General features: G+C 39.7%; 49 protein-coding genes and 1 pseudogene (1 of these 50 running past the window's edge). 48 read left to right on the top strand and 2 right to left on the bottom strand.

Annotation, left to right across the window (positions count from 1 at the left end; translation table 11 throughout):
• The 45 genes from CALPO_RS13595 to gndA form a co-directional block, all read left to right on the top strand.
• Positions 1 to 368: helicase-related protein (locus tag CALPO_RS13595; protein WP_035172476.1), on the top strand; the 368-nt coding region annotated here is incomplete at its 5' end.
• 94 nt (positions 369 to 462) lie between these two features.
• Positions 463 to 789, top strand: coding sequence for a gp33 family protein (locus CALPO_RS13590; RefSeq protein ID WP_245589928.1), 327 nt, complete (start codon positions 463 to 465; stop codon positions 787 to 789).
• Positions 790 to 813: 24 nt separating this feature from the next.
• Positions 814 to 1,557, top strand: a complete 744-nt coding sequence (locus CALPO_RS0107895) for a hypothetical protein (protein ID WP_026486825.1) — start codon at positions 814 to 816, stop codon at positions 1,555 to 1,557.
• Between the two features lie 59 nt (positions 1,558 to 1,616).
• Positions 1,617 to 4,127, top strand: a complete 2,511-nt coding sequence (locus CALPO_RS0107890) for a DUF927 domain-containing protein (RefSeq protein WP_026486824.1) — start codon at positions 1,617 to 1,619, stop codon at positions 4,125 to 4,127.
• A 325-nt stretch (positions 4,128 to 4,452) separates the two neighbouring features.
• The gene (locus CALPO_RS0107885; protein ID WP_026486823.1) at positions 4,453 to 4,950 is read left to right on the top strand and encodes a hypothetical protein; all 498 of its coding nucleotides are present in this window, start codon (positions 4,453 to 4,455) and stop codon (positions 4,948 to 4,950) included.
• On the top strand, positions 4,932 to 5,279 hold the full coding sequence (locus CALPO_RS0107880) for a VRR-NUC domain-containing protein (RefSeq protein WP_245589927.1): 348 nt from the start codon (positions 4,932 to 4,934) through the stop codon (positions 5,277 to 5,279). Before CALPO_RS0107885 ends, CALPO_RS0107880 begins: the two co-directional genes overlap by 19 nt.
• Complete coding sequence (locus CALPO_RS0107875) at positions 5,276 to 5,611, top strand: nucleoside triphosphate pyrophosphohydrolase family protein (RefSeq protein ID WP_026486821.1); 336 nt, start codon at positions 5,276 to 5,278, stop codon at positions 5,609 to 5,611. The genes CALPO_RS0107880 and CALPO_RS0107875 overlap by 4 nt, the downstream gene beginning before the upstream one ends.
• Entirely contained in the window at positions 5,608 to 6,075 is a 468-nt protein-coding gene (locus CALPO_RS0107870; RefSeq protein ID WP_026486820.1) for a DUF1492 domain-containing protein, read from the top strand. Before CALPO_RS0107875 ends, CALPO_RS0107870 begins: the two co-directional genes overlap by 4 nt.
• A 143-nt stretch (positions 6,076 to 6,218) precedes the next feature.
• Entirely contained in the window at positions 6,219 to 6,521 is a 303-nt protein-coding gene (locus CALPO_RS0107865) for a hypothetical protein (protein ID WP_026486819.1), read from the top strand.
• A gap of 95 nt (positions 6,522 to 6,616) precedes the next feature.
• Positions 6,617 to 6,796 carry a hypothetical protein gene (locus CALPO_RS0107860; protein ID WP_026486818.1) on the top strand — a complete coding sequence of 60 codons (180 nt, stop codon included), beginning with the start codon at positions 6,617 to 6,619 and terminating at the stop codon, positions 6,794 to 6,796.
• A gap of 112 nt (positions 6,797 to 6,908) precedes the next feature.
• Positions 6,909 to 7,205, top strand: a complete 297-nt coding sequence (locus CALPO_RS13585; RefSeq protein WP_051585920.1) for a hypothetical protein — start codon at positions 6,909 to 6,911, stop codon at positions 7,203 to 7,205.
• A 31-nt stretch (positions 7,206 to 7,236) separates the two neighbouring features.
• Positions 7,237 to 7,647 carry an HNH endonuclease gene (locus CALPO_RS0107845; RefSeq protein WP_245589961.1) on the top strand — a complete coding sequence of 137 codons (411 nt, stop codon included), beginning with the start codon at positions 7,237 to 7,239 and terminating at the stop codon, positions 7,645 to 7,647.
• Between the two features lie 97 nt (positions 7,648 to 7,744).
• Positions 7,745 to 8,239: a phage terminase small subunit P27 family gene (locus CALPO_RS0107840; protein ID WP_026486816.1), complete on the top strand. Its 495-nt coding sequence runs from the start codon at positions 7,745 to 7,747 to the stop codon at positions 8,237 to 8,239.
• A 17-nt stretch (positions 8,240 to 8,256) separates the two neighbouring features.
• The gene (locus CALPO_RS0107835) at positions 8,257 to 9,972 is read left to right on the top strand and encodes a terminase large subunit (protein ID WP_026486815.1); all 1,716 of its coding nucleotides are present in this window, start codon (positions 8,257 to 8,259) and stop codon (positions 9,970 to 9,972) included.
• A gap of 17 nt (positions 9,973 to 9,989) precedes the next feature.
• On the top strand, positions 9,990 to 11,237 hold the full coding sequence (locus tag CALPO_RS0107830) for a phage portal protein (protein WP_218915174.1): 1,248 nt from the start codon (positions 9,990 to 9,992) through the stop codon (positions 11,235 to 11,237).
• A 23-nt stretch (positions 11,238 to 11,260) separates the two neighbouring features.
• Entirely contained in the window at positions 11,261 to 12,307 is a 1,047-nt protein-coding gene (locus tag CALPO_RS14770; RefSeq protein ID WP_084295233.1) for a head maturation protease, ClpP-related, read from the top strand.
• 17 nt (positions 12,308 to 12,324) lie between these two features.
• Positions 12,325 to 13,443, top strand: a complete 1,119-nt coding sequence (locus CALPO_RS13575) for a phage major capsid protein (protein WP_051585919.1) — start codon at positions 12,325 to 12,327, stop codon at positions 13,441 to 13,443.
• A gap of 49 nt (positions 13,444 to 13,492) precedes the next feature.
• A complete protein-coding gene (locus CALPO_RS0107815; RefSeq protein ID WP_026486813.1) occupies positions 13,493 to 13,780 on the top strand; it encodes a head-tail connector protein in 288 nt (95 codons plus the stop codon).
• Positions 13,777 to 14,100 (top strand): phage head closure protein, encoded by a 324-nt coding sequence (locus CALPO_RS0107810; RefSeq protein WP_026486812.1) that lies wholly within the window; start codon positions 13,777 to 13,779, stop codon positions 14,098 to 14,100. The genes CALPO_RS0107815 and CALPO_RS0107810 overlap by 4 nt, the downstream gene beginning before the upstream one ends.
• The gene (locus tag CALPO_RS0107805; protein ID WP_026486811.1) at positions 14,090 to 14,467 is read left to right on the top strand and encodes an HK97-gp10 family putative phage morphogenesis protein; all 378 of its coding nucleotides are present in this window, start codon (positions 14,090 to 14,092) and stop codon (positions 14,465 to 14,467) included. Before CALPO_RS0107810 ends, CALPO_RS0107805 begins: the two co-directional genes overlap by 11 nt.
• The gene (gp17, locus tag CALPO_RS0107800; protein WP_026486810.1) at positions 14,467 to 14,799 is read left to right on the top strand and encodes a tail completion protein gp17; all 333 of its coding nucleotides are present in this window, start codon (positions 14,467 to 14,469) and stop codon (positions 14,797 to 14,799) included. The genes CALPO_RS0107805 and gp17 overlap by 1 nt, the downstream gene beginning before the upstream one ends.
• Before the next feature lies 1 nt (position 14,800).
• Complete coding sequence (locus CALPO_RS0107795; protein ID WP_026486809.1) at positions 14,801 to 15,364, top strand: major tail protein; 564 nt, start codon at positions 14,801 to 14,803, stop codon at positions 15,362 to 15,364.
• Positions 15,365 to 15,403: 39 nt separating this feature from the next.
• Positions 15,404 to 15,730 carry a hypothetical protein gene (locus tag CALPO_RS0107790; protein WP_026486808.1) on the top strand — a complete coding sequence of 109 codons (327 nt, stop codon included), beginning with the start codon at positions 15,404 to 15,406 and terminating at the stop codon, positions 15,728 to 15,730.
• Between the two features lie 221 nt (positions 15,731 to 15,951).
• A complete protein-coding gene (locus CALPO_RS14230; RefSeq protein ID WP_026486807.1) occupies positions 15,952 to 18,654 on the top strand; it encodes a phage tail tape measure protein in 2,703 nt (900 codons plus the stop codon).
• Positions 18,655 to 19,173, top strand: coding sequence for a distal tail protein Dit (locus CALPO_RS0107775; protein ID WP_026486806.1), 519 nt, complete (start codon positions 18,655 to 18,657; stop codon positions 19,171 to 19,173).
• Positions 19,174 to 19,178: 5 nt separating this feature from the next.
• Complete coding sequence (locus CALPO_RS0107770) at positions 19,179 to 19,568, top strand: hypothetical protein (RefSeq protein ID WP_026486805.1); 390 nt, start codon at positions 19,179 to 19,181, stop codon at positions 19,566 to 19,568.
• A 153-nt stretch (positions 19,569 to 19,721) separates the two neighbouring features.
• Positions 19,722 to 20,168 (top strand): phage distal tail protein, encoded by a 447-nt coding sequence (locus CALPO_RS0107765; RefSeq protein WP_169736188.1) that lies wholly within the window; start codon positions 19,722 to 19,724, stop codon positions 20,166 to 20,168.
• Positions 20,168 to 22,402, top strand: coding sequence for a phage tail protein (locus CALPO_RS0107760; RefSeq protein WP_026486803.1), 2,235 nt, complete (start codon positions 20,168 to 20,170; stop codon positions 22,400 to 22,402). Before CALPO_RS0107765 ends, CALPO_RS0107760 begins: the two co-directional genes overlap by 1 nt.
• Positions 22,403 to 22,426: 24 nt before the next feature.
• Complete coding sequence (locus tag CALPO_RS0107755; protein WP_026486802.1) at positions 22,427 to 22,627, top strand: hypothetical protein; 201 nt, start codon at positions 22,427 to 22,429, stop codon at positions 22,625 to 22,627.
• Positions 22,627 to 23,274, top strand: coding sequence for a hypothetical protein (locus CALPO_RS14225; RefSeq protein WP_026486801.1), 648 nt, complete (start codon positions 22,627 to 22,629; stop codon positions 23,272 to 23,274). The genes CALPO_RS0107755 and CALPO_RS14225 overlap by 1 nt, the downstream gene beginning before the upstream one ends.
• On the top strand, positions 23,253 to 23,882 hold the full coding sequence (locus CALPO_RS14220) for a hypothetical protein (protein ID WP_026486800.1): 630 nt from the start codon (positions 23,253 to 23,255) through the stop codon (positions 23,880 to 23,882). Before CALPO_RS14225 ends, CALPO_RS14220 begins: the two co-directional genes overlap by 22 nt.
• Positions 23,883 to 24,163: 281 nt before the next feature.
• Entirely contained in the window at positions 24,164 to 25,192 is a 1,029-nt protein-coding gene (locus CALPO_RS0107740; protein ID WP_026486799.1) for an RNA-directed DNA polymerase, read from the top strand.
• Positions 25,189 to 25,488 carry a hypothetical protein gene (locus CALPO_RS0107735; RefSeq protein ID WP_026486798.1) on the top strand — a complete coding sequence of 100 codons (300 nt, stop codon included), beginning with the start codon at positions 25,189 to 25,191 and terminating at the stop codon, positions 25,486 to 25,488. The genes CALPO_RS0107740 and CALPO_RS0107735 overlap by 4 nt, the downstream gene beginning before the upstream one ends.
• 13 nt (positions 25,489 to 25,501) lie before the next feature.
• A complete protein-coding gene (locus CALPO_RS14675) occupies positions 25,502 to 25,651 on the top strand; it encodes a hypothetical protein (RefSeq protein WP_156940165.1) in 150 nt (49 codons plus the stop codon).
• A gap of 32 nt (positions 25,652 to 25,683) precedes the next feature.
• On the top strand, positions 25,684 to 26,088 hold the full coding sequence (locus tag CALPO_RS0107725) for a phage holin family protein (protein WP_026486797.1): 405 nt from the start codon (positions 25,684 to 25,686) through the stop codon (positions 26,086 to 26,088).
• The gene (locus CALPO_RS0107720; RefSeq protein WP_026486796.1) at positions 26,085 to 26,777 is read left to right on the top strand and encodes an N-acetylmuramoyl-L-alanine amidase; all 693 of its coding nucleotides are present in this window, start codon (positions 26,085 to 26,087) and stop codon (positions 26,775 to 26,777) included. Before CALPO_RS0107725 ends, CALPO_RS0107720 begins: the two co-directional genes overlap by 4 nt.
• Positions 26,778 to 26,875: 98 nt before the next feature.
• A complete protein-coding gene (locus tag CALPO_RS0107715) occupies positions 26,876 to 27,070 on the top strand; it encodes a type II toxin-antitoxin system HicA family toxin (RefSeq protein WP_026486676.1) in 195 nt (64 codons plus the stop codon).
• A gap of 49 nt (positions 27,071 to 27,119) precedes the next feature.
• Positions 27,120 to 27,530 carry a type II toxin-antitoxin system HicB family antitoxin gene (locus CALPO_RS0107710; RefSeq protein ID WP_026486675.1) on the top strand — a complete coding sequence of 137 codons (411 nt, stop codon included), beginning with the start codon at positions 27,120 to 27,122 and terminating at the stop codon, positions 27,528 to 27,530.
• A gap of 382 nt (positions 27,531 to 27,912) precedes the next feature.
• Positions 27,913 to 30,531, top strand: coding sequence for a calcium-translocating P-type ATPase, SERCA-type (locus CALPO_RS0107705; protein ID WP_035172473.1), 2,619 nt, complete (start codon positions 27,913 to 27,915; stop codon positions 30,529 to 30,531).
• A gap of 250 nt (positions 30,532 to 30,781) precedes the next feature.
• Entirely contained in the window at positions 30,782 to 33,349 is a 2,568-nt protein-coding gene (adhE, locus tag CALPO_RS0107700) for a bifunctional acetaldehyde-CoA/alcohol dehydrogenase (RefSeq protein WP_035172471.1), read from the top strand.
• Positions 33,350 to 33,515: 166 nt separating this feature from the next.
• Positions 33,516 to 34,181: a hypothetical protein gene (locus tag CALPO_RS0107695; protein WP_026486793.1), complete on the top strand. Its 666-nt coding sequence runs from the start codon at positions 33,516 to 33,518 to the stop codon at positions 34,179 to 34,181.
• Positions 34,182 to 34,208: 27 nt separating this feature from the next.
• Positions 34,209 to 35,066 (top strand): MurR/RpiR family transcriptional regulator, encoded by an 858-nt coding sequence (locus tag CALPO_RS0107690; protein WP_026486792.1) that lies wholly within the window; start codon positions 34,209 to 34,211, stop codon positions 35,064 to 35,066.
• An 89-nt stretch (positions 35,067 to 35,155) separates the two neighbouring features.
• Positions 35,156 to 36,676, top strand: coding sequence for a gluconokinase (locus CALPO_RS0107685; protein WP_026486791.1), 1,521 nt, complete (start codon positions 35,156 to 35,158; stop codon positions 36,674 to 36,676).
• A 17-nt stretch (positions 36,677 to 36,693) separates the two neighbouring features.
• On the top strand, positions 36,694 to 38,010 hold the full coding sequence (locus CALPO_RS0107680) for a gluconate:H+ symporter (RefSeq protein WP_026486790.1): 1,317 nt from the start codon (positions 36,694 to 36,696) through the stop codon (positions 38,008 to 38,010).
• 24 nt (positions 38,011 to 38,034) lie between these two features.
• Positions 38,035 to 39,435 carry an NADP-dependent phosphogluconate dehydrogenase gene (gndA, locus tag CALPO_RS0107675; protein ID WP_026486789.1) on the top strand — a complete coding sequence of 467 codons (1,401 nt, stop codon included), beginning with the start codon at positions 38,035 to 38,037 and terminating at the stop codon, positions 39,433 to 39,435.
• Positions 39,436 to 39,736: 301 nt separating this feature from the next.
• Here gndA and CALPO_RS13560 read toward each other — a convergent pair.
• Positions 39,737 to 41,113 (bottom strand): annotated as a pseudogene (locus tag CALPO_RS13560) (amino acid permease); the annotation flags it as partial.
• 227 nt (positions 41,114 to 41,340) lie between these two features.
• On the opposite strand from CALPO_RS13560, the gene CALPO_RS0107665 reads away from it, so the two are divergent.
• Positions 41,341 to 41,565, top strand: coding sequence for a hypothetical protein (locus tag CALPO_RS0107665; RefSeq protein ID WP_026486788.1), 225 nt, complete (start codon positions 41,341 to 41,343; stop codon positions 41,563 to 41,565).
• A gap of 63 nt (positions 41,566 to 41,628) precedes the next feature.
• Here the strand turns inward: CALPO_RS0107665 and CALPO_RS14215 are convergent, their stop codons facing one another.
• Positions 41,629 to 42,027: a helix-turn-helix domain-containing protein gene (locus tag CALPO_RS14215; protein ID WP_051585918.1), complete on the bottom strand. Its 399-nt coding sequence runs from the start codon at positions 42,025 to 42,027 to the stop codon at positions 41,629 to 41,631.
• Between the two features lie 568 nt (positions 42,028 to 42,595).
• Here CALPO_RS14215 and CALPO_RS0107655 point away from each other — a divergent pair.
• Positions 42,596 to 43,408, top strand: a complete 813-nt coding sequence (locus CALPO_RS0107655; RefSeq protein WP_026486787.1) for a sugar phosphate isomerase/epimerase family protein — start codon at positions 42,596 to 42,598, stop codon at positions 43,406 to 43,408.
• 66 nt (positions 43,409 to 43,474) lie between these two features.
• Positions 43,475 to 44,378 carry the 5' portion of a substrate-binding domain-containing protein gene (locus CALPO_RS0107650; RefSeq protein ID WP_026486786.1) on the top strand. The gene runs 311 nt beyond the window's last position, so the window shows 904 of its 1,215 coding nt (coding positions 1-904); its start codon is at positions 43,475 to 43,477; its stop codon lies beyond the right edge, outside the window.

Raw genomic sequence — 44,378 nt, 5'->3', positions numbered from 1 at the left:
TGCTACAAGAGATGCAGATCGGATACAGTTTCATAACTGGAGAAGTACCAATAAATGAAAGAGGTAAGAAGGTAAAACAATTTCAGGAGGATCCAGACTGTAAGGTGTTTATAGCACAGATCCAGACAGCAGGGCTCGGCATTACGCTTCATGCTGCCGATACGGCAATCTTCTACAGCGTTGATTTTAGCTATGCGAACTACGAACAGGCAAGAGCCAGGATACATCGTATCGGCCAGAAAAACAACTGCACATATATTCACCTCCTGGCCAGAGGAACGGTTGATGAGCACGTGATGAAAGCCCTACAGAAAAAAGAGGATATGGCCAAGATGGTGGTGGACAATTGGAGGATGTATTTTGAATAAAGGGGAGGATAGATTATGGAAATATTTGAACTGGCAGATAAATTGAAAACTCTTCGGGAGCGCAAGAAGGCTCTTGAAGAGGAAGCGAAAAATTTTGAGTCATGAAATTGAAGAGACGGAAGCGGAATTGACAAGTCAGATGATTGAAAGTGAAATGCAAAGCTTCCAGAAAGCAGGCACATTATTCTATCTAAATACAAAAGTATTTGCTTCACCGATACCAGAGCAAAAACAACAATTATTTCAGGCACTTAAAGACAATGGTTATGGTGACTTGGTTTATGAGACAGTCAATAGCAATAGCCTTTCAGCTTTTGTAAAGGAACAAATTGAGCAAAATGAGGACAAGCTGCCTGAATGGCTTGACGGACTTGTAAATGTATACGACAAGGTAACTATTGGTATGAGGAAAGCAAAATAAAAATTTAAGAGAGGAGAATTTGAGATGGAAGAAACAAAAAATTTAGCGGTTGTTAATGAGTTTACTTTGCCCGCACTAAATAATGACATGGGCGAGGCAATGGCAGAAGAAATGGACGGTTTACCAACCTCATTTGATAGAGTAAAAATACCAACAGGCGGAGGATTGACTTTTGAAATTCCTGGGGATGATCCCAACAACCCTGATATTGCAAAAGAAATAGTCGGAGTCATAGTAGATCATCACCCAATTAACGCATACTGGAAAGAAAAATTTGAAGGTCAAAACAATCCTCCGGATTGTAGCTCCCTTGATGGCAAAAGAGGTATAGGTGTACCCGGAGGCAATTGCAAAAACTGCCCATACAATCAGTTCGGCAGCGCAGCAGATGGAAAAGGTAAAGCTTGCAAAAACATGCACAGGGTATACATTTTGAGAAGCGGCGAAGCATTTCCACTTTTACTTACACTACCACCGACAAGTATAAAACCTTTTGCCGATTATTTGGCCAAAAGAATTATTACAAAGGGGCTTAGATCCTATGGCGTAATAACAAAGATAACTCTTAAAAAAGCAACAAACAATTCAGGAATTGTGTACAGTCAAGCCCAATTCCAATTAGAAAGTATACTGGATCAAAACCTGGTAGAACAATTAAAGGCATACTCGCAAGGTATTAAAGCGACAACGAGACAAATTGACATAGAAGACAGCGATGTAATTGAAGTTGAAAATCCACAAATTAATGAGGAAAATATGCCGTTTTAACCTCCCTGCCCGGGCTTTATGCCCGGGGCCTTCAAATATAACGGTGGGAGGTGAGATTGATGGAAGATTTGGACTCAAAAATCGATTGGATACAATTCTACGGCAAATATTTTCCCAAAATGAAACCGACCGGCGCCAACAAGATGCTTGTCAACTGCCCCTTCCACGATGACCAGCACGCTTCCATGTGGTTCAACACCACAAACGGATTGTGGAAATGTGAAGCTTGCGGAGCGTCGGGCAACGGGCAGACCTTCCTTGAAAAAATCGATGGCATCAATGGCAAGGAAGCCTACAAAAGGCTTTTGATAGAGGCCGGAGAGTACAAAGAACCGCAAAAAAAGAAAACAATCAAATATACCGTTGAAGATTACTGCGCGGAAAAGCATTTTCCTATCGAGTATATCGCCAGCCTTGGAATTAAAAACGGAAAAGTCGGCATTTCAATACCATACATGGACGAATCAGGCCAAGTAATTGCGAACCGCCAGAGATATCATCCACAAAGCTCTATGCGATTTAGTTGGAACAGAGGAAGCAGGGTTCATTTGTATGGCCTGTGGAAAATGGCAGAATTCAGAGAAAAGGGATATATCGTACTTGTAGAAGGCGAAAGCGACGCGCAAACGCTATGGTTTTATAATATACCTGCTCTCGGTGTTCCAGGTGCCACTACATTCAATCCTGATTGGGTACCGATATTAGACGGACTTACGATTTATATTCATCAGGAACCAGACCTTGGCGGAGAGACATTCTTAAAGAAAGTATGCGAAGCTTTAGCATATAAGCAGTTTCAAAGCAAGGTTTATAAAGTACAGATTCCAGGTGTCAAGGATCCTTCTAAATTACACATTGATGATGCAGAACATTTTGAACAACGTTGGAACGCTGTTATGAAAGCAGCTCAAGAAATAGACATAACGGAATTTAAGACAAAAGTCGAAGAGGTTATTCCTGGCGCACCAATACAGCTCAGGATGCCGGCAGGATGGAGAATGTCGCAAGATGGCATATATTCAATCAATGACAAAACAGGCCTCCCAGAGCGTGTTTGCAGAACACCTGTGCTTTTAAATAGTCGAATAAAATCTCTGGATACTGGTGAGGAGAAAATGGAGATTGCATTCTATCGCGATGGCAACTGGCAAAAAGAGATAGTTCAACGCAGTACGATATTCCAAAGCAGGACAATCACGCAGCTTGCAGACATAGGGATCACCGTCACATCTGAGAACGCAAAGCTTCTCGTAAAGTTTCTCGGAGCTCTCGAAGCTGAGAATATTGATATATTGCCGCTTAAAAAGTCAGTCAGTCAGCTTGGATGGTATGGAAAATACTTTTTACCATGTCATAGTGGAGACCTGGTATTGGACATAGATAGAAACTCGAGAAGGTGGGTAGATGCATACAGTCCTGAAGGCACATTAGAACAGTGGGTCGAAAGCATGAGGCCGTACAGAGAAAACGCGATTTTCAGATTCATATTAGCCAGCTCATTTGCCGCTCCATTATTGGAACCATTGAATCACAGAATATTTTTCGTACACAACTGGGGCGACTCAAGAAGCGGCAAAACTGCGGCGCTCAAAGCAGCTCTCTCTGTGTGGGGCGATCCAGAAGAATTAATAACGAGCTTCAACGCCACTAAAGTTGGGCTTGAGAGGATGGCTGGGTTCTTCAACGACCTTCCTCTCGGCATCGACGAACGGCAGGTGGCAGGTAGTAAGCAGGACTTTATAGATCAGCTTGTGTATATGCTATCTACCGGATCCTCTAAATTAAGAGGTGCTAAAACAGGTGGATTGCAGAGCATGAAGTCCTGGCGAACCATAATTTTGAGCACAGGTGAAGAACCGCTAACTACTATGAGCTCTCAAACCGGCGTAGCGACAAGGGCAATCGAAATATTTGGGTCACCCTTTGCTAATGAAAATGAAGCAAGAAAAATGCATGAAATTACTTCGCAGTATTATGGCACGGCGGGGCCTACCTTCATAGAAAAACTTCTTCAAGAAATAGGGCCTAACCATGAAAAGTTAAGAACGAGACATAAAGAAATTCAGGACAAGCTTACAGAAGAATATCCGGATAAGCTCGGATCCCACATTTCGGCGGTAGCAGCAGTGGTTTTAGCTGATGAGTTAGTATCACAATGGTTATTTGAAGAAGATATAGACAAGTCCTATGATATGGGGTCAGAGATATTAAACTCACTGGAAAGTTCTCAGGAGGCTGATGTCGTAGATAAAGCGTATGAATTTATTAAAAGCTGGCTTTTGGCCAATTTGGAACAGTTTACCGATGATGCAAGGCCTCCAAGGTACGGATTTATTGAAAATGATGTTTATTATGTGTTTCCGCATATTTTAGAGGATGAGCTTAAAAAGCATGACTTTTCTTACAGAAAAATTATGCGTGGACTTGGTGAGAGGGGGAAAATAGGCATTTCATGGACTGGTAGTAAAAAGCAATATTCCGTTGTGAAATACTTCAAAGATAAGCCAACTAGATTTGTTTCAGTAGATTTATCAGAGCTTAAGGAACTAGAAGAAACACCACCGTTTTAAAAATTTTCTTACTCCTGATAATTTTAGGAGTAAGAAGGAGTAAGTTAGGAGTAAGCCCTAGAATCTGCACAAATAAAGTCTTTTATATAAAATATTACTCCTTACTTCTCTAAAATATTACTTTCTTTATAGTAAAGTGTGATGCAAAGAACTATAAGTGAACTTCAATTCTTATGGTTACATTTTTTATATAAATGATTGTTTTTTAGGAGTAATAGGAGTATAGGAGTAAGAAACCGCTTAAATAGTAGATTTAAAGTTTATAAATCTTACTCCTAGGTTACTCCTAAACAAAAAAGTTACACCTAGTGCGGAGGTGAGAAGTATGAATGACAAAATTAAGCAGTTAGAACACCTAAAATCTCGTCTCAAAAAAGCATATTCATTACCTTTCGCAGAACAACAAAAGTGGCAAAAACAGATAAAAGAGCTAGAAGATCAGGTATCTACACTAGAACGTGAGCTAGGACTTTTCTCGGAAGACAAAGCCATAAATCTTATGACAGCTGCAATGTATAAAGTAGCAGAGCTCGCCTGGGATGATTTCAATCTCTTAGGATTCTTCAAAAAACATCCTGATATAGAACAAAGATATACTAACGCAGAGGATAAAGTTAACCAGGCATTTAAAACTGGTGGGATCTCATACTTTGAGAAAGCACTTCAGGAATATATTGATATTTTCGCTGAGATATATGCAATTCATAAAGGGCAGAAAAAAGAAGATTCATATAAGCAAATAGGCTTTTTTGAGCTTCTTTCTGGAGATCCGGAATATCAGGAAGCTATGGAGGTGTTCCGAAATTGGAACGCAGCAAGTTAGAATCAAAAATTTTAGAATCAAAAATTACGGCTGAAATAATGCGATATCTTAAAAAAGTACCTTATCTATTCTTTTGGAAAGAGCATGGCGGTATGTATGGTACTGCTGGAATACCGGACATAATCTGTTGCTATCAAGGAAGATTTCTGGCCTTTGAAGTAAAGAGGCCAGGAGAGCGACCTACAAAGCTTCAGGAAAAAACGATAAAAGACATACAGGAGGCCGGAGGAATAGTTTACGTGGTGAATAGCGTCGATGATGTGAAGAAGTATTTTGAAAGTCTTAATAAGTCTTTGTGTAGGAAAAAGTTAAAGGAGGTAGTGTCATGACATTAAATGACTATCAAGTCATGGCGATGAGGACAAAGCCAGAATATAAAGATTTTGAAGAACAAATAGACAATGCCTGCTTAGGACTGGTAGGGGAAGTCGGAGAAGTGGTAGACGTCGTGAAAAAGTGGCTGTATCAAGGACATCAGTTGGACAGGCGAAAGGTTGGCGAAGAGCTCGGCGACATTTTATGGTACATTGCGCTTATGGCCGATGCGTTGGGAATTACAATGAACGATATAGGGCAGCAAAATATAAAGAAGTTACTCGAAAGGTATCCTAACGGATTTGAAACTAACAGATCTGTTCATCGAAAGGAGGATAGCAATTGAGGTTGGAACCAGGCTGGGCGGTTAAGACTTTAGAGCATTTTTTATACAATTACTACAACGAACTAAGAATAGTACATGATATGAAGAGAGATATAATAGAATCATCACCTGCACAATTTACAGAGATAGGAGGCAATGGAGTCAGCCATAGCAATAACCCCACCGAATTAAAAGGAATCAAGTTAGCAACAAATCAGGAAATAATCCGTAAAGAGAAATGGCTTAGGGTAGTAAAAGATTTAGTAGAGGATATGAAAGTAATTGATAAAAGAGAAGGGAAAAAATATGTTGGACTCATTCAAAAGAAATATTTCGATGAGCTTGGTGAAAACCAAGTATGTGAAGAATTAAATATTGAACGCACAACATACTTTAAATGGAAAAAGGATATCCTAAGACATGGTTTAATGCTTGCAACAGCATTAGGATTGATAAAATATGAGGAATTGAGGAAAGCTTCTTAAAAGTTCGCTACTGTTTTTAATATGTATATTTGGTATAATCTATAATAGATGAATAGAAAGTTCAGCCCGGTTTCCCCCTTGCCGGGCTAAAGTTATTGCGCAATTATCCGATAATATTTACAAAAAGTTAAGGGGGATTATAAATGAATAAGATAAAAACAAATTTAAAAAGTGGAACAATATACGAAATCAAAAAATATCATTATACAGTTGGTGGGCAGTTGTTTGCGGAAATTGAAATATTGAATTTTGGCGATTCTTATGGCATACAAGGAAATATTATATATGACAATAAAACAATTCCCATTGGTAAATATTTACGTAAAACAACGTATGATAGTATCGAAGAAGCTTTAAATGATGCTATTAAAGAAGTTGAAGAAAAAATAAAAAATCATCCATGGGTAATTCAATGCGAGGAAAAAGCAAAAGAAATAGGTTTATAAAAATTTATAATTTATTTGGAGTTCAAAGATCCCTTTATCTAAAAATTAGGCAATTTCCCATTAATATAGCGAATTACCATTTGGAGGTGAAACAAATGTCGAAATGCATAAATTGCAACAAAAATGAGGGTTCATATGAATATTCTGAAGGCGGATATGTATGTGATGAGTGTGTAAAGGAATATTTTGTATGTCCTAGGTGTGGTAAAGCTTTTCCAAAGGAATCAGGAGATGCGGGGAATGGTTTCTGTGAAGAATGTTCTAAAGAACTTTAGAAAATTTTAATTAGTGGAGCCCGAAAGGCTCTTTTTTTATGCATATTATGGAAGCAGGAATATTCCTCACAGTGCAGAATTAAATATTTAAAACTGTGAGGAGGGATGTTAAATGAGTTTGTTTGGTAAAAAAGAAACCCCTGAAGAAAAGCAACAAAAAGAATTACAAATGTTTATGGACAGATATCAATTAGAAGATTTAGATGAAAAAGATTTAATAGTGTTGCGAAGAATATCGCAAGATTTAGCGGGGAATAAATGGTTCAAAGCAGGTATGGCACTAAGTTTTGCAAAAGCAGAAGAACAAGCAAAAGTAACATATCTTAGTGCACTTGTAGAGCAAAATTGGATGATAATAAGGCAGTTAAGTAGATTAAACAGAAATATAGAAAAGCTGTTGGAGAAATAGGACACCGTATCAGGTGTCTTTTTTATTGGAGATGATAGTAATGCCGCCAAGACCACTAAGACCATGTAAGAAGCCAAACTGTACAGCTTTAACCCGAGATGAAACTGGGTACTGTGAGAAACATAAAGTAGAGTACTTAGAAATACTGAAGAAGCAGAAAGCAGAAAGGGATAGACGATATGATGAGAACATTAGAAAAACGCGGGATAAACAGTACTACGAGTTTTACAAAAGCGATGAGTGGGAGAGAGTTAAAAAACAGATTTTAATAAGAGATAAAGGATTATGCCAGTGGTGTTTACAAAAAAGAATAATTAAAACTGCTGATGTAATTCATCATATAGTGCCGATTAAAGATGACTGGAGTAAGAGATTTGATTTAAGTAATCTTGTTAGCTTATGCTATGAGTGTCACAACAAGCACCATGCCAGCAAGGGGTAGGGGGATGTCAAAAATTTCAAGCTTGTGCTGGGGAGCCGGCGGCGCGGGGCTTTCTTCGCACAAAATTCCCTTTATTTTGTAAAAGGGGGTGAGATAATTGGGAAGAAAAGCCAAACCTATCACATTACATTTGTTAGAAGGGAAAAAACATTTAACTAAAGCAGAAATTGAACAGAGATTAGCTGGCGAACAAAGATTTGCAATTGCCAGTGACAAAATCAAACCTCCAAAGTGGTTGAATAAAACTGCAAAGAAAGAATTCAACCGGATTGTAAAAGAAATGGCTGAAACTGGCTTGTTAACGAATATCGATGTGGACGCACTTGCAATTTACTGCGATGCTCTTTCGCAGTATATCGAATGTTGCAAAATCATTGAGAGGGAAGGGCTGATGGTAGAATACACCAACAAGGCGGCAGAGACAAATAAGGTGCCTCATCCTCTGCTGAGTAAAAAAAAGCAGTTGTTTGAACAGATGAAAGCTATTGCTTCTGAGTTTGGCTTCACACCGAGTGCAAGGGCGAAAATCGCAATCCCTAAGCAGGAGGAAAAGGAAGAAACGAAATTCGACAGGCTTTTTGGTGATGTTTAGAAAATTGGTGATGAACAATGCTAAAGAAGGAGCTGATACAATATAGTGAAGATGTCTTGAGCGGTAAAATTATCGCATGTCAAAAACACAAATGGGCCTGTGAAAGGTTTTTGAAAGATATGGAACGAGAGGGAACTGAAGGGTTCCCTTTTATTTTTTATGAGGCCAAAGCCGAAAGATTTCTCGAGTGGATGCGGCTTTTTAAACACACCAAGGGGGTACTAAAAGGTCAGCATATTGAGCCACACATAATACAAAAGTTCGTCTTTGGCAACATTTATGGCTGGGTGCATAAAGACAGCGGTTTGCGACGATTTAAAAAAGCTTACTGGCAAGTGGCCAGGAAAAACGCAAAGTCCCAGAGTTTAGCCTGTGTTGCCAGCTATGAAGCGATGGCCATGAGCGAAAGTATGGCAGAAGTATATATCGGGGCTACTAAAACCGAACAGAGCAAGATTGTATGGAATGAAGTAAAAGCCCAGCTAAAAGGCTGCAAATATCTTCAAGACAAATACCGGGTGGCTTACGGAAGAATAGAACACCTGAAAAGCGGTTCGGTTATAGTTCCGCTCTCTAAAGAAGCCGGGAAGACTGGGGATGGATTAAACGTTCAGTGCGGGATTATCGATGAATACCATGCACACCCGACCAGTGAAATTTATGATGTGCTGGTATCTGGTATGGTGGCACGGCCGCAGCCGCTTTTAATGGTAATAACTACTGCCGGATTTGACTTAAATTACCCGTGTTATTCGGTTGAGTATAAATACGTTTCGCAGATCCTTGATCCAGACAACCCAATCACAAATGAAGAGTACTTTGTAATGATAAACGAGCTTGATAAAAACGACGATATCAAAGATGAAACTGTGTGGATCAAAGCCAACCCCATACTTTGCAGTTACCCAGAAGGCTTAAATTCACTGCGTGGTGAGTTACAGGCGGCGCTTGATGTTCCTGAGAAAATGCGGAACTTTCTCACCAAGAACATGAATATGTGGTTAGACATGAAAGAAAACGGGTACATGGACATGAGTAAATGGGCAAAATGTGGATGTGATTTGCCCGATTTTGAAGGCTATGAAGGCAAAGAATGTTATATTGGCGTTGACTTATCATCAAAGATTGACTTGACAAGCGTAGGTTTTGTGTTTCCTAATACTGACGGCACTTACGCAGTGTTTTCTCACAGCTTTATGCCGGAAGAAATGTTTGAGCAGAAAATAAAGACTGATAAAGTGCCTTACGACCTTTGGGTCAAGCAAGGCTGGATTACGGCAACAGAGGGTGCAGTTGTAGACTATGAATTTGTCAAGGCATACATCAAAGAAGTTATTGAAAAGTATAGCCTCAAACCTGTCATGATATGCTATGATCCTTGGAATGCTTCGCAATTTGCACAGGATATGGAGCGAGAAGGTTTTGTTATGGTTGAGATAAGGCAGGGGATAAAAACTCTTGGCGAAGCAACAAAGGATTTTCGAGAAAAAGTCTACCAAGGCAAGATAATTCACAACAATAATCCTGTTTTAACTTGGGCAGTAGGGAATGCTGCTATTAAGTCTGATGCGAATGAAAATATCATGCTTGATAAAAGCAAAAGTACAGAGAGGATAGACCCTATAGCTGCAATAATAAATGCTTACAGCCAAGCTATGAAAAGGCAGGCTTACAAAGTTGATATAAACAGATATGCAGACATAGAGTTTCTAACAAAGCTATGGGGATTATAAAAGGCAGGTGAAAACATGTGACAATTTGGGAAAAACTGAAACTTTTATTCAAACGCAAACCTAAAAATACAGTTTTGACGCTTAATGAAGATGATGAACTGCTCTTGCAAGTGCTTGGTATTTCAACAAACGATTACAGCGGTAAAAATTCTCTTAAAATAGCCGTAGTATTTGCGGCTATTAAAATTTTAAGCGAAGCAATTGCAAAGTTACCATTAAAAATTTATCAAGACCAAGGGGGAAAGCGGAAAGCAATTGAACACTATCTCTATCCACTGCTAAAGTTGCGTCCCAATCCCTACATGACGGCATTTGATTTTTGGAAATGTGTAGAATCACAGCGAAATGTTTATGGGAATGCTTTTGTGTGGTTGGAGATGCCGGCGAGAGGGCGAAATGCGGGTAAGATAACCGCTTTATGGCCATTACCTGCGGATAAAGTGCAAATTTGGGTAGATGACAAGGGTATTTTTAACACGCAAAGCCGAATTTTCTATGTATTTACGGATAATTTAGGCAATCAATATAAGCTTTTACCCGATGAAATACTACATTTTAAAGGATTTTCTTTGGACGGTATAGCAGGCATAAGCCCCTTAGAGTATCTCAGAAGAACTGTTGAAACTGCAGGAAATGCTGAAGAGTTTTTGAACAAGTCGCTTGAAGGTGGCATGACTGTAAGAGGAATTGTCCACTACATTGGAGATTTAAACCCAGAGGCAGAACAAAAGTTCAGAGAAAAGTTTGAGCAAATGGCTAATGGACTACAAAATGTCAATAGAATTGCTTTATTGCCTATAGGCTACCAATTTCAGCCGATAGCCCTAACAATGTCAGATGCACAATTCCTTGAAAATACGCAATTGACAATACGGCAAATAGCTACGGCATTTGGGATAAAGAATCATCAACTAAACGACCTTGACCGAGCAACACATACAAACATTTTTGAACAGGAAAATGAATTCTACATTGACACTTTACTTCCAATTTTAACGATGTACGAGCAAGAAATGACATATAAGCTTTTCACAGACAGCGAAATAGCGCAAGGCTACTATGTGAAATTTAACGTTGATGCAGTTTTAAGAGCTGACATAAAAACGAGATATGAAGCTTATAAAACAGCGATACAAAGCGGGTTTCTCACACCAAACGAAGTTCGAGAGATGGAAGAAAGAGAACCGCTTCAGGGAGGAGATAAATTGCTGGTGAATGGCAACATGATGCCAATTGAAATGGCAGGACAACAATATTTGAGATAGCGAAAGGAGGTGACAAATGTTCAATGGGAAGGAAAAAATTTTGGGTTTTAAATAAAGCAGAAGGGGGAAATGAGGCAGAGCTTTTACTTTATGGCCCGATTGGAGATGAAACATTTTTGGGCGATGAAATTACACCCAGAAAATTTAAAGAAGATTTGGAGGCTTTAGGAGATATCGATACATTGAATATTTATATCAACAGTGAAGGCGGAGATGTATTTGCAGGACAGGCAGTATATTCGATACTATCGAGGCATAAAGCACAAAAGATTGTTTATATAGATGGTTTAGCTGCGAGTATTGCTTCTGTAATTGCGATGGCTGGGGATTTGGTTGTTATGCCTAAAAATGCGATGATGATGATACACAATCCTTGGACCATTGCAATGGGCAATGCAAATGATTTTAGAAAGCTTGCAGATGACCTTGACAAAATCAGAGAAAGCTTAATTGCTGCTTATCAGAGCAAATCGAATTTAAGCAAAGAAGAAATTATAGAATTGATGGATGCTGAAACATGGATGACAGCAGAAGAAGCATTGCAATATGGTTTTGCAGATGAAATTGAGAAAGAAAAACAAGTTGCAGCAAGTATAGACGAAAAATTCTTGAAAGTTTACAGAAACATACCTAAGAAATTGATAAAAGTTAAAGATGGTGTTGTACCAGAAGATATTTCAAAAGAAACAGCGCCAGAGGATACAACATGGGAAGCACCAAATTTATCCGATTTTACGGATAAGAGTTGGGATGAGTTGAGCGATAGCGAGAAAAAAGATATTGCAAGGCATTTTGCTTGGACACCTGAAATGCCTCCAGAAAGATTTAGCGATTTAAAGTTGCCACATCACGACCCTAAAACACATAAGGTTGTATGGAGAGGTGTAACAAATGCAGCAGCGAGACTTGAACAAACAGATATACCCGAAGAGGACAAGGAAAAAGTAAGACAGCACTTGGCAAGACATTATAAACAATTTGGAAAGACACCTCCATGGGAGCAAGACAATAATAAAGCAAAGTTATTAAAAGCCAAATTAGGCTTATTACTTGAAACTATAAACATTTAGAAAGGAAGATGATTGATATGACAAGAGAAAGAAGAGAACTTTTAAACAAACTTCAGACGTTAGAAGCAGAAGCAAGAGAATTGTTAAGGGCTGATAATCCGGATACTGACAAGATTGAATCTATCACGAAAGAAATCAGAAATGTAAAGGCAAAACTTGAAGCACTTGATGAACTTGAAAAAGGTTTAGACCCGAAAGGAATGAAGCAATTTGGAGATAATGAAGTAGATGGTTTCAAGGCATTTTGTAAGGCCCTCAGAGGTGAACCTTTGACAGATGTTGAAGCTGCATTGCTCACAACTGGAACAGACGGCGAAAATTATTTGATACCACAAGATGTCAAGACAAAAATAAACGAGCTCAGAAGACAGTATAAATCAGCGAAATCATTAATTGGCTCTTACCCAACAAGTACTTTGACAGGAACTTTAACATTTGAAGATATAAGCACAGTGACAGAATTAATTGACTTTACGGATAATGGACAAGACTTACCAACATCAAACAATCCTAAATTTACACCTGTTACTTATACTGTTAAGGCGTATGGTGCAATATTGCCGGTGTCGAGAACACTTCTACAAAATGAGACCGCTGGGTTACTTGATTATCTTGCAAGATGGTTTAATAAGAAAGCAGTTAGAACAGAGAACAAAAAAATATTTGAAACTTTAAAACTTAACAAGACGCCTAAAGATTTAACTGGTTTTAAAGCATTAAAGAAGTCTTTGAATGTTGATATTGACCCAGCGCTTGAAACGGAAATTGTTATAGTTACAAACCAAAGTGGCTTTGCTTACTTGGATGACGAAGTAGATTCAACAGGAAGACCAATTTTACAGCCCGATCCAATCAATCCAACACAAAAGAGATTTATGGGCTATCCTGTTATTGTGTTCAGTGACAGAGAATTGCCGAACATTGTTGATACTACAACTTCAACAACTAAAGCACCATTCTTCTATGGAGCAACAAGCGAAGGTGCTTTATTTGTAGATAGAGACTTATACGAGTTTAATTCATCCGAACACGCAGGGTTTACAAAGAATCAAATATACCTCAGGATTATAGAATACTTCGACGTTATACAAGCTGACACAGATGCTTATATGTATGGTGAATTGAAATTGTCATAACAGGCAGGGGTGGCTTTAAGCCATCCTTGCTTATTTAGGTGGTGATATAGTGATTTTAACTTTAGGAGAAGCAAAAGAATTTTTAAAGGTAGACAACGATACAGAAGACACTCTAATTCAAGGACTTATAACGTCAGCAGAGGAATACATCAAGAATGCAACAGGCAAGACGTTTGATAGTACAAATGAACTTGCAAAGCTTGCTTGCAAGTTGTTGGTGGCACATTGGTATGAAAACAGAGCTGTTGTCGGGGATGCTAAAAAGATTGAATTCAGTTTAGATGTAATTCTGACACAGCTTAAATACTGTTATGAAAGCGATGTGACGACCACATGAATCCGGGGCTTTTACGTCATAGAATAACTTTACAAAAGAAAATTGACGTAACAGACGGTGAAGGTTTTACTAAACAAGATTGGCAAGATGTATCGACGGTGTGGGCAGCGGTGGAAAATCTGCATGGCAGAGAATACTGGGAAGCAGCTGCCATTCAAGCAGAAAACACTGTGAAGTTTACGATTAGGTATTGCCTAGATGTGGACCAAAGTATGCGGATAATCTTCCGCGGCGAAGCTTATGAAATTATTGCAATCGACAATATAAAATACTGCAATGAATATCTCGAAATAAAGGCAGTGAAGAAGAATGCCGGTTGATATTAAATTTGAGGGTATGGATGAACTACTGCGAAAAGTAGAAGAACTCGGAAAGAAAGGCAGCCGTATCGAAAACACCGCCTTAAAAACAGCGGGAGAATATCTTGCAGAAGAAATGAAGAAAGAAGCGCCTGTTAGGACTGGAGAACTGCGGGACAGCATAAAGGCATCGAATGCAAAAACAAAGCAAGGCCAAAAGTATGTGGAAGTAGGGCCTGACGAGACGACTAATTGGAGAGCAAAGTTTATAGAATTTGGCACGGTTAAAATGAAAGCAAATCCTTTTATGAGTAGGGCTTATGAAAAGAATAAAGACAAAATTCAAGAGATAATAGCACAGAAGCTCAAAGAAGGGCTGGGATTGTGATGAGTATAAACCAGCTTATAATGAATGCATTAAGTGGTTTAAATGTTCCAGTTAGCTTTCAGACTTATTCAGGAACTGTGGATCCATATATCACATTCTTTTGCTATTTAGAAACAGGGGAGTTGTATTATGACGATATACAAAAAGGCACAGCTTATTATGTACAGGTGGATGTTTGGAGTAAGGGTAACTACTCTAGCATAGTCGAACAGGTAAAGTCAGCAATGCAAAATGCTGGCTTTTCATTTTTATCGGCTTATGACTTATATGAGGATGATACAAAGATTTATCACAAAGTTTTGAGATTTTATTACTTTAAGGAGGTAGAGTAAAGTGGCTAAGATTGGGATGAAAGATGTACATTATGCGATATTAATGGAAGACAACGAGAAAGGAGTACAATATCAAACACCAGTAGCATTGCCTGGTGCTATAAGTGCGAAAATTTCAGCAAAAACAAATACTGATACGTTATATGCAGACGATGGAGCTTTTGAAACTGCAACGGCGCTTGGAGAAATTACCCTTGAACTAGAACTTGCTGATTTGCCACTTTCGGCACAAGCAGCTTTATTGGGACATACTTTGAACAATGGAATATTAGAGGCTAAAGCAACTGATGAAGCACCATATGTTGCTCTAGGTTTCAGAGCGTTGAAAAGTAATGGCAAGTATAGATATTATTGGCTATTAAAAGGAAAATTTGAAATACCCTCAGATGAGAGCCAGACGAAAGAAGACAAAGTTAGCTTTAAAACAGGTACCTTGTCAGGTACTTTTGTGTGTAGACAATACGACGGCATGTGGAAAAAAGTTGGTGACGAAGACGAAACTGAATTTACCGGTGGTTCTACTTGGTTCGATGTCACGACCATCAATGCAGGCACAGTTGTTTAATGCTGTGCCTTTTTACATATTTGAGGGGGCGATTAATGAATGGGTAACGTTAGGGATATAAGAACAAAACTAATCCCAATTCAGCTTGATAAGGAAAGACATCTCAAGTTTGACCTAAACGCTTTTGCGGAACTTGAAGATCTTTATGGTGATATAAATATCGCATTTGAAGCCATGCAAAAGGGTAGCATTAAAGCTATAAGGGCAATGCTTTGGGCTGGGTTAGTGCACGAAGATAAAACACTTACCCTTGAACAAGTGGGTGAAATGGTGCATTTGGGTAATATAAATGAAGTAATGAGTGCTATAACTCGAGCTATTAACGAAGCTATGCCAAAGGTGGATGAAGTCAAAAAAAACGCATAGAACCCAGTCAACCCGAAGGCTGGGATTGGGCTTGGATATATTATCTTGGCAGGTGTATTTTACATTTGAACGAAGAAGAATTTTGGACCAGCACTCCTAGAAAGATAATTGCATTATTCCGAGTGTATAAGCAGGTGAATAACATAGAAGACAACGAAACAGAAGAAAAAGAGGTTTACATTGACCAAATACCTTTTCTATAGAAAGGTAGGTGAAAAAGGATGCCAAACGAAGAAATAGGCAAACTTAACGTCGTAGTTAATTTAGATAGCACGGGCTTTCAGAACGGAATATCACAATTAAATAGACAAATGAAGCTTGTTCAAAGCGAATTTCAAGCGGCGACAGCGAAACTTGGAGATTTTGGCAAAGGGACAGACGGATTAAAGCTCAAAGCAGATGCACTTTCAAAACAAATAGATATTCAAAAGCAAAAAGTTGCAGCATTAGAAGCAGCATATCAGAAAAGTGTAGAAGTCAAAGGTGCAGACGCAAAAGCAACGCAGGACCTAGTAATTAAGCTCAATAAGGCACAAGCTGAACTTGCAAATATGGAAAATGAGCTAAAGAAGACAACAACAGAGCTCGAGAAACAAAGTTCTGTTTGGTATAAATTATCGCAGTCAGCTAAAGAAGCGGGCGAAAAACTCAAAAACGTTGGGGAAAAGATGACAGATACAGGAAAATCCCTTACAAAATATATCACAACACCTATAATAGGTGCTGGGGCAATGGCAGTTAAAGCGGCCGCTGACTTTGAAAGCATGGGTAACACTTTCCAAGCCGTATCTGGTGCAACATCGTCACAAATGGCAAAAATGAGCGAGCTTGCTAAGCAGCTTGGTAACGATATTACCCTCCCTGGCACGAGCGCAACAGACGCAGCAGCAGCTATGACGGAACTCGTTAAAGCTGGCTTGAGTATAGATGATACATTCAAAGCTGCAAAAGCAACGTTGCAATTGTCAGCAGCGGCACAAATTGATAACGCTGAAGCTGCGACGATTGTCGGTCAGGCATTGAACGCTTTTAAAATGTCAGGAGACAAAGCAATCATGGTTGCTGATCTTTTAGCAAATAGTGCTAATGCCAGTGCTGGTGAAATAACCGATATGGCATATGCTTTGCAGGCTGGTGCTTCCGTTGCTGCAATGGCAGGACAAAGTATCAACGACTTCACAACAGCAATAGCTCTGATGGCTAATGCTGGTATAACAGGTCAAGACGCTGGTACAAGTTTAAAATCAATGCTAATGAGTCTGATAAGCCCGACAGACAAAGCAGCGGAAACTATGCAAAAATATGGTATCAATGTATATGACGCAAACGGCAAGATGAAGCCGCTTCCGGCGCTGGTGCAGGAGTTTTCGACAAAGCTTGGAGGGCTTTCTCAAGAACAAAAGAACGCTGCTCTTGCAACAATATTCGGTTCAGACGCTATACGTGTTGCTAATATAGTGTTGATGAGCGGTACTGATGCCTGGAATCAAATGAGTCAAGCAGTCAACAAAGCAGGTGGTGCTCAAGAAGTGGCAGCAAGCAAAATGAAAGGGTTCAATGGAGCTATGGAAGCATTTAAATCTACAGTTGAAACTCTTGCTATTACAATAGGAGAAAAACTACTACCAATTATTACTCCATTAATACAGAGAGTAACGGATTGGATAAATAAATTCGGTGAACTGTCGCCGCAAACACAGCAAATAATTTTAGTGATAGTAGGATTGGCGGCGGCAATTGGACCTGTTATTTTGGTTGTGGGCAGACTTATTACTGCGGTGAGTACTATTAGTAAAGCATTTGGGACACTCAGTGGAGCAATGGCAGCTGCAGGCGGGGCAAGTGGAGCGGTAGGAACTGCTATATCAGCGTTGACAGGTCCTGTCGGCATAGCAATAGCAGCAATAACAGGGCTTATTGCAATATTTGTTAGTTTGTATAAGCATAATGAAGATTTTAGGAACAAATGTAATGAAGTTTGGAATCAAGTGAAACAATTGATAAGCACAGTGACGGAGCAAATAAAAACAATATTGCAAGCTTTCGTTCAACTTGTAAGTGCTATATGGAACAAATGGGGCGACGACATAATGAAAATAGTCAATGCAACGTTTAATGTCGTAAAAACTGTAATAACTACGGTACTTAGTGTAATAAGTGGAGTTATTAAAACTGTAACTTCACTTATTAAGGGTGACTGGCAAGGCGTATGGAATGGTATCAAAGACATAACAAATAGCATTTGGAGTGGGATTAAAAATATTGTTACATCGGTTTTAAACTTACTCACGACATCAATTAGTGCTGCTTTAAATGTCATAAAAGATATATTTAGTGGTATATGGAATGGTATTAAAACCCTAACCAGTAGTGTTTGGGAAGGCATGAAAAATACGGTTTCAAATGCAACAAATAGTGTAAAAAATACAGTATTGAGCGTAGGCAACGGTATTAAAAATGGGTTAAGCGGCATTTGGGAAAGTGTAAAAAGCACAGCAATAAATGCATGGAGCAGCTTAAAAGGAGCGGCAAGCAATATATTTAATAGCATTAAAGAAGCTATTCTTGCACCGTTTAGAAATATTCACATTCCATTGCCTCATATAAGTGTTAACTGGAAAAGCATTGGGGTTGGTGACCTAAAAATTAAAATTCCTGACTTTGATGTGAACTGGTATGCGACAGGTGGTATATTTAACAAACCGAGTATAATTGGGGTTGGCGAAGCAGGGCCAGAAGCGGTTATACCAATTAGAGAACTAAAAAACATATTGCGAGATACACTTTTAGACTTACCTTTCTCAAAACCGGTTGTAATTACTTTAAATGACTATGGGCAGAAAATATTTAAGGATAAGCTCGACATGGAAAACTACCAACGTGAACAAGCTAAAATACTACAAAATGCGTTGGAGGTGAGGTAATTGCTTGGGTTCACATTCAAAGGACGGCATAGTTCAGAATTTGGCATATGCATGAAGTCAAAAAACCGGCAATTATTGCCCTCCATTCGTCAAATAGAAGAAACTATTCCTGGGAAACATGGAGTATACGATTATTCAATGGGTGATTTAGAAGACCGGATTATCGAAGTTGATTGTGCTATCATCGGTGATTTGCGAAACAAAGCCAGACAAATAGCGGCGTGGCTGTATTCAACACAAAGAGAAAAATTGTTTTTTGACGACGAGCCGGACAAATACTATCTTGCAAAAATTAGTAACAGAATTGACTTAGAACAGGCAATATCTTTAGGGAGATTTACATTACAATTTAAATGTGATCCTTTTGCTTATGCGGACAAGAGCATAAGTTATACTAATAAACCTGGAGTCATAATAATAAATAGCCAGGGGACATATAATACGCCGTTTATAATATCAATCAAGAATAATGGTTCTGTGAATATGAAAAATATCAAAATCCTGCTTTATAAGGGGTGATTAGAGTGCTGCACATATATGCCAACAGCAATAAAACTGGCATGTTTAGCGAAGGTGACGGGAGCAATCCTGATGTAGCAACGGGAAATGGAACCACTGGTTTTACGGCAGACAGGGCAATTTATATCGGAAATGATAGCACTGTCAAAAGGTATGAGAATGTAGTTATAACGGCAGTAAATGATGATGCAAATGTAGATATAAAGTTTGCACCAGATGTAGCCGGTTCTCCGGGGACTTTTAGCGACAGTTTGAATGTAGGGAATATTGCTGCATCTGGTCAATCAGGGGATGTAGTAAAGATATGGAGGCGAGTAATTGTAGCACCGGGCCAGGACAGCCAGAACAGGACAAACATTGACTATAAAATAACTGCTGTTGAATATGCCATATAGGAACGTGATTTTATGGGATATACATGGAGCCAGCTAAACCAGAACACATGGAGCAGTTTGAATGTATATACGTGGGGTGCATTGCAGAATGCGCCCGACTTTTTTTCGGACACCAAACAAATAATTAGTAGAGATACCATCGGAAATACGGATATGAAGGTAGTATTATATCTTAATACAAGTTTAAACGCCGATTCAAAACAAGTTATTATTCTTAATAAAGAAGTGCTTTCAGACAGCAAGCAAATTATATATGCTAACCATGAAAAGTATGTTGATACAAAGTTTGTTATCTCGGCATATAAAACATATTATACAGATTCGGCGCAAATACTCTATTTGCTTAAGGAAATTGTCGTCGATTCATTCCAACTTACATCCATACTTTCTCAGATGATTTTTACTGGCGAAATAAGCCCTGGCCAAACACTTAGAATTGATACGGAGAAAATGGAAGCCCTGGTTGACAATCTACTTGCTAACAATGCTCTTGATAAATTTATTGAGCTTGAACCCGGAACAAATTTCATTGTTATTCAAGATGATACCGGCAATGTGTTAGTAAATATTGAAATTGAATATAAAGACAGGTGGTTATAATGAGAGATGTTCCCATAGTCCTTGACAAGGATTTAAAGCGAATAGCTTATCTTGAAAATGCCTTCAATGTAAAAGTGACAGAACAAATCAATGGAGATTATGCCTTCTCAATGAATTTGCCGCGGAATGATCCTAAATGGCAGTATATTCAATATGGTAACTACGTTGAAATCAAAGGTCAGTATTTCATGATAAACTACTTTGATGAAGAAAGAGACGAAGAAAATAAATTGATAGGCACTATAGAAGGAAAACATATCTATTTTGAGCTTCTCGGCGAATACTGGGAAGAAGACAGGGAAGAATTTAACTTCATCCCTGCCACCACTCCCCAGGTAGTATTAAACATGCTTATAAGCGGCACCCGGTTTACCATTGAAAGAGTGGATGAATTTTCCGTATCGGATATAAGGCTTGAAAGAGGGGATATACATCACAATATCCTCAAAGTTATAGAGGTATGGTGTGGAGAGCTAAAGCGGGATAATTTCAATATATCCTTACTCCATAATATAGGCCAGGATAACGGCATTCAGTTTAGATATAAGAAAAACATCAAGACCATAAAAAAGATTACCGATGGCCGGGATGTAGTAACCCGGCTATATGTTTACGGCAAAGATGGGCTTACTTTTGAAAGCATTACCGGTCAGAAGTATATTGACAGCCAGTATATTGGAAATTACTCAAGGCCCAAAATCGGTGAAGTTAAGTTTGATGATATAGATGACCCGCAAAAGCTTTTAGATGAGGCACAAAAGTATCTGGCAAAAGTAGAAGTGCCGAAAGTATCTTATGATGTCAATGTGGTGGAATTATCGAAGCTTACAGGTTATGAATATGAGAAGTTCAATTTGGGCGATATTATTACAATCATTGATGAAGAACTTGGTATAGACGTTAAGGCTGAAATCTTGGAATACACCTATTATCCTTTTGAGCCGCAGAGGTCATCGGTGGTTTTGGGAAACTTCATACCAAAACTAACAGACTATTTTGTCAGCTTCCAAAAAACACAGAATATTGTAGAAACTGCCTTTAACAGTGAGACAAAAAAGTTATCAACGAAATGGCTGGAAGGTATCATTGATACACACAACAATGAACTTCAGGCCGGGTTAGGGACTGTTGTCGCTAACGACCAGGGCCTTTTGATATTGGATAATAAAGATAATCCCACAAAGGCCATAGCCCTGGTAGGCGGGATGCTGGCAATTGCGAATCAGAAGGATGCTAATGGGAATTGGATATGGCGGACGTTTGGCACCGGAGACGGGTTTACGGCGGACGTTATTAATACTGGACAGCTTAATACGTCTTTGGTGAGAGTAATAAGCGAAGAAAATAATCTCTATATTGATAGCACAGGGTTGTATGTTACTGACGAGAATAACAATATAAGGGTTAGATTGGGACAATATATTCAAGGAAAGTATGGGCTTGAAATCAAAGATGCGACAGGGCAAAGAACAATTTTAGATCAGGATGGTATTCTCCAAACATGGCAGGACAGCATTGTTGATAATCTTGATAGTTCACATCCGATGCAGTTGAAGTTTTACCTGCCACCCGAGACTCTGTCTGTAAGAAAATGCCGTTTGAATATATCGTTAGAGTCATTTAGAGCGTATGAAAAAGGTGCTGCTGCTTTTGGCGGTTGGGGTGTTACGAGTGGCCCGAGCAGCAAATCAACTTCAGGTGCATATTCAGATATACTGAACCCATCTTGGGTTGATGCTACATCATACAATAATGACCCATCGATAGGGGGGACTACAGGGAACGGAACTATCACAAATACAAGTGGTAGCCATGATCATTCATACACTTTTCATGGGCACAATCACTTGGTCAAAATAAATGGTGCTAGTGTTTATACAGAGTATGGGCAAGTGAATGCAACAATAACAGTAACATCTGATGGGGACCATACCCACACTATTCCTGCTCATATGCATTTGATTCCAGACCATACTCATAATATTGAGCATACTCATCAAATTTCAATTGGGAGTCACAGCCACGATATTCTATATGGAATATATACAGCGACGAAGCCAACAAATGTGTCGGTGAAGCTTGATGGCACAGTAATAGTTAGTGATATCAATACTGACCAAACAGATATAGATATTCCTGTAAACTCAAATGGCTGGCACACAATTGAAATTTCATCAACTACATTGGGTCGAATAAACGCAAGTTTATTTATACAGGCGTTTATGAGTGTTTAATTTTTTCTTGCGGAGGTGATTTTTATGGCTTCATATACACCTAATTTGAATCTTAAAAAACCTGATAGCTCTGATGCAGTTAATATAACTGACATTAATGGGAATATGGATATTCTTGATAGCAGATTCAATGGAGGAATAATAATCAAAGACAGCACAGGCAAACAATGGCGTTTTGCTATAGACGGGACAAATAATATAGCATACTTTGAGGAGGTGATATAATGTCACAATTTTTTCTTCCAACGAGAGATGATATGCTGAATTTAATTTCAATTCAGCAAGACCTGTATAATTATTTAACCGGCAAGGGAACGGGGATGTACGGTGTAGAATATAATATCCAGACAGATACTTTTACAAGAATCGATGATGCAGCAGGTTTAACTCAACCTGACTTCAACAATATATTTCCTTGGGCTGGTATGCGTAGATGTAATGTCGCGGATGATGGACGAGTGTTGGCGTATTACGGTGACCCGACCTACAAAGAAGATGGTTCTAATGGTCAGGTTATGGTTGAAATACCGAAATTTTATTATAAATCTATGAGAACATCTACCGGTTATAGGTGGTGGGTATCACCAAATCCATTACCTGGCTTCCAAGTACATCCAGCGTTTATTAGGAATAATGTAACAAAGCAATATATTTATATAGCCGCATACGAAGGTAGTATTTACGATGTTTCAGCAGGTGCTTATTTGTTAAACGACGAGCAGGTGGCAGATTTTACTACAGGCACGGGCGACAAATTGTGTTCCAGAGCTGGAGCAAAACCGTGTTCAGGGCTAACGCAAAATTTAACATTGCCGAATTCACGCATATTAGCACATAACAGAGGTTCAAATTGGGAGTTGCAGACTTTTTAACAATATGTGCAGTACAGTTATTGTTTGTAGTTGAATACGCTTCTTTTGATACACAGGGCAAAATTGGCTCAGGCGTAACTAATATCACAGATGATAGATCGACAAATATGGCTATAAACACAGGATACACTTCGACTTTAGGAAATAATTCGGGTAGTGTTTCAGTAACACATTATCAGACTGGTCAAGCAACAAACGCGGTATCATATAGAGGTATAGAAAACTTGTGGGGGAATATATGGAAATGGGTGGACGGAATAAACATAAAAACAGATCATATTCCATGGTCTGCAGACCACGGTTTTGGATCCGATTACTTTACTGATCCATACAAACCGCTCAATGTTGTCTTACCTGCAGTAAATGGTTATGTAAAAGATATAGCATATAATGATGTATTTAATTATGGCTTTTTACCGTCAAATGTTGCCGGCTCTTCATCAACTTACTTACATGATTATTATAATCAACTTACTGGTAATAGGGTTGCGGTGCTCGGCGGAGATTGGCTTAGTGGCTCGGATGCCGGCGCTTTCAATTGGAATATGACTGTGTCGTCGGGTTATTGGGGTCGCGATGTCGGCGCTCGCTTGCTTTATATTCCATAAATTAATAGTATAGGCAAATAGATAGGGTTTATTGCTATGCTCAGCAGAAATTGGAATAATGGCTCGAATACCAGCACTTTCAATTGGAATGTGAATGAATTGTCAGGTAATCGGAATCGCAATATCAGCACTCACTTACTTTGTATTTCTTATTTCTAAAATTTTGCAATCTATTTGCCTTGGCTCTTGCCAAAACACAAAACTGACAAATACGTTGTATTAGTAGGTTTATTGAACCGAACATTCAACCGAAGAAATACAAAGCAGAAGGATGATGTTATATGAAAAGATATAACAATATTTACGAAAAAATATATGATATAGATAATTTAAGAAAGGCACATAAAAACGCAAGAAAAGGTAAAACACATTATACGGAAGTAAAAATGGTAGACAAAAATCCTGATTATTATTTGTATCAGATACAAGATATGCTAAAGAATAAAACTTATAAAACATCACAATATACAATATTTAAGATTAATGATAAAGGTAAAGAAAGAGAAATATATAAATTACCTTATTATCCTGATAGAATAGTACACTGGGCTATTATGCTACAAATAGAGGATATTTTCATTAAATCTTTTATTCGAGATACTTTTGCAGCTATACCCAATAGAGGAATACATGATGCTTTAAAGAAATTACACAAATTCATGAAAGATAAACAAGGTACAAAATATTACTTAAAACTTGATATTAAGAAATTTTTCCCAAGTATTAATCATAAAATCTTGAAGCAACTTTTAAGACACAAATTTAAAGACAAAGATTTATTGTGGCTTTTAGATGAGATAATTGATAGTGTAGATGGCGAGAAAAATGTACCTATAGGAAATTATCTTTCACAATATTTTGCAAACTTCTATCTCACATATTTTGATCATTGGATAAAAGAAAGCAAGAAAATCAAATATTATTTGAGGTATATGGATGATATTGTAATACTCCATTCAGATAAAGAGTTTTTGCACGAGTTGAGAAAAGAAATAGAAAAATATTTGCAAGATAATTTGGATTTAACACTGAAAGAAAATTGGCAAGTATTCCCGACTTATATAAGAGGTGTCGACTTTGTTGGGTATAGAAGTTTTGGGGATTATACACTGTTAAGAAAATCAACAGCAAAGCAATTTAAACGTAAGATGAGAAGAATATCTAAGAAAGAAAAAATAAATTATCATGATTTTTGCACTATTCAATCTTATAAAGGATGGCTTAAATGGGCTAATTGCCATAATCTCAAACAAAAATATATCAGTCCGTTAGCAAACAAAATTAATAAATTTAAGGAGGTATGCTCATGAAAGTACAAGGTTCAGTAAATCCAGATGCAATATGGGTAAAAGAAGGTAAGAACGGTATTGTGACAGTACTACTACGAAAAAATGTAACAACGACAACGAATGAATATGGAGATATAATATACGAATATGATGAGGTAGAAGTGCAATTAGCTGATAGGGCTAACCTTATAGATTATATACAGAATAACTTTGATTTAATCTTCAATGAAGGTTTAGCAAAGGAGGGGTTACCGCCAGAGCCAACAATCGAAGAGAGAATATCAGCTCTTGAAAATGCTTTACTAAATCTAATATGAGGTGGTGATAGGTATGTATGAGTTTCTCTTATATATGTGGATTTTGGGAAAAGCTGATGAAGTTAAGATACAAAGTGCTGTATCAAAAGGATATATTACACAAGAGCAAGCTAACACAATTCTTGCAACGCCAAAGCTTTCAGTAAACTACACAACGCCATGAGGCGATTTTTATGCGTGAAAGGAGTAATGTATATGAAGTACGAAAACATATTCAAATCCGCTTGTAGTATCGGAGGCGCTTTCGCCTCCTATCTTTTTGGGGGGTGGAGCGCGTTGCTTGGTGTGTTGTTGGCATTTGTCATCACGGACTATATCACAGGTGTCATGGCAGCTGGAATCGAAGGGAAACTCAATTCGTCAGTGGGATGGAAGGGCATATCTCGAAAAGTGATGATATTCGTATTGGTTGCTATGGCGCATTTGGTTGATACAGCTCTGGGAGATACGAGTGTGTTCAGAGATGCGACAATATTTTTTTACCTTGCAAACGAGCTTTTGAGCATCGTAGAAAACACCGGACGTATTGGATTGCCTGTACCTGACACAATACAGAAAGCAGTTGCAATCCTAAAAGGGAAGGGAGATGTAAAACAATGATAGTGTGTATTGATGCGGGGCATGGTGGAAAAGATCCAGGGGCAGTGGCAAATGGACTTCGAGAAAAAGATTTAACGTTGGATATTTCGCTGAAGCTAAATAACTTACTGAAGAACTTTGAAATAAGTACAGTACTAACGAGAGACAAAGACATTGATGTAGGACTTTCACAGCGTGCAGCTATAGCAAATTCTGCAAAGGCGGATTTCTTTATTAGTATCCATATCAACGCAGGTGGTGGTAGTGGATTTGAGAGTTATCGCCACCCTGCTGCAAGCCAAAAAACTGCTACTATACAAGAGATCATTCACAAAGAAATTGCGAAGCTGTATACAACAAAAGGGTTTGTTGACAGAGGCATAAAAACAGCGAACTATGCAGTGCTCAGGGAAACAAAGATGCCGGCGATCTTGGTGGAGAATTTGTTTATAGATACCCTCAAGGATGCGAACTTTCTAAAAGAAGAAGCTAATAGGCAGGCAATAGCGCATGCGATATGCAATGGAATCGTTCAGGCATTTGGTATAAAAGCAAAACTGGAACCAACGGCCAAGCAACCAACGTCAACTAATTCTAATACATTGTATAGAGTTCAGGTGGGAGCATTTAATCAAAAGGAAAATGCCGAGAGATTAATGGCAGAGCTGAAAGCAAAGGGATATAGTGCATTTATAAAAGAAGAGAAATAATCAAGGCCCTTCGGGGCCTATTTTTTTGTGTCTTTTTATAAAATCTATTGACACGTATGATAATACGTATTATAATATACTTGTAAGGGGGATTTGAGATGAAAGCATATTCATCAAGAGAGATAATAAAGATACTTGAGGCTGATGGTTGGTACATAGACGCAATAAGAGGTGACCATTATCAATTTAAGCATAAAACTAAAAAAGGCAAAGTTACGGTCCCTCATCCAAAGAAGAATATCCCAATAAAAACAGTTAAAAGTATTTTAAAACAGGCAGGGATTGAAATATAACAATTCCTGCGATCCCCCTGCAATAAGAATAAAAAGGGAGGTTATTTATATGAAAGATACTTATATTTTCCCTGCGATATTTACTTATGATGATGATGGAATATCAATAGAATTTCCTGATTTACCAGGTTGTCTGTCGTGCGCGGATACGACTGAAGAAGCGATGCATAATGCCAAAGAGGTTTTAGGGCTCTTTTTATGGGGCATGGAAAGAGACAATGAGCCAATACCTGAGCCGACTCCTATAAATAAACTAAAACTTGAAACAAATCAAATTCCTGTACTTATAGAAGTTTGGATGCCCCTTGTACGTAATGAAATGGATAATAAGTCCGTTAAGAAAACTTTAACTATACCTCAATGGTTAAACATTATGGCCGAGAGGAATAATATAAACTTTTCACAAGTTCTTCAAGAGGCACTCAAAGAAAAACTGGGAATTAGAGAATACAAACATTAAGCACTCTAATATGGGTGCTGCTATTTTTTACGTACAAAATCGTGAGCGGCTCGCTATAATTAAGCCAGAGTGCCTTCTTTATTATACTGGTTCCTAATGAGCCGCTGTATAAAGACGGTACGGTAATGAAAGAGGAGGTAAATAAAATAATTGTTTACCTCCTACTTGATTGTGCGTAGTTTGTGCGTAGTATAGAGCGGTTCGCCGCTATTGACAAAGCATGAGTATGGTCACCGATTCTGAAGAAAAATGTACATTAAATTTCTTCAGAAGTTACGGTGATTTTTTTGTTTTTAGAAAGTTATACCTTTGTTCCTGTCAACGATTGTTAAATTTCAAATGTTATGGTATATTATAATATAACCATATAAATAAGGAGTGAGTGACCATATACTGGAGTAAAGACTTTAAAGACGTGGCCGATTCCCTTCAGGTGGACGTGGAAAAGGGCCTAAGTGGGCAAGAGGTTCTAAGGCGATTGGACAGGTATGGCTATAATGAACTTAGGGAGCAAAAAAAGAGATCTCTTCTTTCCATGTTTGTAGAGCAATTTAAGGATTTTATGGTAATCATATTGCTGGCAGCAACGGTCATATCATTGCTACTGGGGGAAATTGTGGACGCCTTTATAATAGTAGCTATTGTAATATTGAACGCTATGTTGGGTATGTTTCAGGAGAGTAAGGCCGAAAAATCCCTGGAGGCATTAAAGAAATTGGCCTCTCCTACTGCAAGGGTTATGCGGGAGGGCAAGATCATTGAAATCCCTGTAAGAGAGCTGGTACCTGGGGATATAGTGTACTTAGAGGCTGGGAACTTCGTGCCGGCTGACGGTAGGTTGTTTGAGTCTGTTAACCTGAGGATTGATGAGTCGGCTTTAACGGGCGAGTCATTACCTGTGGAAAAGGATGTGAGGGTACTGGAATCAGGGGAGTTGCCTTTGGGAGATAGGATAAACATGGCGTATATGGGCACCACTGTGATATACGGGAGAGGGCGAATGATAGTAACGGCTACAGGCATGGACACCGAGATGGGGAAAATTGCTGAGCTTATAACCCAACAGGAGACCACAGTGACACCTCTTCAGCAGCGCATGGAAGAGTTGGGCAAATATTTGGGGATTGGAGCCCTATTGATTTGCTTTATAATATTTGTGGCAGGGGTCGTGGAGAAAAGGCCGGTTTTTGACATGTTTATGACCGCAGTAAGCCTGGCTGTGGCTGCGATTCCCGAGGGTTTACCTGCTATAGTCACAATAACACTGGCGATAGGCGTGCAGAGGATGATAAAGAAAAAAACTATTATAAGGAAACTTCCTGCGGTGGAAACCTTGGGTAGCGCCAGTGTGATATGCACTGACAAGACCGGTACGCTCACCCAGAACCGCATGACTGTCGTAAAGTTGCACGTGGACGATAGGACAGTGGACGTAAAAGGCGATATGCCACAAGGCGCTTTTGAAAAGGATGTGGCCTTTTTGCTGGAATGTGCGGCCCTCTGTACGGATGCTTTTATTGACAGCGATGGAAAAGGCGTAGGTGATCCCACAGAGGTGGCTTTAGTAGTTGCTGCTCAGTCAAAGGGCATCAAAAAAAGTGAATTAGAGAATTCACACCAGAGGGTTGACGAGGTGCCTTTTGATTCCGATAGAAAGATGATGACTACGGTGCACCGTATAAAAGGCGGTTACAGGGTCATTACCAAAGGAGCTCCTGATAAGGTAATAGATAGGTGCACAGGTGTGTACATAAAAGGGGAGGTAGTGCCGTTAAGCGAAGAGGTAAAGGGAAGTTTTAAAAAGGCCAATGAGAAGATGGCTGAAGATGCACTAAGGGTATTGGCCGTGGCTTACAAGGACTTAAAAGAGAGCGACATAAAAGAGGGTACCGGCGAATACGAGTGTGATCTTAAATTGATCGGCTTGTTGGGCATGATAGATCCTCCTAGAGAGGAAGTAAAAGAATCCGTGAGATTGTGCAAAGGCGCAGGAATAAGACCTGTTATGATAACCGGCGATCACCTTGCGACGGCCATAGCTATAGGCAAAGAGCTGGGTATATACAGTGAAGGTGATATGGCGCTGACAGGTGCTCAACTGGACGCTATGGACGATGAAAAATTAAATCAAAAAGTAAAGAGCATATCGGTTTACGCCAGGGTTTCACCTGAGCACAAGATGAGGATAGTAAAGGCGTGGCAAAACAATGGCGCTGTTGTAGCTATGACCGGTGATGGGGTGAATGATGCCCCTGCTCTTAAACAAGCAGATATAGGAGCGGCAATGGGCATAACGGGTACGGATGTAGCTAAAGGAGCAGCTGATATGGTGTTGACAGATGACAACTTTGCTACTATTGTCGCTGCTGTCCAGGAGGGCAGGACTATATATGAAAATATCAAAAAATCCATATATTATCTTCTCTCTTGCAATATAGGCGAGGTCGTGGTGCTATTTATGGCGGTGATGCTAGGAACGCCCATTCCCCTTAAACCCGTGCACATCCTCTGGGTTAACCTTCTTACGGATAGCCTTCCTGCCCTTGCCCTGAGCATGGAGCCACCTCCTCCTGATATAATGGCTAAAAAGCCCAGGCCAAAAGGGGAGAGTATTTTTGCTCACGGACTGTGGCGGAGAATAGCATTGCAGGGCATCTTAATAGGCTTGCTGACTTTGATGGCTTTTGAATGGGGTTTGCAAAAAGATGATGTGGCCGCTGCCAGGACGATGGCATTTACTACTTTAATCATGGCTCAACTGTTTCAAGCTTTAAACGCAAGGGCGGAATCTTCGCTGTTTAAAGTGGGGCTGTGGAGCAATAAGTATATGCTGTACGCCATTGCGTCTTCGTTGGTTCTCATGTTTGCCGTCGTTGTAACGCCACTTAAGATATATTTTGGCGTAAAGGTGTTGAGCATTGTTGATTGGGTCGTTGCGTTGGTACTATCGCTTTTGGTATTTTTAATAACCGAAATATCCAAATACATAAGAAAGATTTAAATCACCGGGTGTCCCGGTGTTTTTTTTGCAAAAATTTATAAGGAAATCGATATCAACAGATAATAAATATTGACAAATGTTTAACAATAAAGTATAATGAAATTGTAAAGTTTGTTAAAACATTAACATATAATTGCCGCATAAATCGGGTTTTATGGGATAAAATATATTGTTAAAATGGATTGTATACGCATTTAAATGCCATGAAACAGGTAAATTTTTGTGAATAAATTGACAGGGAGGTATTTATATGAACTATAGAGAGGCTATAGACCAGATGGTGGCTAAGGCGGAAATAGCTCAAAGAGGGTATTACAGCCTGGATCAGGAAAAAGTCGATAGGATCGTCAAGGCTATGGCATTGGCGGGTATTGATAAGCATATGGACTTGGCAAAGATGGCAGTTGAAGAGACAGGTATGGGCGTGTACGAGGATAAGGTCATCAAAAACATGTTTGCCACTGAGTACGTGTATCACGACATTAAACACGTAAAGACCGTAGGGATAATCCACGAAAACGAGGAAGAAGATTTTATTGAGGTGGCAGAGCCTGTTGGGATTATAGCTGGCATAACACCTGTTACAAACCCTACAGCGACGACGCTTTTCAAGAGCCTTATAGCTGTCAAGACGAGGAATCCTATTATATTTAGCTTTCATCCTAGATCTTTAAAGTGCAGTATCGCTGCGGCTAAACTTATGAGAGATACAGCTGTAGCCAATGGAGCTCCTGAATATTGCATCCAGTGGATTGAAGAACCTTCTGTGGAGGCCACCCAGTACCTGATGAATCACCCTGGAATATCCTTGATACTGGCCACAGGTGGAGCGGGAATGGTAAAGGCTGCGTACAGTTCAGGTAAACCGGCATTAGGAGTGGGACCAGGTAATGTTCCGTGCTATATAAATAAAACCGCCCATTTGAAGAGAGCAGTCAACGACTTAATCATAAGCAAGACTTTTGACAACGGCATGATCTGCGCATCAGAGCAAGCTGTTATAATCGACAGAGAGGTAGCAGATCAAGTGATAGATATAATGAAAAAGCATGGATGCTACTTTGTAAACGACGAAGAGCGCAAGAAGCTGGAAGATCTTGCAATAGATAAGGAAAAATGTGCTATGAATCCTCAGGTAGTAGGGCAACCTGCAACCAAAATAGCCGAGATGGCAGGCTTTAGTGTACCTGAAGACACTAAGATATTGGTAGCGCAGCTGGAAGGAGTAGGGCCTCAATATCCTCTTTCTAGGGAGAAGTTAAGCCCTATTTTGGCCATGTACATCGTGGAGGATTACAAAGAAGGTATAAAGCGGTGCCAGGAGATGACAGAGTTCGGCGGTTTAGGCCATTCGGCGGTTATCCACTGCGAAGACGAGGCTATAATTAAGGAATTTTCCGAGAAGGTAAGAGCAGGCAGGATAATAATAAATTCGCCTTCCAGTCACGGTGCCATCGGCGATATTTACAATAGCAATACTCCATCGCTGACTTTAGGTTGCGGTACCATGGGTAAAAACTCCACCACGGCTAACATAAGTGCTAGACAATTGATAAATATAAAGAGGGTTGCGGCAAGGAGGTACAACATGAGATGGTTTAAGATTCCGCCTAAGATCTACTTCGAGCCAGGTTCAATACAATACCTCGAAAAAGTCAAAGGAAGAAAGGCGTTTATCGTCACCGATCCAGCCATGGTGAAATTAGGGTTTGTGGATAAAGCGACATACCATCTTGATAAAGCGGGAATAGATTATGAGATATTTTCTGACGTAGAGCCGGACCCCTCGGTGGATACGGTTATGAGGGGTGTGGAGGCCATGAACAAATTCAACCCTGACTTAATCATAGCACTAGGTGGGGGGTCTGCCATTGATGCAGCAAAGGGAATGTGGTTGTTCTACGAATTTCCCGATACTAAGTTTGAAGAGCTGAGGCTGAAATTTATTGACATCAGAAAACGGGCGTATAAATTCCCGCAGCTAGGTAAAAAAGCCCTTATGATTGCTATACCCACCACCAGTGGAACTGGTTCAGAGGTTACGGCCTTTGCGGTTATAACCGATAAGACGAAGAATATAAAATATCCTCTTGCGGATTACGAACTCACTCCAGATATAGCGATTATAGACCCCGAGTTTACCTATACGGTGCCTAAATCTGTCACTGCTGATACGGGTATGGATGTTTTAACCCATGCCATTGAAGCGTATGTTTCTGTTATGGCCTCAGATTACACTGACGCTCTTGCCATTAAGGCCATTGAATTGGTGTTCAAATACCTTCCAAGAGCCTATGAGAACGGCATGGATAAAGAGGCCAGGGAGAAGATGCACAATGCGTCGTGCATGGCAGGTATGGCCTTTACCAATGGATTTTTGGGGATAAACCACAGTATGGCCCATATCCTAGGAGGTAAATTCCATATACCCCATGGGAGAGCCAATGCTATACTTATGCCCTATGTCATAAGGTATAATGCCACAGAGCCTACTAAGTTCACATCATATCCTAAATACGAATATTACAAGGCGCCAGAAAGGTATGCGGAAATAGCGAGACACCTGGGTTTGAAAGCGGACACCGTTGAAGAAGGTGTAAAGAGCCTTATAAATGCTATTGTGGATTTGATGAAGAAATTGGATATGCCGCTTTCGCTGGCTGAGGCAGGTATAAACAGGGATACCTTTGCCAGGGAAGTAAATGATATGGCCAATATAGCCTTCCTGGACCAGTGCACAGGCTCAAACCCCAGGTATCCTCTTGTAAAAGAGCTAGAAGAGCTTTACTGGAAAGCCTACGATGGGGTTATGGAATAAACCAGGTTTGCGGAAAGTGGGAGCAGCATTACTGCTTGATTTGCTGCTCCTTGCTTTTTACCGGTTTTTTAACGCCGATGGCAGATAGAAAATTGCTGTGGTTTTTGGTAAAATTGTAGAGACATAAGGATAAATTCTCAAATGATATAGGGGGAAAGCCGAAACCATGGATAAAATATACCTTGAGCGCTATAACGGTTATGCCCGCTATGTCTGTACCTGTTGCAATCATTGCAACAGTAAAATGGGGATAAGTTACTGCAGTGTAAAGTTGCGTGGATGTTGTTCATATTTTCCTAAGTTTGAGTTGATAGATGTACACAGGATGGTAAAGTCTATGGAAGGCCTGCATGTGCTGGAGCGCATAGTCAATAATCCTGGTACAGTGGTTTACAACTATTATTTGCACGCAACAGGGTATTTTGATCGGGAAGGTTATTTGAATTATTTAAAAAACGCTCAGGAAGAGGTGGACGTAAAGGATAAAAGCATATTCTTTCGGGCGTGTCCCTTTGTAAAAAGCGGTTATGGGTGCACGCTACCACCGGCTTTTAGGAATTACGTGTGCAATTTCTTTATCTGCGACGAGGTTATGAATAATGTGGACAAAAGCGATGTCATGCGGAAATACATTGAGGAGCGTTCCAGATATGCCAGGTGGGTACAATGGGAAAATCTGTCGCTGGAGAGAATGCTAAGGGAGAATGACCTGGATTTTAAGCGGGATTTTGATGGTACTATAAGCTTTTTACAGGATATACCTCTCGATCTTTATGAATTCCCTTGCTTAGAGGAAATAAATATACTGGACGAAGACAGTAAAGGCGCGTAGGTGGCATGATTAGGGGGTTGTAGCTTTATGAATGAAAAAACAGGATACGATTGTCTGGCGAGGATAAGGGCTATTTTTCCTAAACTCAACGCCGCGGAGAAAAAAGCCGCGGCATACATACTGGAAAACACGGCGGATATTGTGCATTTTACCATAACTGACTTAGCCGAGAAATGCGGCGTAAGCGAAGCCACTGTTTTTAGGTTGTGCCAAAAGCTGGGATATAAGGGATATCAGGATTTAAAAATAAACCTGGCATATTTGGTAGTCAAGCCTGTGCAAAATATCCATGAGGAGATAAACGAAGATGACGACATGTACATAATAAAGCAAAAGATTTTAAATTCCAATTTGTACAGCTTGGAAGAGACGATGAAGTTAAACGATGATAAGGTGTTGGAAAAAGCTGTGGATTTTATGTTGCAGGCCAATCAGATACTATTTTTCGGCATGGGCGGTTCTGGCGTACTGGCATACGATGCGTATCATAAGTTTATAAGGACGGGAATAAGGTGCGAGGCCAGCAGCGATGGGCACTGGCAGGCGATGTACGCCTCTTTGGCGCAACAAGGCGATGTGATAGTGGCCTTTTCAAATTCGGGCAGCAATAAAGATCTGGTTGAATCCGTAAAAATAGGGAAAGAAAATGGCCTAAATATCATCTCTATAACCGGCAACAGCAAGTCTCCTTTGGCAGAGGTTTCAGATGTGGTATTAATTTCTTATGGAAAAGAATCTGCGTTTAGGAGTGAAGCTATGGAATCCAGGATTTCGGCGCTTGCTTTAGTGGATTGCCTGTACGTGGGTGTGGCCCTCAAGCGCAAGGAAGACACGTTGAAAAACCTTTACTCTATAAGAAAGGGCATAGCGGTTAAAAGGTACTAACGTAAGAAAAATATTTTCATATTGATTTCAAATAGCCCGAGTGATATAATAATTATGAAAATATTTTTTGTCGAGTGAGGCGATGATTTATGGACTATATAGTAGCTGTAGATATAGGTACGACAGGTACCAGGTCTATAGCGTTTAACCGTGAGGGGGTGATTATTTCCAAAAAGGTCATTGAATACCCTATATACAATCCCAGGCCTACGTGGAGCGAACAGGATCCTGAAGAAATATTTAAGGCGGTTTTAGAATCCATAAAAGATGTGGTGGCGGAAAACGATTATTCTGGAAATAAGCTTGCTGGAATAAGTTTTAGTTCAGCCATGCATAGCTTGCTGGCCGTAGACCATAGGGGAAACCCTTTGACAAGGTGTATAATCTGGGCTGACACCAGAAGCGAAAGTTATGCAAGGTTGATAAAAGAAAGCGGAGCAGGTCATTCTATTTATATGAGGACAGGGACGCCAGTGCACCCCATGTCACCTCTATGCAAGCTTTTGTGGATGAAAGATAATGACAGGGAAGTTTTTGATAAAGCTTATAAATTTATATCAATAAAAGAATACGTTTTTTACAAGTTGTTTTCTAAATATATAGTGGATTATTCCATAGCATCTGCCACAGGATTGTTTGATATTTATAAGCTAAAGTGGGACGATGAAGCGCTTAACCTTATCGGTATATCGCCTGATAAGTTGTCAGTACCTGTACTTCCCACGTATATCGTCAAAGGGTTAAAAGATGAATACGCCCGCTATTTGAACATAGATAAAGGCGTGCCATTTATAGTAGGGGCCAGCGATGGATGTTTATCCAATCTGGGCACCAACGCCGTAAAGCCTGGTGTGGCTGCGGTTACTATAGGCACCAGCGGTGCGATAAGGGTGGTTTCCCCAAAGCCGGCATCGGATCCCGAGGAGAGAATATTTTCTTACATACTCACGGAGAACCATTACGTACTGGGAGGTCCCGTCAATAACGGGGGTATAGCGCTGAAATGGTTTAAAGATAATTTTTATCCCCTGGAGGCCAAGAGTGCAGAAAAGGAGAATGTGAATTTCTACGACGTGCTAACGCAAAAAGCAGGGGGTATTTCACCGGGTGCCGGTGGATTGGTGTTTTTGCCTTATCTTCTGGGCGAAAGAGCTCCTCACTGGAATGCCAATGTGAGAGGTGTTTTCTTCGGGGTAAATATAACCCACACCAGAGAGCACTTTTTAAGGGCTTTGATGGAAGGAGTGGTATACGGCATATACAGCGTGGGAAAAGCCCTGGAACAGGTTACAGGTAGTGTAGAGAAGATTTATGCTACAGGCGGCTTTGTGAGATCGCCGTTGTGGGTTAAGATTTTATCTGACGTTTTTAATAAGGAAGTCTTGATAGCAGAGAGCTATGAAAGCTCGTGCCTTGGCGCAGCTGTTTTAGCCATGAAATCCCTCGGCCTTATAAATGCGATTGAAGATGTAGAGAAGATGGTTCCTGTATCGCAGACGATATATCCTGATAAGGCCATCCACGATATTTACTTTAAACTGTTTGAGATATATGAACGCTTATACGATCATCTAAAAGATGAATTTGTTAATATTATAAATTTACAATAATAGAGGGGGGATTTATTATGCCAATAGTAGTTATTGTGCTGGGTGTTGTCCTGTTGCTGATTTTAATGATGGGCTTTAAGCTTAACGGTTTTCTTTCGTTGATAATTGTATCGCTGGCAGTTGGTATAGGAGAGGGTATACCTATAACAAAAGTTATCGCTTCTATTGAAAACGGTATGGGTAGTACCCTTGGGTCTCTCGCATTAGTTGTGGGCTTAGGCGCTATATTAGGTAAACTCATGGCTGAAGGTGGAGGAGCACAAAAAATCGCTAATACATTGATAAACAAATTTGGGCGTAAGAATGTTCAAATAGCCATTGTGGTTACAGGGTTTATTGTAGGTATAGCGCTGTTTTACGAGGTAGGGCTGGTGCTTTTGATCCCCCTTGTATTTACGTTAGCGGCTACGGCCGATATTCCGTTAATATATATAGGCTTGCCTATGACCGCCGCCCTCTCTGTAACCCACGGATTTTTACCTCCACACCCTGGAGCTACTGCGGTGGTTTCGGTGTATAAAGCTGATATTGGGCTTACGCTGCTGTATGGAATACTAGTAGGTATACCTGTAGTCATATTAGCCGGGCCGGTTTTCGCTACATATGCTAAGAGGTTTAGCCGCGGTGTACCTGAAAATCTTTATAAAGCCCAGGCGTATAAAGAAGAAGAGTTGCCTGGCTTTTGGATTAGCTTATTTACGGCGTTAATACCTGTCATATTGATGGCATTAGCCACTGTCGCCAAGTTGACGCTGCCGGAAAATTCAAATATCAGGTCGGTTTTGAGCTTTATAGGCGATCCTGTTATGGCGTTATTGATTGCGGTGATAATTGCGATCTTTACTTTTGGGCTGAATAGAGGTAAAAAGATAAATGAGGTCATGAAGATTGCGGAGGCGGCGATAAGCTCTATAGCTATGATACTGCTTATTATAGGCGGTGGAGGTGCGTTCAAGCAGGTATTGATAGACAGCGGCGTGGGTAAATATATAGCAGATGTCGTAAAGCAATCCAACTTTTCGCCACTGTTTCTCGCATGGCTTATTGCCGCAGCGTTGAGGATTGCGCAGGGTTCTGCTACAGTAGCGGCTATAACAGCAGCGGGGATTATGGCCCCTATAGTTGCTGCCTCAAATATAAGGCCAGAATTGATGGTCTTGGCTACAGGAGCAGGGAGCTTGATATTTTCACATGTTAATGACCCTGGTTTCTGGATGTTTAAGGAATTTTTTAACTTAACCATAGGTGAGACCTTTGCCACATGGTCTATCATGGAGACCATTATATCAGTAGCGGGATTGATTGGAGTACTCTTTTTAAACATGTTGATTTAAAAAATGCAGTAAGGAGTGATTTAGATGTACGCAGATATCGGCGTCATTGGACTTGGCGTCATGGGACAAAACCTCGCGCTCAACATCGAGGAGAATGGCTATTCTGTGGCGGTGTATAACCGCACCGAAGAGGTAACAAAGGATTTTGTGGAGAAATTCGGACAGGGCAAGAGGATTTTGCCTCAGTACACCTTGAGTGAATTTGTGGCCTCTCTTAAAAAGCCGAGGAAAGTATTGCTCATGGTTAAAGCCGGCGGGCCGGTGGATATGGTTATACAATCCCTTGTGCCTTTGCTGGACAAAGGGGATATCGTCATCGATGGTGGCAATTCCTACTTTAAAGATACTGTTCGAAGGTATAGAGAGCTTTCTGAGAAAGGAATTTTGTTCCTGGGGACAGGGATTTCGGGAGGAGAAGAAGGAGCCAGAAAGGGCCCCAGCATTATGCCAGGGGGTTCAAGAGAAGCCTGGGATCAGGTCAAGGATATATTGAGAAGCATTGCGGCAAAGGTAGATGGTGTCCCGTGCTGTGACTACATAGGGCCTGATGGGGCCGGTCATTACGTTAAGATGGTACACAACGGCATAGAGTACGGCGATATGCAGCTTATAAGTGAAGCCTATTTCCTCATGAGAGAATTGCTTAAAATGCCTGTAGACCGCATACGGGATGTGTTTATTAAGTGGAATGAAGGAGAATTAAATTCTTACCTTATACAGATCACAGCAGATGTACTGAGCAAAATAGATGAAGAGACAGGATTGCCTCTTATAGACGTGATTTTGGATACCGCTCAGCAAAAAGGTACAGGCAAGTGGACGTCCCAGGAGGCTTTAGAGATAGGGGCGCTGGCGCCCACTATAGCTGAGGCCGTGTTTGCACGGTTTATTTCAGCGAGAAAAAGCGAAAGGGTAAAGGCATCTAAGGTGTTAAAAGGTGTGCAGCCTTCTTTTGATGGCGATGAAGAGCGGGTTATCGATGATATACAAAAAGCGCTGTATGCTTCTAAGATATGCTCTTATGCCCAGGGTTTTGACATATTAAAGCTGGCTTCTGAAACGTACAAATGGGATTTAAACCTGGGGAATATTGCGCTGTTGTGGCGGGGAGGATGCATCATAAGGGCACAGTTTTTGGACAGGATAAAACAAGTCTATGATAGAAATGCGGACCTGGATAACCTGCTTCTAGATCCCTATTTTAAGGAGTCGATTGAGAAGGCCATGGATGGCTGGAGAAGGGTAGTGGCTTTAGCGGTGCAGAATGGAATCCCTGTGCCGTCCTTTGCATCGGCTTTGGGATATTATGATTCTTATCGAAGAGACAGGTTGCCTGCTAACCTGATACAGGCTCAAAGGGATTACTTCGGAAGCCACACTTATGAGAGGATCGACAAAGAGGGCGTATTTCATACACAGTGGTAGAAAAAAATAAAGGGAGAGGGCTCTCAAGTATTAGGCCACACCGAATTTATGGCTTTTTAGAATGCTATAGAGCCGGTGTGGCTCTAACAGTATGTAAAGCACGTAGCAAAACAAATTTTGCCCACTGGGGACCTACAACCAGCTTATGGAAGAGTTTGAATATATGTCATTGTGGTAATTGCCTGAATATGAAACGAATAAAAGGCTGCTGGAGGATATCCAATAGCCATATTCTAAACATACTCTGACTAAAGAATGCTTCAAGAAAAATGGGGCCAGAGGGTTGTCTGTTCCAGGAATGTTATTTTTGCGTGTTTAATACGCTGTGATATCTGCTATAAGCAAAATAAATTATCAATCCTACCAGCATCCATATCCCAAACCTTGCCCATGTAACCCAAGGTAAACTTGCTATGAGATATAAACTGAACGCCATTGTAAGAGGTGCTACCACCCATACAAAAGGCACTCTGAATTTTCTCTCAGCATTTGGCATTTTTACTCTCAACACCAATATACCTATAGATACAATTACGAAAACAGACAATGTACCTATATTGCATAGCTCGATTATTATATCCAATGGTAAAAAACCTGCAATTATTGCTGCTATTATACTTGTAATAAGTGTGTTAATATGAGGAGTTCTATATTTCGGATGGACATGTGAAAAAACTTCTGGTAAAAGTCCATCTCTTGCCATAACCATAAATATTCTTATTTGACCGTAAAGGGTTACGAGGAGCGTAGATATCATACCAACAGCAGCGCCAGTAGCTACCAAAGCGGATCCCCAGTTAATTCCAATACTTCTAAGAGCACCAGGGAGAGCATCGTTTGGTATTATTTGCTTATAAGGTACTATGCCAACTAAAACGACGGCAACTAATATATAAAATACTAGTATTAACACCATAGCAATCATGAGCCCTAAAGGAACATTACGTCTTGGATTTTTGGTCTCTTCTGCGGCGGTAGATACGGCGTCAAAACCTATATATGCAAAGAATATGGTGGCTGCGGCTGACATTATACCTTTCCAACCATAAGGTGCGAAAGGCGTTAAGTTAGACAATTTTACATGGCTAAAGCCTAAAAAAATGAATAAAAGTATTACAGAGATTTTCGCGAGTACTATTATATTGTTAGTTGTTGCGCTTTCTCTCACCCCTATATACAAAACCCAGGCGACAAATGCTGTTATTAAAATAGCAGGTAAATCCATTAATCCTCCCCATATAGGAGGTTTCGTTATAATTTCCGGTAAAGTTATGCCAAAAGATTTTAAAAGCCCCACAAAAGTACCTGACCAGCCAGAGGCCACCGCGCTGGCTGCCACTAGATACTCTAAAAGCAAGTCCCAACCTATAATCCATGCTATAACTTCACCAAAAGCTACGTAAGAGTAAGTATAGGTACTTCCAGCCACAGGAAACATCGTGACCAATTCAGCAAAGATAAATGCAGCCAAAACAGCAGTTATACCGCCTATAACATACGAAATTATAACACCTGGACCGGCTCTTAATGCTCCTTCACCAGTTGCTACAAATATTCCGGTACCTACGACAGAACCTATCGCCAAAGCTGCAAGGTCGATTGCTGTAAGTTTTTTGTTTAAACTAGTATGTTCCGCTGCTTCAAGTAGCTGATCTACTGTTTTTTCCCGAAAATATTCATTAAAAAGCCCCCTACTTTGAAAATTTGCCTAATAGCAAGTCCAATTTTTGTATAAAAATTCATCTGGCTAGAACCAGGTGTACCTATAATCACCGCTTGGCCTATTATACCACTTCTGGCTGTGTAGGGGAATAGTCAGTAGCAAAAAATATGAAAAGACGATAGCATTTCAAAAAGCCATCTCAATTATTCCTAATGGATAGTAAAAAAGAGTAAAAAATACTTGTGGATAAATTTGATGTTTTTATCGCGGATGGAATAGGAAAGAATATGTGGAGAGGCAATGCCAACGGTGTGGGCACCGCGGATTTTACCATTCGTCGGCTGTTTGATAGGATGAGGTTTGATCAGACATATCCAAATGCCCTTACTTCTACAGTGGTAGGCCCTGTTAAAGTGCCAATGGTGGTGGATACCGACATTGAGATACTGACTGAGCCTTTTGTTTAATTGTTTGTGTTGTTTGCGCGATAAAAAGAGCTTGCAGTATGCTGTGAGCTCTTTTTTATGCGCTTATTTTTTGTTATTGATTTCACGGTATGCTTTTAAACCTAGGAGGAATAGATGTAATAGTTCCTTTTCTTTGGCGTTTAATTTCCCTATATCTTTAATGATGTTGACAGCATCTTCTCCTATTAAATAATTAATGTATTTCAATTCACTTTCTTTGATAATTACATTTTCGTTTAACATTTCGTCAATGGTATTTTCTCTTTTACCGACGAGGAAATCGATGCTTACACCATATACCTCAGCGAATTTTTTAAGCATGTCGGGGTCAGGTGTTCTTTCTCCTCGTTCATAGTTGGAAAGCGCCGCATTTGTTATTCCAAAAACTTTTGCTGCATGTTTTTGAGTCCATTCTTTTTTTTCTCGTAGCCGCCTCAGCTTTTGGCCTAGTGTTTTATCCATAGTCGATCACCCGTTTCCTATATTTTCCTTATATATCATCATAGCATCAAAATAAGTTTAGATTAAAAATATTAAACAAAATGAAAAATTACTCTTGACATTAACATTATGTTTAAATATAATAAAAATAGACATTGACGATATGTAAAAGTTACAAAGCGAGGTAAACGTTAAGTCAAATAGCTATGATGAACAAAAGATAAAGTAAAAGAAGGAATTAACGTTATCATACTTTGGTTTTCTTAGGATTTCCTCCGTATTACACTAGATTTACTATATATAAATTAAACAAAAATTGGAGGAATTCCTTTGAAATTATATAGCAGAACCCTCTTATTTTATCGTAAATTTGAGGTTCTGTAAAAGCTTATAAAAATTCTAGAAGGGAGGTTGAGTTTAAGTTAGATAAGATGTCAAATAAAAAATATTTCCCATAGTTTATTTATAAAGATCCGAAATAAGCTCGCTCAAATGAACTATGGGGAAAAAGAGTATTTCGAACAATATGAAAACTCTATGAAAAGTTATTTTGCTTTGCGATGAAAAAAATGAGGGAGGAATACCTAATATGAAAGTAGGTTATATGACTAATGCGTGGGGAGATGTTGTAGGACATCCAGCTGGTGTTACATCTGTTAAGGATCTCTTTTATCTTTCTACAGGATCTATAGAAGAAGCTGTTAAGTCAATTTCAAGAGCAGGGTATGAAATGATCGAGATATTTGATGGTAACCTTGCCAAGTATGCTAATAACAAAAAGGTTTTCAACGACTTTTTAAAAGGTTTGAATTTAAAGCTTTTAGCAGTATACTCAGGTGCAAATTTCATATTTGATGAAATACTTGAAGACGAATTTTATAAACTCGAAAAAGCTGCATCTCTTGCTGCTGAATTTGGCGCCAAACACTTCGTTGTGGGTGGGGGTGCAATTCGTTCAAAAGGCATCAAAGAGGATGACTACAAAAAACTGGCTGAAGGACTGGATAGAGTGATGGAATTATCCAAAAAGTATGGTCTTATTGCAAGTTATCATCCACATTTAGGAACTATTACTCAAGGACCAGATCAACTCGACAAGCTTATGTCACTTACAAAAATAGACTTATGTCCTGATACAGGTCATATAGAAGCGGGTGGAGGAGATTCTGCAAAGGTTGTGGAAAAATACAAGGAGAGGATTAAATATATACATCTTAAAGATTATTACAGAGGTGGTTTCTATCCCTTAGGAAAGGGTCAGGTAAATTTCGATTCTATAATAAATACGTTGTTGAATTGCGGGCATGAAGTGGATTTCACTGTTGAAGCTGATGGTTACAATGGAGCTCCGGAAGAAGCGGCAAATGAGTCGAGTAAATACCTTTCGCGCATATTCAAATAGATTGTTGTCTTATCCTTTTATTAGCAGATGAGGCTTATGAATTTAAAAGAAGGGAGGCGAATTTAAATGTATAAAAGAAAAGTTAGATTTATGGCTTTGTGCTTAGGAATTATATTTAGCTTCTCGTTTGCAGGTTGTGGAAGTAGTTCCCGAGTGTCGTCTAGTCAACCGCGATCTGTACAAAATAAGCAGTCAGAGGCTAATGCTTCTAAAACCCCTGCAACACAAGCGAATACTTCTGAGCCGACAAATAGCAATGCTAGTTTAAATGGTGCGATTTTAAGTACTGGACCTCATGGAGAGAAGGCAACCCCAGCAACGTCTTTAAAGCTCACGGATGAAGAAATTGCAAAAGTTAGAGCAGGTAAATATACCGCTGCTATAGTGCTTCATTATGCAGGTAATGACTGGTCTACTGCTCAGGTCCAGGGTCTAAAGGATACATTCTCAAAATTAGGAATAAAGGTGGTGGCAGTGACTGACGCCAATTTTAAAGCTGAAAAACAGGTTTCTGACATAGAGAGTGTAGTAGCACTAAATCCCAATATAATAGTAAGCATTCCTGTCGACCCAGTTTCTACTGCGCCCGCGTATAAAAAAGCCGCTGAAAAGGGAATTAAATTGGTGTTCATGGACAATGTTCCGAATGGCTTAAAACCAGGTAAGGACTATGTAAGTGTAGTTTCTGCCGATAACTATGGAAATGGTGTTGCAGCTGCAGATATTATGGCAAAGGCGTTAGGGTACAAGGGGAAAATTGGCGTAATATACTATGATGCCGACTTTTTTGTAACTAATCAAAGAACTCAGGCTTTTGAAAGGACTATTAAAGCAAAATATCCTAATATAAAGATAGTTGACCGTGGTGGATTTAATGATCCTAACAAGGCAAGTTCAGTTGCTGATGCGATGCTAACAAAACACCCTGATCTTAATGGTATTTTTGCAGTATGGGATGTGCCTGCAGAAG

The organism is Caldanaerobius polysaccharolyticus DSM 13641 (assembly GCF_000427425.1).
Classification (GTDB): domain Bacteria; phylum Bacillota; class Thermoanaerobacteria; order Thermoanaerobacterales; family Caldanaerobiaceae; genus Caldanaerobius; species Caldanaerobius polysaccharolyticus.
Note: the sequence above shows the minus strand (reverse complement) of the source record. Positions and strands in the feature narration are given on the sequence as shown.

What these genes read in the sequence shown, in the direction of transcription:
- CALPO_RS0107895 (WP_026486825.1), top strand. Translation starts at nt 814, where the DNA reads ATGGAAGAAACAAAAAATTTAGCGGTTGTTAATGAGTTTACTTTGCCC.
- CALPO_RS0107890 (WP_026486824.1), top strand. Translation starts at nt 1,617, where the DNA reads ATGGAAGATTTGGACTCAAAAATCGATTGGATACAATTCTACGGCAAA.
- CALPO_RS0107885 (WP_026486823.1), top strand. Translation starts at nt 4,453, where the DNA reads ATGAATGACAAAATTAAGCAGTTAGAACACCTAAAATCTCGTCTCAAA.
- CALPO_RS0107875 (WP_026486821.1), top strand. Translation starts at nt 5,276, where the DNA reads ATGACATTAAATGACTATCAAGTCATGGCGATGAGGACAAAGCCAGAA.
- CALPO_RS0107865 (WP_026486819.1), top strand. Translation starts at nt 6,219, where the DNA reads ATGAATAAGATAAAAACAAATTTAAAAAGTGGAACAATATACGAAATC.
- CALPO_RS0107860 (WP_026486818.1), top strand. Translation starts at nt 6,617, where the DNA reads ATGTCGAAATGCATAAATTGCAACAAAAATGAGGGTTCATATGAATAT.
- CALPO_RS13585 (WP_051585920.1), top strand. Translation starts at nt 6,909, where the DNA reads ATGAGTTTGTTTGGTAAAAAAGAAACCCCTGAAGAAAAGCAACAAAAA.
- CALPO_RS0107845 (WP_245589961.1), top strand. Translation starts at nt 7,237, where the DNA reads ATGATAGTAATGCCGCCAAGACCACTAAGACCATGTAAGAAGCCAAAC.
- CALPO_RS0107835 (WP_026486815.1), top strand. Translation starts at nt 8,257, where the DNA reads ATGCTAAAGAAGGAGCTGATACAATATAGTGAAGATGTCTTGAGCGGT.
- CALPO_RS14770 (WP_084295233.1), top strand. Translation starts at nt 11,261, where the DNA reads ATGGGAAGGAAAAAATTTTGGGTTTTAAATAAAGCAGAAGGGGGAAAT.
- CALPO_RS13575 (WP_051585919.1), top strand. Translation starts at nt 12,325, where the DNA reads ATGACAAGAGAAAGAAGAGAACTTTTAAACAAACTTCAGACGTTAGAA.
- CALPO_RS0107810 (WP_026486812.1), top strand. Translation starts at nt 13,777, where the DNA reads ATGAATCCGGGGCTTTTACGTCATAGAATAACTTTACAAAAGAAAATT.
- CALPO_RS0107805 (WP_026486811.1), top strand. Translation starts at nt 14,090, where the DNA reads ATGCCGGTTGATATTAAATTTGAGGGTATGGATGAACTACTGCGAAAA.
- gp17 (WP_026486810.1), top strand. Translation starts at nt 14,467, where the DNA reads ATGAGTATAAACCAGCTTATAATGAATGCATTAAGTGGTTTAAATGTT.
- CALPO_RS0107790 (WP_026486808.1), top strand. Translation starts at nt 15,404, where the DNA reads ATGGGTAACGTTAGGGATATAAGAACAAAACTAATCCCAATTCAGCTT.
- CALPO_RS14230 (WP_026486807.1), top strand. Translation starts at nt 15,952, where the DNA reads ATGCCAAACGAAGAAATAGGCAAACTTAACGTCGTAGTTAATTTAGAT.
- CALPO_RS0107765 (WP_169736188.1), top strand. Translation starts at nt 19,722, where the DNA reads ATGAAGGTAGTATTATATCTTAATACAAGTTTAAACGCCGATTCAAAA.
- CALPO_RS0107760 (WP_026486803.1), top strand. Translation starts at nt 20,168, where the DNA reads ATGAGAGATGTTCCCATAGTCCTTGACAAGGATTTAAAGCGAATAGCT.
- CALPO_RS0107755 (WP_026486802.1), top strand. Translation starts at nt 22,427, where the DNA reads ATGGCTTCATATACACCTAATTTGAATCTTAAAAAACCTGATAGCTCT.
- CALPO_RS14225 (WP_026486801.1), top strand. Translation starts at nt 22,627, where the DNA reads ATGTCACAATTTTTTCTTCCAACGAGAGATGATATGCTGAATTTAATT.
- CALPO_RS0107740 (WP_026486799.1), top strand. Translation starts at nt 24,164, where the DNA reads ATGAAAAGATATAACAATATTTACGAAAAAATATATGATATAGATAAT.
- CALPO_RS0107735 (WP_026486798.1), top strand. Translation starts at nt 25,189, where the DNA reads ATGAAAGTACAAGGTTCAGTAAATCCAGATGCAATATGGGTAAAAGAA.
- CALPO_RS14675 (WP_156940165.1), top strand. Translation starts at nt 25,502, where the DNA reads ATGTATGAGTTTCTCTTATATATGTGGATTTTGGGAAAAGCTGATGAA.
- CALPO_RS0107725 (WP_026486797.1), top strand. Translation starts at nt 25,684, where the DNA reads ATGAAGTACGAAAACATATTCAAATCCGCTTGTAGTATCGGAGGCGCT.
- CALPO_RS0107720 (WP_026486796.1), top strand. Translation starts at nt 26,085, where the DNA reads ATGATAGTGTGTATTGATGCGGGGCATGGTGGAAAAGATCCAGGGGCA.
- CALPO_RS0107715 (WP_026486676.1), top strand. Translation starts at nt 26,876, where the DNA reads ATGAAAGCATATTCATCAAGAGAGATAATAAAGATACTTGAGGCTGAT.
- CALPO_RS0107710 (WP_026486675.1), top strand. Translation starts at nt 27,120, where the DNA reads ATGAAAGATACTTATATTTTCCCTGCGATATTTACTTATGATGATGAT.
- adhE (WP_035172471.1), top strand. Translation starts at nt 30,782, where the DNA reads ATGAACTATAGAGAGGCTATAGACCAGATGGTGGCTAAGGCGGAAATA.
- CALPO_RS0107695 (WP_026486793.1), top strand. Translation starts at nt 33,516, where the DNA reads ATGGATAAAATATACCTTGAGCGCTATAACGGTTATGCCCGCTATGTC.
- CALPO_RS0107690 (WP_026486792.1), top strand. Translation starts at nt 34,209, where the DNA reads ATGAATGAAAAAACAGGATACGATTGTCTGGCGAGGATAAGGGCTATT.
- CALPO_RS0107685 (WP_026486791.1), top strand. Translation starts at nt 35,156, where the DNA reads ATGGACTATATAGTAGCTGTAGATATAGGTACGACAGGTACCAGGTCT.
- CALPO_RS0107680 (WP_026486790.1), top strand. Translation starts at nt 36,694, where the DNA reads ATGCCAATAGTAGTTATTGTGCTGGGTGTTGTCCTGTTGCTGATTTTA.
- gndA (WP_026486789.1), top strand. Translation starts at nt 38,035, where the DNA reads ATGTACGCAGATATCGGCGTCATTGGACTTGGCGTCATGGGACAAAAC.
- CALPO_RS14215 (WP_051585918.1), bottom strand. Translation starts at nt 42,027, where the DNA reads ATGGATAAAACACTAGGCCAAAAGCTGAGGCGGCTACGAGAAAAAAAA.
- CALPO_RS0107655 (WP_026486787.1), top strand. Translation starts at nt 42,596, where the DNA reads ATGAAAGTAGGTTATATGACTAATGCGTGGGGAGATGTTGTAGGACAT.